Here is a 55,129-nt window from a genome sequence, read left to right as displayed (position 1 = left end):
GCAGGCACTCCTTCCCCGGCGGCTTCCCCTCCGGCCAGGCGATCTTCACGAACCGCGAGCCGCCCTCCGGTACGAGCTCCACGATCGGTACGGCCTTGTCGTAGGGGTTGCCGTGCGCGTCCAGGCAGATCCATCCGCCGGCCCCGCTCAGCCGCAGCGCCCCCTGCACCTGGGTCCACTCGTGGCCCACCTGCGCCGGTGAAGGCGTCACCTTGCCGCCGTGGGTGGCCATGCGGATGCCGCGCACGGCCAGCCGCATGGCGTCGTATCCGGTGATCAGCTGCCCGTCGTCCAGGCCCACGGAGCCGATGGGACCCACCGGCTCCCGCTTGCCGTCGGCCACCAGCTGCTCCAGGTCCCGCGCGTCCTTCGCCGAGCCCCCGGTGGCCGTCGCGGGGGCCGTGGCCCAGGCGTCCGGATGGGCGAGGGAGGTGTAGCGCACGGAGAGGTTGTGCTCCAGGGCGCCGTGGTCCAGCTTCTTGTCGCCGGTCAGGTACGAGCCCTCGTCGCCGGTGAGCAGCGTGAACTTCCGGTCCTCGCAGCCGCGTTCGCCGAGCGCGTTGATGAACTGCCGCAACTGGGTGTGCCGGCCCGCGAACAGGATGGTGTCCGTCGACTTCGGGGTGGAGCACAGGATCTGGGTGATCTCCCAGAACGTGTTGGCGGTGGTGCCCTCCTTGCTGCGGTCGGCGGGCGGGTAGAACGGCCGAGGCTCGAACCGGGAGCCCTTGAGCAGGACGGTGAAGGCGCTCTGCAGCGTCCGCGTGTACGGATCCCCGGGCTTGTCGTACACCAGCAGCGCCTTGCCCGCGCTGACCTTCGCGAAGGAGGCGAGCGCGCGGGCCTCGTCGGTGTTGGTCGGCGAGACCCGGGCCAGCCCCGGGAAGGGGTCCTCGCCGCCCTGCCCGTTGGCCAGGTCGTCGGCGGTGATGGAGGAGCCGACCACCGGGATCCCGCGCCGGGTCAGCTCCTCGACGGCCTTCTTGTTGTTGTCGGTGCTCTGCCCGATCCCGACGACCGCCCGCAGCCGGTCGGCGGTCTTCGTCATCCGGGCCAGCTGCTCCACCGTCCGCTGCCAGTGGTCGCCGGTGATCCCGGAGTTGGCCAGTACCAGCCGGATCGCCGGGGCCTCGCCGTTGGAGTCGTGGTTGGCCCGGTACTGGGCCAGATAGGCGCCCTGGAGCTGGTGCTCGATGTCGGTCAGGTTAGAGGCGGCGGTCGTGGTGAACGGCAGCATCACGGCCACGGTCACATAGCCGCCGGGCTTCAGCCGCCCGTTCTCCCGCTCGATCGCCTTCACCACCTCCCGGAACCGGGGCCGGCCGAAGTCGTACGCGGTGCTCGTCACGCCCACGCACTCGTCGCTGCCCTCCGGCCGCGCCACCCCCGGCGCGCAGGACCGGTCGTCGTGCGCCAGCGTCCGCACCGCGAAGACCAGGCCCACCAGCAGGGCCGCCGTGACCAGCAGCGCCAGATAGCGGCGCAGGGGGATCTCCCAGACGCCCTCGCGCACCCACGTGCCCACGCCTCTGCGCGCCATCACGCCTCCCCGCTGTGGTCGTCCTCGTCGTCCCCGTCGTCCGCGTCGCCCGGGGCGTCCAGCGGGCGCCCGGCGAGCGCGGCGGCCGGCCAGTCCCGGGAGGCCCGCCACAGCAGCGCGTTGCCCGCGGGCCGCAGGTTGGACAGCTGCTCCAGCTCGAACCGCAGCCGGTCGCAGACCTTGGGGTCGGGCAGCACCAGCGGGTCGGTCAGCTGCCAGACGGCGTGCAGCAGCCGCCGTACCCGCAGGTGCAGTACGGCGTCCACGCCCTCCGGCACCGCCGTCCCGGCGTCCGTGCGCCCCAGCGCCACGGCGGCCCGCCGGTCGCCCCGGCCGGTGAAGTCCCGGCCCTCGGCGTCGTGCGCGTGGAAGTAGGGCGCCGAGGCGACGAAGCGGAGGGTGTCCAGCCAGTCGCGGGTGCCGGCGGTGGGGAAGGTGTCGCGCAGATGGGCGACCGCCGAGTCCGCCGAGCCCAGGGCCAGTTCGTGGTACAGCCGGTACCGGGCGCGGGCCGGGTCCTCGGCGGCCTCCCGCGCGTAGTGCGCGATCAGCGTCTCGTGCGCCGTGCGCCACCCGCCGTGGTCGGCGTCCCGCAGATGCAGCCGGAGCAGCAGCAAGGTCCGTACGAAGGGGTCGCCGACGAAGTGCCCGGGCGCGCCCGGCAGCCCTTCCTGGGCGAGCCGGGTCTGCAGCGCCCGTATGTCCGCCGGGCCGAAGTCGTCCGGGAGCAGCGCGGTGGCGAGCGCGCGGGCCGAGTCGTGGTCGTGGGCGGCGGCCAGCACGGTCAGCTCGTCCAGCCGGTCGGCGGGCACCAGCCGGTCGAGGAGTTCACGGTAGGCGGGCGCGCCGTCCCGGTCCTCGTGCAGCCGCACCTCGGCGGTGAGCAGCTCACCGAGGGACGTGGCCCCGGGGAGGTGCTGCGCGGCCGACTCGGCGAGCAGGACGATGCCCAGCGGGTTGCCGCCGGTCAACCGGTGTGTCGCGTGCGGCAGTTGGGGCGGCACCGGTGTCTCTTCGCAGACCGCGCCCACGATGTGCAGGGTGTCGTCGGGGGTGAGCGGAGGCAGCGACACCAGCAGCGCCCGGGAGGACGGCACGGCGGCCTCCGGCGTCCAGTCGCTGCGCCGGGCCACCTCGGGCAGGGTGCGGCGGGCGGCGTTGCGCAGTGCCGTCCGCCCGTCGCCGCGCAGGGCGCCGACGACCACGACCTGGTCGGTGACGCCCTCGGCCCGGTCCCGCAGCACGGCCTCGACCAGCCCGGGCCCGGGCGCGGTCTGCGCGTTGTCGATGAGCAGCAGCGGCCGTCCCAGCCGCTGCATGCGCGGCAGCACTCCCGCGTACGCCTCGGTCAGGTCGGTGAGCAGGGCCCGTACGAGATACCGCTCGGCGTGCTCCCGGGAGGTGCCGCCCGCCCGGAAGTGCCCCGACAGCAGCATCAGCCCGCGCTGGGCGTGCCCGCCCGCGTTCGGGTACGTGCGGTACCACACGGACGCCTTCTGGTGCCGCCGGTGCGAGAACCCCTCCGCGACCGACTCCAGGGTGGCCTCGATCGCTCCCGAGAGCAGCGGCCCGGTGCCGGTCGCGGCGGCCACCACCTTCGCCGCCACCTTCCCGGCCCACCGTCCGGCGAAGCCGCTGATCCACGAGCCGCTCTCGTTCAGCAGCAGGATCCGCTCGACCTCCCGCCGGATGCGCTCGGAGTCGGCGTCGCCCCAGCCGCTCGCGGCCACCGCGACCAGCCCCGACATCAGCCGCGGGAACTGGATCCGCCCCGCGCCGGTCACCGGCTCCGCGAGCTGCTCGGCGACCACCAGCAGCCCCTGCGCCACCGGCGACCAGGACTCGGCGGGCCGGTCCGCGGGCGGCGCCGCGAACTGCGCGTCGGCGCAGTCGATCAGTGCGACCGGCGTGTGCCCCTTGTACGCCTCCCGCAACTCGCCGAGCAGCGCGCTCTTGCCCAGCCCCCGTGCCCCCGTGAGCAGGACGAGGGGCAGCTCCTTCGGGTGCTCGACCGGATGCGCGCGGTGCTGGTACGGGCGCAGCCCCACCAGCCGCGGAGCGAGCCCGGCCGGGTCCGTGTCGAACAGGGCCCCACGCCCGTGCAGACGTCTGTGCACCGCATCCCCCCTCGAACTCCAGTGTAGGAAGGGGTAGTTGCGTCCGGCTAGATCGCGTGATGTCCGTTGGGTTACGAATTCGCCGGAGCGTCAGCCGACGGTGATCGAGTCCAGTTTCTCCCGCAGATAAACATGCGAGTCGACCGGCTCGTACGCCACCCGGCCCACCGGCGCCGGCACGGACTCGACGAGCGTCCCCGGGGTGCACTCGCCGAAGTACACCAGCGACATCAGCTCCTCGGCGGGCGCGTCCGAGGGCGGCGGCAGCACCCGGTGCCGCCCCGACCGCCATCGGTCGCCGGTCCAACGGGCCAGGAGGTCACCGACGTTGATGGTGAAGGCCGCCGGATCGTAGGGCGCGTCCTCCCAGCCGCCCTCGTCCGTGTACACCTGGAGACCGCCCTTGCCCGCCTGCCGGTCCAGGATGGTGACCGTCCCGAAGTCGGTGTGCGGCCCGATCCGGAACTGGCCCGGCCGGGGCTCGCCGATCACCTCGGTCCCCGGGTACCAGTTGATGTTGAAGCCGTACGTCGGACGGTCCATGTGCCGGCTGAAGAAGTCGGGTTCGAGCCCGAGGGCGTGACCGAGCAGGGACAGCAGCCGCTTCTCCAGCGCGGCCATCCCCGCCAGGTACTCCTCGCACAGCGGCCGGAGCTCGGGCACCTCGGCGGGCCACACGTTCGGCGCGTACCACTCGGCGTTGACGACCGGGTCCTCGAAGGGCTCGTGCGTCGCGAAGGTCAGTGACTCCTTGAGGTCGGGCGGGGTCCGCGTCCCCTCCGCGTACCCGTTGGCCTCCGCCCCGGGGCCGAGCCAGCCGCGCCCGCCGACCTTCGCCTCGTACGCCTCCTTGACCTCGACGGGGAGCGTGAAGAACGCGCGCGCGGCCGTCCGGATCCGCGCCCGCAGGCCTGGGTCCACGCCGTGCCCGGTGACCAGCAGGAATCCGGCGCTCTGGAGGGCCTCGTCGACGGTGCGGGCGATCCGTGCGCGGTCGTCCGGGCCGCCGTCCGCCCACGGCCGCAGATCGATGGTGGGGATACGGGGTTCAGTCACTGCCGGTGTCCGCACTGCCGATGTCCTCATTCCACAGAGCCGGGTTCTTCTCGATGAACTCGCGCATCAGCGCGGTGCACTCGGGGTCGTCGAGGAGGACCACCTGCACCCCGTTCCCGGCGAGCCAGTCGTGCCCGCCGTGGAAGGTGACCGCCTCGCCGATCACCACCCGCGAGATGCCGAACTGCCGCACCAGGCCGGAGCAGTACCAGCAAGGGGACAGGGTGGTCACCATCGTGGTGCCCCGGTACGTCCGCTGCCGTCCCGCCGCGCGGAAGGCGGCCGTCTCCGCGTGCATGGAGGGGTCGTCGTCCTGGACACGGCGGTTGTGGCCGCGGCCGAGGAGGGTGCCGTCGGGGCCGTAGAGCGCGGCACCGATCGGGATGCCACCCTCGGCGAGGCCGGCGCGGGCCTCGGCGACGGCGGCGGCGAGCCAGGTGCGTGCCTGTGCCTGATCCATGTCCCTACTCTCCCCCTCTGCACCCCGGCTCGATCACAGCGCGGGGAAGGAACGCGGCTGACCTGGACGTGGCCCGGGCCCGGCGCCCCGGCTGAGCCCCCATGATCTCGACGATCCTCCGCACCGCGTCGATGACCGGCTGGCCGACTACCCCGACCATCGCGGCGATGGTGTCGCGCAGCAGGGGTGACGCGTCACACCGGAGCGTAAGATTTCCGTCGAACACCCGGTAAGTGATCCGCCCCGGCGAGGAGGACGACATGGCCACCGGTCATCGGGCCGCCCCCGAGCACACCCACCCCGAGGACGTCCCCGTCCTCACCGCGCTGGCCGCGCTCGCCGACCCCGTACGCGCCGCGCTGGTCAGGGAGTTGGCCGGGTCCGCCGAGTGGGCCCGCAGCTGCGGCGGCTTCGACGTACCGGTCGGCAAGGCGGCCCTCAGCCACCACTTCGCGGTGCTGCGCGGGGCGGGCCTGGTGGAGCAGCGCGACGAGGGCCCCAGGCGGGTCAACCGGCTGCGGCGGCCGGAGTTCGACGCCCGCTTCCCGGGGCTGCTGGACCTGGTGCTCAGGGGCGACTGAGACGGCGGCTCAGGACGGTTCCTGTGCCGGCCGACCCGCGGGGCGTACGAGGATCTTGGGGCGCCGGCGCTGTTCCCAGTAGTGGCTCAGGCTGGGGGTCGGCACCCGGGGGTACAGGCGGCCGTAGCGGGCGTAGTTGTTGCGGACCGTGGTGAGCCCGTTGTCGGTGGGCACGGCGTACGTCTGGTCGCCGCGCTGGACCACGGTGGCATGCTGGCGGATCTGAAGTGCGGTGAGGTCCTCGGCGGAGGCGTAACGGGTCGTGCTGGACAGGGCGATGCCGTCGGGTCCGGTGTTGGCCAGGGCGACCATGAGGCGCCACTGCCGGACGTTCATGGCCTCCGAGAGGAATCTGCTCAGGGCCTTGGCGGCGGTCGGCGCCGCGCCCTCGATCAGCGTCTCCAGCCGGGTGCGGCGACCGCGGGCGCGGGCGGCGGCCGAGGCGGTCTGCGCGAAGGCCTCGTCGACCTTCATCCGCGCGTGGTCGCGCAACAGCTCGCGGTAGGCGTCGAGTTCGGCGTTGACGAGGCGGCAGGCCACGCGCGTCGGCCGCTGCAGCAGCGACGCGATGTGCTGGAGCAGCGCGTCGTCGGCGTCGATGACGGCGGGTGTGTGTTCCCGGTGCGCCCGCCGGAAGACGACCCGCAGCTGCTCGGCCAGCTCGGTCTGGCGCGCGACGGCCTCGGGGTGCCGGAGCAGCGCACGGTCGATGACGGCGGGGGAGACGCCGAAGACGCGCGCCAGGTTCATGCGCACGGTCCCGTCGTCCCGCACCGGGAGCAGGGCGTACCGCTCGATGTTGGTGTAGCTGCTGCGGCTTATGCCGACCTGTGCCGCCGCCTCGGCGATGGTCAGGCCGCTCTGGCAGCGCAGCCCGTGGATGTCGGCCAGGGCGCGCTTGGTGCGCAGTTCGCGGGCCGGGACGTCGAAGAGGTCGCTGATCTGCGCGATGCGCTTGGGATCCGGCTTGGAGGTGTTGTTCTCGTAGGCCAGGACGCGGCTCTTGGAGGTGCCCAGGAGCCGGGCCACGGCCTCCGCGCTGAGGAGCCTGCCGTCGACCGGGCGGGTCAGGCGGACCAGCCGCAGGGCGGCGCCGTCGAAGTTCGCCGTGCCACGAGCCATTGCCGCCGACTCCTCTCGTCAGCCCGTTAGCCGTTCAACTAACCCTGCTAATCTCCGGCGGTACCGTTCAGGTCCATCTTCGCGTAAGGCGATTCATCCTGGAGAGTGCTTAGGGAACTTTTTGCAGCTCAATCCCTGTACAGTGGTACCGCTTAGAACTGTTTTGGGTTCCCGGACCGCGCCACAGCCGCGAGGATTAGCGCGCAAGCGGGGGTGGGTTTCTCGGGGGATGCCTACAGTGGGGAATGTCCCGGAGCGTGCTGCTCCGCTACGACTTACCGAAAAAGCGACCGTGGGCCCGTGTCCGGCTGGACCTGAGCACGGGCCCACGTACCGGCTATTCGGTAACTGACGGCGGGTGAGGTGCCAGCCTCATCCGCCGTTGTCGTACAGGTCGAGCATCAGCCGGACGAGCCAGTACAGGCACTCTCCGACCACGCGCACCCGACGTCTGCGCGACGCGTCACCGAGGTCCGGCTCTGGGCCGCCGCGCGCGGAACCGGCGCTCTCCCGAAAAGGGGGGACGGCGTCGTCCCGGTCGCTCGGCTGGTCAGAGCTAGCCACGGACCTGCTCCTCTCTGTTGTGTAACCGGGCCTGTCGAACCCGTACGGCGCCCACAGGCACCGGCACAGAGAAGAGCTAGGGAGGAGACTACCGGGTGTCGGGCGCGGAACCCGTATCACTCATGTGGGTCAATTGGACGTTGTCGCGGGCCATGTGGCCGTATCTCGACGGTGCGTCCCAAGTGTTCGAATAGATGAGTCGACATTCTTGTGCACCCGCCAGCTGACGCCTTGTATGTAAAGGGTGTGTTCGAATCACTCCCTTGAATACGAAGGTGGTTGTTACCATCGGGTAGCTCGAAAAAAGTTGTGCAACTTCCTTTGGTAACCGGCCCCTTGAATGTCGCTTCTCGTCGCCGATGTACCATCACCCGCTCACACGGCGATGGCCCCGCGTCAGTCCTCGGACCGCCGGGGCTCGTCCTTGCCGAGGGACTTCAGGAAGTCCGGGTTGTCGTCGGGGGCGACCCACCGCGCCCGGGTGCCGCGCACCTTTCCGGCGACCAGCCAGGCGATCGGGCCGACCAGCACCTCGCCGAAGAGCAGGATGACGATCACCCAGGCCACCTTCGGCAGGGCGCGCACCTCCTCCTCGGGGGTGTTCAGGCAGTCCACGAAGGCGTAGATCCACAGCGCCAGGACCAGCAGAAACGGCAGATACCTCAGCATGGTGGTGCGATCTCCATAACGAGCGGGAGGACCCCGGGGACCGGGCCAGCGTAGCGGCTGGCCCGGTACCGGGTCTCCGTCAGGAGGTGCCCCACTCCTGCTGCGCGCGCTTCGAGTCGCTGATCTTCTCGATGACCGGGTAGCTGCCCGGGGTGCTGGTCTTGGAGGTGATCACCTTGTTGGACGTCGCCACGTTGTAGATCGCGCTGCCGCCCAGGCTCCACTGCTGGACCTTGGAGGTGTTGCAGCGGTGCTGGGTGATGCGGGTGCCGGTCCTGGTGCTCTTGACGCCGAGGCACTTGCCGGACTTCTTGTTCTTGATGGTGTAGTAGCCGTGGGAGTTGCGCTTCAGGGTCCACTTCTGCGTGGCGTCCCGGTTGCACTTGGCGAGCCGGAGCTGGGCGTCCGTCCTGGTGCTGCCGTTCATCGACAGACAGCGGCCGGTGGGCCCCCAGACCTTCTCCAGGCGTACGTTCTCGTAGGCGGCGGCCTGACGGGCCGGGGCCCCGGTCGAGGCGGGCGCGGCGGTCGCGGGGGCGACGGTCGCGAAGGCGGCGCTGAAGGCACCGGCGACGACGAGGCCGCGGACGGCTGCGTGCATGATGGTTTCTCCTTGATCGGGAGGGGCGTTCGTGGTGGGCAGTTGGTCTCGTAGGTCCTGGGCGGCGGCCGGTCTGGCCGCGGCAGGCCTGACGGTCGGCGGGATACTGGTGGCGTACGAGGTGGCCTCGCCGGTCTTCGACCTGCGGCAGGGCCCGCTGGCGAAGGACCCGCAGTGCGCGCGGATCGCCGCCCGCTACCCGGACCGCCTGGCCGGCAGCGAGCGCGACCGGGTCACGTTCGACGGGCTCGCGGTATGGGGCCGCGGGGCGGTGGAGCTGCGGTGCGGCCTGAATCCGCCGCCCCCGTCGAAGGACCTGTGCGTCACCGTGAGTGGAGTGGACTGGGTGCTGGAGGAAGCCAGGTCGCGGAACGGGCGGAAGTACCTGATCACCTACGGCAGGCGCCCGGCCGTGGAGGTGTCGGTCTCGGACTCGGTACCGGAGACCGACGCCGTGCTCCTGGAGATGAGCCGACTGGTCGCGCCGGTGCGGCAGAACGCGAAGTGCATCGATGCGAACGGCAGTTGACCCGCACTTCTCTTCCTTCCCCCGTCGAGTGGCCGCGGCGGGCCCGTGTCGGCGCCCGGCCGGGATCGAACGTAGCCGCGACAGGGGAGGGTGCACGAGGTCCGAAAGGGAGGTGCCCCGAAGGGAACTGCCCTTTCGGGAGGGGGCGGTGGCGCCCCGGTGTCAGTGGGCCTTTTCGCTCAGCAGGGGGCGCGTGGCGTCGCGGACGCCGGCCTCGGTGAGCGGACCGACATAGCTGGCGGCGATCTTCCCGCTGCGGTCGATGAACAGCGTGTACGGCAGGACCTGCCGCAGATAGCGCTTGGGCAGGCGGCCGAGCTGCCGGCTGCCGGAATCGTGCAGGCTGGGATAGACCAGGCCGTGCTCGTGCTGGAACGCGCGGCCCTTGCCCCGCTCGGCGTCCGTGTCGACACCCAGCACCTGGACGCCCTTGTCCTTCAAGTGCTCCTGCGCCCGGGAGAGTTCGGGTGACTCGGCCCGGCAGGGGCCGCACCAGGAGGCCCAGACGTTGAGGACGACGACCTTGCCGCGGTAGTCGGCCAGGTGGACGGCCGCACCGTCGAGGGTGGTGCCGGTGAGGTCGGCCGCGGCGACACGGTCGGCGACCGGAACACGGGTCAGCAGCGAGGCGGGGGCGGTGCCGGCCTCCTGCTGGGGCGCACACCCGGCCATCGTGAGCAGCAACGCCAGTACTGGCAGCCGACGGTGACGTTTCATGGTCGACGAGTATCCCAGCCGGCCTCCCCCGCCCTGAGGGCCGATACCCCGGTTTGTTTTTGGCATGCTGCTGTCAGAGCGAGGTACTAGGTTGATCTCCGATCGCTGCCGCACCCAGGGCACGGGGCTCTGCTGGGAGGCCGGCCGGGATCAGGAAGGACTTGCCATGTCCGAAAGTGTGGCGTGTGCCTACCGGCGTACGGGTGTCGAACCGGTACGGGGAATCAACAAGATAAACCGCCTGACCGACCGTGAGAAGGAGGTTCTGCTTCTTCTCGGAACCGGGCTGGGCAACCGCCAGCTCGCGCGCGAACTGTCCATCGCCGAGCGCACGGTGAAGGCCCACATCGCGCGGATCGTGGAGAAACTCGACCAGGAGACGCGACTGCAGGCCGCCGTCCTGTCCGTGCTCGTCCACGACACCCTGTGCGACGACGCGCGGTGTGCGTGCCGGAACGAGCCCGAGTACGAACCGGCACGGCGGGTGGAGGTGTCCGCCCGGTGACCCTCTTCGGCAGCCGCTGACTCACACCGGCGCGGGCCCCGAGGCCCCCGGTGACCGGACCCGACCAGCCGGTGGCCGATACTGGGACACATGGCATACGACGATCTTCGCTCCCTGCTCAGGGCACTGGAGCGCGAAGGGGACCTCAAGCGCGTCAAGGCCGAGGTCGACCCGTATCTGGAGGTCGGGGAGATCGTCGACCGGGTGCAGAAGTCCGGCGGTCCCGCGCTGCTCTTCGAGAACGTGAAGGGCTCCTCCATGCCCCTCGCGATGAACGTCTTCGGCACCGACCGGCGGCTGCTGAAGGCGCTCGGCCTGAAGTCGTACGGCGAGATCAGCGACAAGATCGGCGGGCTGCTGCGCCCCGAGCTGCCGCACGGGTTCGTCGGTGTGCGCGAGGCCTTCGGCAAGCTCGGCGCGATGACGCACGTACCGCCGAAGAAGGTGAAGTCCGACCACGCGCCGGTGCAGGAGGTCGTCCTGCGCGGCGACGAGGTGGACCTCGACGCGCTGCCCGCCCTGTTCACCTGGCCCCAGGACGGCGGCTCCTTCTTCAACCTGGGGCTCACCCACACCAAGGACCCGGAGACGGGCATCCGCAACCTCGGGCTGTACCGCCTCCAGCGCCACGACCGGCGCACCATCGGCATGCACTGGCAGATCCACAAGGACAGCCGCAACCATTACCAGGTCGCGGCGCGCAGGGGCGAGCGCCTCCCGGTCGCCATCGCCTTCGGCTGCCCGCCCGCCGTCACCTACGCCTCCACCGCCCCCCTCCCCGGCGACATCGACGAGTACCTCTTCGCCGGGTTCATCGCGGGCAGGCGGATCGAGATGGTCGACTGCAAGACGGTCCCGCTCCAGGTCCCGGCCAACGCCGAGGTCGTACTGGAGGGCTGGCTGGAGCCGGGCGAGATGCTCCCCGAGGGCCCCTTCGGCGACCACACCGGCTTCTACACCCCGCAGGAGCCCTTCCCCGCGCTGAAGATCGACTGCGTGACGATGCGCCGCCGCCCCCTGCTGCAGTCGATCGTCGTGGGCCGGCCCCCGACCGAGGACGGCCCCCTGGGCCGCGCCACGGAGCGCTTCTTCCTCCCCCTGCTGAAGATCATCGTCCCGGACATCGTGGACTACCACCTGCCCGAGGCCGGCGGCTTCCACAACTGCGCGATCGTCTCGATCGACAAGAAGTACCCCAAGCACGCGCAGAAGGTGATGCACGCGATCTGGGGGGCACACATGATGTCGCTGACCAAGCTGATCGTGGTCGTCGACGCCGACTGCGACGTCCACGACCTCCACGAGGTCGCCTGGCGCGCCCTCGGCAACACGGACTACGCCCGCGACCTCACGGTGGTCGAGGGCCCCGTCGACCACCTCGACCACGCCTCCTACCAGCAGTTCTGGGGCGGCAAGGCGGGTATCGACGCGACGAAGAAGTGGCCCGAGGAGGGCTATACCCGGGACGGGGGCTGGCCGGACATGGTGTTGTCGGACCCGGAGACGGCGGCGAAGGTCGACCGCCGCTGGAAGGAGTACGGCCTGTGAGCACCGCCTCCGCGGCGATCCCCCAGCCGGGACGCACCAAGGCGTTCCTGCGCCTGGTGATGATCGAGCACTCCGTCTTCGCCCTGCCCTTCGCCTACATCGCCTCCCTCACCGCGATGTACCAGTGGGACAGGAACATCCACTGGGGCCGCCTGCTGCTGGTCACTATCTGCATGGTGGGCCTGCGGACCTTCGCGATGGCGGTCAACCGGATCATCGACCGCGAGATCGACGCCCGTAACCCGCGCACCGCCCACCGCGAGCTGGTCACCGGCGCGATGTCCGTCCGCCACGCCTGGACGGGCGCCCTGGTCGCCCTGGTGGTCTTCCTGGGCGCGGCGGCCCTGCTCAACCCGCTCTGCCTGGCCCTGGCCCCCGTCGCCGTGATCCCGATGGTGGTCTACCCCTACGGCAAACGCTTCACGAACTTCCCGCAGGCCATCCTGGGCCTCGCCCAGGCGATGGGCCCCGTCGGCGGCTGGCTGGCGATCAGCGGCGAATGGTCCTGGGACGCGGTGATCCTCGGTCTCGCCGTCGGCATCTGGATCGGCGGCTTCGACCTCATCTACGCCTGCCAGGACGTCGAGACCGACCGCGAGATCGGCGTCATGTCCGTCCCGGCCCGCTTCGGCATCCCGGCCGCCGTATGGGGCGCGCGGGTGTGCCACGCCATCACCACGGCTCTGTTCGTCTGGTACGCCCTCGCCACCCACGCCGGCCCGTTCTTCTGGCTGGGCCTGGTGATCGTCGCGGGAGCCTTCGTCTACGAGCACACCATCGTGCGGCCGCATGATCTCTCGCGGGTGAACAGGGCGTTCTTCAGCGTCAACGGGTTCATCGGCATTGCCCTGTTCGTGTGTGCGCTGCTCGATCTTCTGGTTCGGGGTCTGACCGTCTGACGGGACCATCATGAGGGTGTGGGCCCAGCTGGAACCTCAGCTGGGCCCGGAGTGGGGCTTCATCAGCGCCTACGGGGACGAGCTGACCGCGGAGACGAAGCTCGGACACCTCACGGTCGACACCACCCGCCTTCCCGTGGATCCCGAGGCGCCCGGCCCGTCCTGAACACCGCCCGGCCCGCCGGTACGCTCAAGGTGTGAACGCAGGAGAAACGCAGCGCGTGCCTTGGATCGTGGGGGTGTCCGGAGCTTCCGGAACGCCGTACGCGGCGGCGGTGCTGCGAGGGCTTCTCGAGGCCGGGGAACGGGTGGACCTGGTGGTCAGCCGGGCGTCGCGGCTGACGCTGATGGACGAGACGGGGATCTCGTTCCGGGACGCGCACTGGCGGGACGACCTGCGGGAATGGCTCGCGAGGGGGGCCGACGGGAAGCCGGACACCTTCGCGGTGGACGTCACGGGGGTGCGCTACTGGAGCGCGGGGGACCTGGCAGCCGGGCCGTCGTCGGGGTCGTACCCGGCGAAGGGGATGCTGATCGTGCCCGCCTCCACGGCCTGCGTGGCCGGGGTCGCGCTCGGGCTGTCGAAGGATCTGTTGCAGCGGGCCGCGAGCGTCACGCTCAAGGAGCGCCGCACGCTGGTCGTCGCCGTCCGCGAGACCCCGCTGAACGGCCAGACCCTGCGCCACCTGGTCGCGCTCGACGACGCGGGCGCGACCGTGGTGCCCGCCTCGCCGGCCTTCTACGCGGGCGCGACCCACATCCAGGACCTGGTCGACTTCGTCGCCGGACGCGTACTCGACGCGGCGGGAGTGGAGCACCGGCTCTACCGCCGCTGGCGGGGCGAACTCGGCGGCGGTGACGCAACCCGCACGACATGAACGCCGTCTGAGCAAGTCGAGTCAGTGGCAGTACCTCTCATCACTCCAAGAACTTTTCACCGGAAGGCTTCGATCGCATGGACGCGGTGGACAGGCAGCTCATCCAGGCCCTGAGGGAGAACGGCCGGGCCTCCTACGCGGAGCTGGGGCGCCTCGTCGGCCTGTCGGGACCCAGCGTCACCGACCGCATCAACCGGCTGGAGGCGGCCGGCGTCATCACCGGCTACCGGGCCACTGTGAACTCCGCCTCGCTCGGCCTCGGCGTGATCGCCCTGATCGGCATCTCGCTCTCCGACGCCGCCGACCACGAGGACGTGGCGGGCCGGCTGAAGGACCTCCCGGAGATCGAGGACTGCTGGTTCATCGCGGGGGACGACTCCTTCATGCTCAAGGTGCGCGCGACGGACGTGGACGGGCTGGAGCGGATCATCCGGCGGCTCAGCGGGACGAAGGGCGTCTCCCGGACCCGTACCACGATCGTGCTGTCCACGAAGTGGGAGAACCGGGTGGGCGAACTGCCCGAGGAGTGACCCGGGGAGTGATCGGTTACGGCTGGCCGTGGAAGCCGGACTCCCCGGCGTGGGGCCCTGGTTGAAATGCCATGATGGGAACGCAGGACGCGCTCAGCCTGTGCGCCGGACACTCCGGCGCCCCACAGTGAGGAACTGGCATGGCCACCGGAACCGCATCCACCGACAGCCCCGCGACCCTCTACGGGCCGGTCTCGCTCGTCCTCGGCATCGTCGCCTCGATCGCCGCGGTGCTGTCCGGCTTCGTCGGCATCGCGATCCCCCTGCTGGCCGGCAGCCTCGCCGTCACCTTCGGCCTGCTCGGCCTGGCCCGCAGGCTCAGCCGGGGCGCGAGCGCCATCGGCCTCGCCACCGGCTCCCTCGGCGTGCTCTACCCGGTCTTCCTCGTCGCCGTCATCTGAGTCCGCCCGACAGGCCCTCGAGCCCGCACCGCAGCGTTCCTCTTCCGCCCCGTCGGCCCTCCGGTCGGCGGGGCGCCGTGCGTGCCGGTGACCTGTTGCCCTTTCGGGCACTGCCCACCCGTCCACTGCCCCATGAGTCACTTATGCCCCACTCGCCCGCTGCCTAGGGTCATTGGCGTAGCCCTGACAAAGGCGCCCGAAGGGGCACGCCTCAGGGCCACGGCATAGCAGAGGACGAAGGGGAAGAAACTTGCAGCTCTCGCGCTCCGTAAAGGTGGCAACGCTGGCGGTGGCCCCGCTCGCGCTGGTGGCGACCGGGTTCCACACGTCCGCCTCCGCCGACCAGGGCCCGCGGCCGGCCGCCGCCGCGTTCTCCGTGTCCGCGCTGACCTCCCACGAACTGACGGACGTCTCCGGCTTCGCCGCGAACAGCGCCGAGGGCAAGGCGCTGAAGGCGCAGGGCTTCGGCGTGGTGCGGGCCGCGTCGGGCGAGGCCGCGGTCGTCGACACCTCCATGGCCCGCGAGGGCATCACCTCGGCGACCGGCAAGGGCTTCGTCGAGCTGTCCTGGAAGGGCTACGCGCAGGACGCCCGCTATGTGATCGCCCGGGACGGCAAGGACGTGGCCACCCTGGGCGCGGGTGTGACGTCCTTCCGCGACACGACCGTCAAGCCCGGCGCCCGGTACGACTACCAGGTCGTGCCGCTGCTGCCCGAGAACGGCGACCCGCAGGCGCGCCGGTACGGCATGAAGGTGTCCGTTCCGGCCTCCGGGTCGCTGAAGGACCTGCGTAAGCAGGCGGTCGGCCGGGCGACCGCGGCCGGCACCGCATCGACGTCCACGCTGAGCTGGGTCGGCTTCATCCCGCAGAAGAAGGTCGACGCCCCGCTGGCGGGCTGCGACTACGGCCGGAACTTCCAGTTCGGCGGCGACTCGCACTCCGACTTCAACTGGAAGTCGGACAAGTACCGCTTCGCCCTGCACGCGACCGTCACCTGGAGCAACAAGAAGGTGACGGCCAACAAGGACATCCACCCGACCAAGGTGTATGTGAAGTCGACCGGCCGGTACGTGACCAAGAAGACCGCCAGCGCCCGGAACACCTACGCCAAGAAGCTGGGGTCGGGCAGCAACTACGTGGACGTGCGCATGGTCGTGCACGCCACCAACCCGTTCTGCAGCGGGCTGGGCGGCGTCAAGGGCGCCGCCGACGGTGCCTTCACCATGAACCTGACCAAGAGCGGTAACTGGACCATCCGCTCCGGCAAGCACCGGCTGTTCCCGAACAACTACATCTACATCTATGACGGCGGGCAGGTGACGGACGTCTACAAGCGCAAGTACGCGAGCGTCGCCTGCCTGATCGGTTCGGTCGCCTGCCCCGAGGCCGACCTGACCGGCCGCTACGGCAGGTTCTGATCCTGCCGTAACCCCCCTTCCGTACGTCCGGCTCAGGCTGGGCGTACGGTTGGGGGGTTCTGTCGTAGAAAGGTGTGAGCATGGACGTCGGGCTCAAGCGTGAACTTGAGGAGAAGGTCCGCTCCGGTGAGCGGCTGACCCGCGAGGACGGCATCGCGCTGTACGAGTCGGACGACCTGGCCTGGCTGGGCGGGCTGGCGCACGAGGTGCGGACGCGCAAGAACGGCGACGTCGTGCACTTCAACGTCAACCGCCACCTCAACATGACGAACGTGTGCACCGCGTCCTGCGCCTACTGCTCCTTCCAGCGCAAGCCGGGCGAGAAGGACGCGTACACGATGCGCATCGAGGAGGCGGTCAAGCTCGCCAAGGCGATGGAGTCGGAGAACCTCACCGAGCTGCACATCGTCAACGGGCTGCACCCCAACCTCCCGTGGCGGTACTACCCGCGCTCCCTGCGCGAGCTGAAGGCCGCCCTGCCGAACGTGTCGCTGAAGGCCTTCACCGCCACCGAGATCCACCACTTCGAGACGATCTCCGGGCTCAGCGCCTCCGAGATCCTCGACGAGCTGATCGACGCCGGCCTGGAGTCCCTCACCGGCGGCGGCGCGGAGATCTTCGACTGGGAGGTCCGGCAGCACATCGTCGACCACCGCACCCACTGGGAGGACTGGTCGCGGATCCACCGCCTGGCGCACGAGAAGGGCCTCAAGACCCCGTGCACCATGCTGTACGGCCACATCGAGGAGCCCCGCCACCGCGTCGACCACGTGCTGCGGCTGCGTGAGCTGCAGGACGAGACCGGCGGCTTCCAGGTGTTCATCCCGCTGCGCTACCAGCACGACTTCGTGGACATGCAGGACGGCAAGGTCCGCAACCGGCTCCAGGCCCGCACCCAGATGGCGACCGGCGCCGAGGCCCTGAAGACCTTCGCCGTCTCCCGGCTGCTGTTCGACAACGTCCCGCACGTCAAGGTCTTCTGGGTGATGCACGGCGTGCAGACCGCCCAGCTGGCCCTTCAGCACGGTGCCGACGACATGGACGGCTCGGTCGTCGAGTACAAGATCACGCACGACGCCGACAACTACGGCACCCCGAACAAGCTGACCCGCGAGGACCTGCTGGACCTCATCCGGGACGCGGGCTTCCGTCCGGTGGAGCGCAACACGCGGTACGAGATCATCCGCGAGTACGAGGGCCCGGACCCGGCGCGCCGGGAGTCCCCCCAGCCGATGCGCGTGTGATCCCCGCCGGGCGCGGGTGTACTGGGCGGACGTGAGCCCCGTACGACCGCGCCCGGCCCACCCGCGACCTCAGCCGGAACGCGGTCAGGACCCCCATGGCGGGTACCCGGACCACATGGTCGGCGCACGAGCCCCTGAGGACGCCTACACGGCCGCTCCCTTCGTCCCTGACCACGGCGGTCTCACCGCCCTGCGGCGGGCTGCCGCGGACTGTCGTGGCTGCCCGCTGCACGACGACGCCACCCAGACGGTCTTCGGCGCGGGTGCCGAGAACGCGCGGGTGATGCTGGTCGGGGAGCAGCCCGGCGACCAGGAGGACCGGCAGGGCAGGCCGTTCGTGGGGCCCGCCGGGAAGCTGCTGGACAAGGCGCTCGCGGAGGCGGGGATCGACCCCGGCGAGGCGTACGTCACCAACGCGGTCAAGCACTTCAAGTTCACGCAGGCCGAGCCCCGCAAGCGCCGTATCCACAAGACGCCGACCCTGCGCGAGATGACGGCGTGCGGGCCCTGGCTGGCCGCCGAGCTGGCGGTGGTCGAACCCGAGCTGATCGTGGTGCTGGGCGCCACGGCCGGGAAGGCGCTGCTCGGGTCGTCGTTCAGGGTGAACGAGGTGCGCGGGACGGTGCTGGAGCGGGAGATCCACGGGCGGCGGGAGCGGCTGGTGCCGACCGTGCATCCGTCGGCGGTGCTGCGGGCGGAGGACCGGGAGGGGGCGTACAGGGGACTGGTGGCGGATCTGAAAGTGGCTGCACAAGCCCTGGGGTAATAGATACCATCCCCCCATGCCCCTTACATTCACGCTCGACCCCGCCGTCACCCCTGCCCTCCGTGACGGCGTCCTCGACCTGTGGGCCGACGTCACCAACGCGGGCGGAGCCGTCGGCTTCGTGGCGCCGGTGACCCGCGAGGACATACGCCCCGAGCTGGTCAAGCACCTCGCCGCGATGGCCGAGGGACGCCACCGGCTCCTGGTCGGACACGACGAGACGGGCGAGGTCGCCGCGACCGCCTTCTTCTCCTTCAACACGCACCGGCTGATGACGCACTGGGTGTGGCTGTACACGGTGATGGTCCACCCGAAGCACCAGGGCAAGGGGTACGGCCGCGAGCTGCTGGCGGCCGCCGAGGACGCGGCCCGCGGCTTCGACGGAATCGAAGCGATACGCCTCGGCTGCCGGGGCGGACTCGGCCTGGAACGGTTCTACGGCTCCTGCGGCTACAAGGAGGTCGGCCGGGTGCCCGACGCGATCCGGGTGGCGCCCGGGGACGACCGGGACGACATCACCATGCTGCTGCACCTCGGGTGACCCCCTGCCAAGATCGGGGGCCGGGCGTGCTTCACTGGACGATGGCCCTTTGGGGTGTTCGGTCGTTTCGGAACGGAAGAGTGGATTGAGATGCTCCGCTACACGCTGATGCGCCTCGGGATCTTCGCGGGCTGCCTCGTGGTCGTCTGGGGCCTCGTCTACGCCGGCGTCTTCCCGCGCGCCTTCGGCAACTCCAACTTCCTGTGGGTGCTGCTGCTCGCCATGGTGATCTCGGCGCCGATCAGCTTCGTGGTGCTGCGCAAGGAGCGGGACCGGGCGTCGGTGCAGATCGTCGAGAAGGTCGACCGCGCCAAGGCCAACCTGGAGGCCAACCGCAGCCAGGAGGACCTGGCCGACGACTCCGCACGGACCCAGGGCCAGACCTCCTGAGCACAGGCCCGGGGATGCGCACGGCGCCCCCAACTACTCTTGCCCCATGGGTGCCGTGAAGACCAAGCGGATGCCGCGCGCGGTGCGGGAGCAGCAGATGCTGGACGCCGCCGTACGAACCTTCGGCCAGCGGGGGTACATGGCCGCGTCGATGGACGAGATCGCCGAACTGGCGGGCGTCTCCAAGCCGTTGGTGTACCTCTACCTGAACTCCAAGGAAGACCTCTTCACGGCGTGCATCCGCCGTGAGGCCAAGGCCCTGACCGAGGCCGTCCGCACCGGGGTCCGCCCGGGCCTGCCCGCCGACCGCCAGCTCTGGGACGGACTCCAGGCCTTCTTCGCGCACACCGCCGAGCACCCCGACGGCTGGTCCGTCCTGCACCTCCAGGCCCGCACCCACGGCGAGCCCTTCGCCGCCGAGGTCACCGCGATGCGCGAGGAGATCGTCGCCTTCGTCACCCAGCTGATCGCCGTCGCCGCCCGCGAGGCCCACCGGAAACCCGGCCTCCCCGAGCACGAGGTCGCCGGCCTCGCCGAGGCCCTGGTCGGCGCCGCCGAGTCCCTCGCCGCCTGGGCCAACGCCACCCCGGGCGTCACCGCCCGGCAGGCCGCGGCCACCCTGATGAACTTCGCGTGGGCGGGCCTGGGCAACCTGATGGACGGGCGGCCCTGGCCGCCGCCGGCCCCGGCGGCTCAGCAGACCAGCGGGTAGATGTCCCCCGCCACGTGCACCTTCTCGCCGCCCCGCAACTCGAACCGCCCGCCCTCCGCCGCGTACGTCACCGCCCCCGGCAGCAGCACCGGCGCCCGGAACTCCGCCCGCACCAGCACCGCCTCCGGCGTCCCGTGCGCGGCCAGACAGCGGGCCACGGTCCACATGCCGTGCGCGATGGCACGGGGGAAGCCGAAGAGGCGGGCGGCCAGCGGGTGGAGGTGGATCGGGTTACGGTCGCCGGAGACGGCACCGTAGCGCCGCCCTACGTTCCCGCCGAGCCGCCACTCGTCGACAGGGGGCGGGGGCTTGTCTTCAGGGGAGGGGGCGGTGGTTCGCGTCATGGGGCCGCTCGTGCGGTGCCGCGCCAGATACGTGCTCCGCGACTCCCACACCACCTCCCCGCCCGCCCGCAGCTCCGTGATCACGACCGCCTCGGTGCCGCGCCGGTGCGGCACCAAACCCTCCACGTACACGGTGAGTTCGTACGTCCCACCCACCGCCACCGCCCCCCGCCGGGTCATCTCGATCGACGTATGGACGAGCCCGAGCAGCGGCAGCGGGAAGTCCCGGCCGCTCATCAGCCGCATGGCCAGCGGGAAGCCCAGCACATGCGGATACGTCACCGGCAGCGTGTCCGCGCCGGTCGGGAAGCCGCACACCCGCTCGTAGGCGGCCAGCCGCGCGAGGTCCACGCGCAGACCGGGCAGCACCAGCCGCTCGCGGGGACACTCCGCCTCCGGCCGGGGGCGCTTGAAGGGGGAGAGGAGGGCGCCCCGCAGAAGGAGCGGCGGCAGGGAGGGCAGGCCGGTGAGCTCGGTCATGCGCTACGCCCCCAGCAGGCTCTGGCCGCAGACCCGCACGACCTGCCCGTTGACCGCACCGGAGGCCGGGTGGGCGAGCCAGGCGATGGTCTCGGCGACGTCGACGGGCAGCCCGCCCTGGGCGAGGGAGTTCATCCGCCGCCCGGCCTCTCGGACGAGGAGCGGAATCGCCGCCGTCATCCTCGTCTCGATGAACCCCGGCGCGACCGCGTTCACGGTCACCCCGTGCTCGGCGAGCGCCCGCGGCGCGAGTGACCGCACCAGCCCCACGACCCCCGCCTTGCTCGCGCCGTAGTTCGTCTGCCCCGCGTTCCCGGCCAGCCCCGCGATCGAGGCGGTGGCCACGATCCTCCCGCCGGAGCGCAGGGTGCCGCGCGCCAGCAGCGCGTCGGTCGTGCGCAGCACGCTCCCGAGGTTGACCTCCAGCACCGAACTCCACCGCTCGGCGGGCATGTTGACAAGCCGCCGGTCCCGGGTGATCCCGGCGTTGTGGATCAGCACGTCCAGCCCGTCGGGCAGCGCCGCAGCGATCCGCTCACCCGCGTCGGCGGCGGTGATGTCGAGGGTGAGGGCGGTGCCGCCGAGCCGTTCGGCGACGGCGCGGGCGTCCGCCTCCGCCGCCGGTACGTCGAGTACGACCACCCGGGCCCCGTCCCTGCCCAGCGTCCCCGCGACCGCCTCGCCTATCCCGCGCGCGGCGCCGGTGACCAGCGCGGTGCGCCCGGCCAGGGGCCGCTCCCAGTCGCCGGGGGCGGTGACCTGCCCGTCGCCCACGCCGATGACCTGGCCGCTGACGTAGGCCGACCTGGGGGAGAGCAGGAAGCGGAGGGTGGACTCGGCGGCGACCGCGTCGGTGAGCCGGACCAGGTTGACGGTCCTGCCCCGCCCGATCTCCTTGCCCAGGGACCGGGTGAGGCCCTCCAGGGCCTGCTGGGCGGCGGCCTGGTGGTGGTCGGCGGGGTCGAGCGGGGCGCCCAGCACCACCACCCGGCCGCTCGCGGCGACCGACCGCACGACCGGGTGCAGCGCCGCGTGCACCTCGGCCAGCGTCTCGACGTCCCGGACACCGGTCGCGTCGAGGACCACGGCGGCGGGCTGCCGGGAGTCCGGGTCCGCGGTGAGCCCCGTACGGGCGAGGACGGCGGCCGGGTCGAGGCCGGACTTGCCGGCGGTGAGGTGGAGCAGCGGACCGCCGAGCGAGTGCTCCCGCTCCGACCGGCGCTTCAGCGGCGCGGGCTGCGGCAGCCCCAGGCGGCGGGTCAGGAAGCGGCCGGGCGCGGTGCCGGTGAAGCTCAGATAGCGGTCGGCCATCTCCGACTCCCAGGGGCTCGAAATGCTTACTCTGGAGTAAGGTTACCGGAGGTAAGCCTATGTCGGGGTGAGGAGCAGGTCGAGATGAACACCCTTGAACCCCCTCGGTCCCGCCGGGTCGCGGTGATCGGCGGAACCCGCCTCCCCTTCGCCCGCGCGGACGGCCCGTACGCCACCGCCTCCAACCAGGAGATGCTCACGGCGGCCCTGAACGGCCTGGTCGAGCGCTTCGGCCTGCAAGCCCCCGGAGCCGTCGGCGAGTTCGTCGCCGGGGCCGTCCTCAAGCACAGCCGCGACTTCAACCTCGCCCGCGAGACGGTCCTCGGCTCCCGGCTCGACCCGCGCACCCCCGCCTACGACATCCAGCAGGCCTGCGGCACCGGCCTCCAGGCGATCATCGCCGCCGCCAACAAGATCGCCCTCGGCCAGACCGAGTCGGCCGTCGCGGGCGGCGTGGACACCGCGAGCGACGCGCCCCTGGGCGTCAACGACGACCTGCGCCGCATCCTCCTTCAGGCGCGCCGGGCCAAAACCGCCGGCGCCCGCCTCAAGGCCCTCACCAAGGTCCGCCCGGCTCATCTCCTCCCCGACATCCCCCGCAACGCCGAGCCCCGCACCCACCTCTCCATGGGCGAGCACGCGGCCGTCACCGCCCGCGCCTGGGGCATCACCCGCGAGGCCCAGGACGAACTGGCCGCGACCAGCCACCAGCGGCTGGCGGCGGCCTACGAACGCGGCCTCTTCCAGGACCTGGTGGTGCCCTTCCGCGGCCTGACCCGGGACCAGAACCTGCGCCCCGGATCGACGGTGGAGAAACTGGCCACCCTGAAACCGGTGTTCGGCCTGAAGGACCCCGACCCCACGATGACGGCGGGCAATTCCACCCCCCTCACGGACGGTGCCGCCCTGGTCCTGCTGGCGTCGGAGGAGTGGGCGGCGGAGCGGGGCCTGCGACCGCTCGCCCACCTCACGGCCTACGAGACGGCGGCCGTGGACTTCGTGCACGGCGATGTGGCCGACGGCGAGGACGGCCTGCTGATGGCACCCGCGTACGCGGTCCCGCGCATGCTGGAGCGGACGGGCCTGACGATGGTGGACTTCGACCTGATCGAGGTCCACGAGGCCTTCGCCTCCCAGGTGCTGGCGACCCTGGCGGCCTGGGAGAAGCGCGGCCTCGCCCCCGTGGACCGCACCCGCCTGAACGTCGCGGGCTCGTCCCTCGCCACCGGCCATCCCTTCGCCGCGACCGGCGCCCGCATCGTCGCCACGCTCGCGAAACTGCTGGCCGAGCGCGAGGGCCCGGCACGCGGGCTGATCTCGGTCTGCGCGGCAGGCGGCCAGGGTGTGACGGCCGTCCTGGAGCGAACGTGAACCATCGTCACTTAACCCACGAGATTGCACAGGCCTGGCTCCGGACCATCCCGGAACCAGCACAAGCCCACCACAGGAGCCTCGTACGATCACCTGCCTAACCGCCGGTAACCCCTTTCTGCGACAGGGCCGTCGGTGAACGCCTCGGTGTGCGAGGCACGTACGTCATGCAGCAAGCAGTTCACGCTGCACGCCCGAGGAGCCGCCCGTGTCCACCCCATACCCGAACGCGCCCATCTCCTCCGGCGCCCCCTCCGGCGCCCCCGTACAGGCCACCGACTACGACGGCGTACCGATCCTCGTCGAACCCGAGACCCGCCGCCTGGACGGGGCGGTCCGGGAGGCGTCCGTCCCGCCCTTCGCCCCACCGGTCACCCACGGATCACTCGCGGACCTGCCGTTCGACAACGCGGAGGCGGACCCCGGCGCGGTCGTCCTCAGCCGCAAGACGTCCGACGGCGGCTGGACGGACGTGACGGCGGCCCAGTTCGCCGCCCAGGTACAAGCGGTCGCGAAAGGCCTGATCGCCGAAGGCCTCACCCCGGGCGACCGGATCGCCGTCATGGCCCGCACCACATACGAGTGGACGCTGCTGGACTTCGCCGCCTGGGCGGCCGGCCTGGTAACCGTCCCCATCTACCCCACGTCCTCCGTCTTCCAGACCCGCTGGATCCTCCAGGACTCCGGCGCCGTCGCCCTGGCCACCGAGACCGCCGCCCAGGCCGCCGCCATCGGCCCCGAACTCGAACGCCTCCCCGACCTCCACCACGTGTGGATCATGGACAAGGGCCACATCGACCGCCTGGCGGAACTGGGCACCCAGGTGCCGGACGCGGAGGTCGCCGTACGCCGGGGCATGCTCGTCCCCGACACCCTCGCCACCCTCATCTACACCTCCGGCACCACCGGCCGCCCCAAGGGCTGCGCCCTCTCGCACGGCAACTTCTTCGCCGAGATCGACAACGCCATCGAACTCCTCCACCCCGTCTTCAAGGCGAAGTCGGGCGAGGAGGTGTCGGTGCTGCTGTTCCTGCCGATGTCCCACGTCTTCGGCCGCATGGTCGCCATCGCGTGCGTACGGGCGAGGGTACGGCTCGGCCACGCCCCCAGCCTGAAGGCGGCAGACCTGCTGCCCGACCTGGCCGCGTTCAGACCGACCTGCCTGCTCACCATCCCCTACATGCTGGAGAAGGTCTTCAACTCCGCCCGCGCCAAGGCGGAAGCGGGCGGACGCCTGTCCACCTTCGACCGCGCCGCCGGAGCCGCCAGGCGGTACGGCGAGGCCCTCGAAGCCCAGCAGACCGGCACCGGCAACGGCCCGAGCCGCTCCCTGAAGACCGCCCGCACCTTCTACGACCCCCTCGTCTACCGCCGCATCCGCAACGCGATGGGCGGCCGGGTGCGGTACGCCATCTGCGGCGGCTCCCCGCTCGGCCGCCGCCTGGCCGCCTTCTACGCGGGCGCCGGCATCGAGATCTTCGAGGGCTACGGCCTCACCGAGACCACCGGCGCCTCCACTGTCACCCCACCCCTCAAACCCCGCCTCGGCACGGTCGGCTGGCCCCTGCCCGGCACCAAGGTCCGCATCGCGGCGGACGGCGAGATCCTCATCTCGGGCGACCACGTACTGCGGGGCTACTGGGACCCCCAGGCGGGCGGAGTGGTCCCCGCGACGAGGGACGGCTGGCTGGCCACGGGCGACATCGGCGAACTCGACGACGAGGGCTACCTCACCATCACCGGCCGCAAGAAGGAACTCCTCATCACCGCCGGCGGCAAGTCCGTCGCCCCCGCCCCCCTGGAGAACTGGCTCCGCTCCCACCCCCTCATCTCCCAGTGCATGCTCATCGGCGACGCCCGGCCCTACGTCAGCGCACTCATCACCCTCGACCCCGACGGCATCACCCACTGGCGCCTGATGAACGGCAAGCATCCCGTCCCGCCCGAACTCCTCGTGGGAGACGAGGAGTTGACGGCGGTACTGCAACGGGCGGTGGACGAGGCCAACAAGCTGGTGTCCCGGCCGGAGTCCATCAGGCGGTTCGCCGTGCTGCCCGTGGACTTCACGGAGGAGGCGGGCCATCTGACACCGTCGATGAAGCTGCGGCGACAGGTGGTTATGCGGGACTTCGCGGAGCAGGTGGAAGGGCTTTACAGGTCGTGAGGAAGGTGGCCCAGGTGGTGGGGGAGAGGGTTAGGTGGGGGGTGGTGGGGGATTTGGAGTCGCGGATGTGGATGGTTTGGGGGGTTAGGGCGGCTTCGAGGCACTGGCCGCCCTCACCATCGCTGTAGCTCGACTTGAACCAGGTCAGCTGCTCTATGGTCATCGTTCTTCCAGCATCTTTTCGATCAGCTCCAGGGACTCGTGCGGGTTGAGCGCCTGCGCCCGGATGATCCCATAGCGGGCTGCGAGGATGCGTACCTCTTCTCGGTCGGTGATCAGGCGCGGATACCCCTGGCTCTCCATGTACGCCACCTGCTCCTTCCCCTTGGGAATGAGCAGCGTGAACGAGCCACCCAGACTGGGGTGTTCAGCGCGCGATGTCGGCATCACCTGAAGCTGTACGTTCCGCATCCGCCCGATGCGCAGCAACTGCCGCAACTGCTCCTCGTGAACTGCGAGACCACCGATCGGCCGCTCCAGTACTGCCTGCTCCATGACGAAACTGCACTCCGGCGGTGGCCACCTCTCGAAGAGCTGCTGCCGCGAAAGCCTGTCGGCCACCCGCTTCTCGATGGTCCCCTCATCCAGTGGGGGGTGTCGTTGGGTGAAGACCGCCCGCGCGTACTCCTCCGTCTGCAGCAGCCCCAGGATCCCCATCGTGCTGTAGTCGTAGAGCGAAACGGCCTGCGCCTCCAGCGACGCGTAGCCCCGGTACCACTCCGGATGCCGTGTCCGTGCCTTCTTGATCGCTTCCCTCACCTCGGGGATCGCCGCAGTGAGAACCCCGTCCCCGTCCAGCAACTCATCCGCCTTCTCCAGCAACTCCGGCTGAGTAACCCGCACCCCCCTCTCCATCGCCGAGATCGCATCGGGACCGTACGAGACCATTTGCCCGAATTCCCTCTGCGTCAGCCCCTTCCGCTCCCGCAGTACCTTCAGCTGCTTGCCCAGCGTCGTGAACAACCCCGTCGTACCGTCGGCCTCCGCCGGGGTCTCCGGCCTCCGCTCGCCCTCTTCAGTCACGGCACCCCGTTTCACGGTCACGCCCGACGACCCGTACGCCCGACGCACGGCACCCGTACGGCTACGGAAAGTCGCCAGGTCACTCCTGGTCAGGGTAGAGAGAAGCGGCCACGCTCTGTCACGTGAACTCGCAAATCTCCACCCCCACCGCCGAACTGACCCAGCGCCTGAGCTCGACGCCGAGAGGTGCGCGCCTGGCCCGCCGCCTCACGGCCAACCAGTTGGCGACCTGGGGCTATCCCCACGAGGGAGAAGTGAACGACACCGCACAGCACGTCGTGGCCGAGTTGGCGGCGAACGCGGTCACGCACGGCAAGGTTCCCGGCCGTGACTTCGAACTCCGCCTGCTGCTGCTCCCCGGGGAGACTCTCCGAATCGAGGTGAGCGACCCGAGGGGAGAGGCGCGCCTGAGGTTCGCCACGGAGGACGAGGAGGGAGGCAGAGGTTTGCTCCTCGTATCGCTGCTGTCGCGGACCTGGGGAGTGGCGGAGCGCACGCCGGGCAAGACGGTGTGGGCGGAAGTGGCCCTCAAGTCCCCTGGCCGAAGCTCTCCACGACGGTGTCGGCAAACGCCCGGGCGGGAGGACTGAGCGCGTCCCAGCGGCGCACGGCCCACCCGACGGGCAGGGCCCGCAGCCCGGGAAGGGGAACGAGCCGGAGTTCCCCGTCACCGGGTACGGGCAGCCCGGGTACGGCGGGAACGACGGCCCGCCCGACCCCCAACTCGGCGAGCAGCAGGGCCGTGTCCCAGTCGGCGACGCTGGTGTCATAGGCGAACCGCACGCCCGACTCGGCGCAGGCGGCGTCGAGATGGGCGGCGGAGGCGGAGTTGGGCGGAAGCCGGATCAGCCGTACGTCACGCAGCTCGCCCGCGTCGAGGTACGGCAGCCGGGCGAGCGGATCGTCGGCCCGTACGGCCAGCACCCAGGGCAGCTCGACCACCGCCCGCTGCTCGATCCCGCGCACGGGAGGGCCGAGGGTGATCCAGGCGAGGTCGAGCCTGCCGTCGGCGAGGGCGTCGAAGCTGCCGCGCCCGGAACTGACGGTCCGGAACTCAAGGCTCACCTTGGGGTGCCGCCGGCGGAACCGGACGACGGCGTCGGACATGAAGTGCCGTACGGTCGTGGCGCCGGTGGCGACACGCACGTACCCGCTGTGCCCGTCCACCAGATCCCGCAACTGCCGTACGGCGAGATCGAGTCCGGAAATCCCCTCCGCGGCGGCGGCTTCGAGTATCCGCCCAGCCTGCGTGGGCACGACCCCACGAGGCTGCCGCTCCAGCAGCGCGACCCCCGTCTCCCGCTCCAGCCGCTTCACATGCTGGCTCACCGCCGACTGCGTACACCCCAGCTCCCGGGCCACCGCGCTGAGGCTCCCGCCCCGGCACACGGCCACGAACACACGCAGGTCGTCGAGGGTCACGACCCCCAAGCTAACACTTGGGTCCGCCGACAATTCCCAAGGATTGACTCCCCCCGACCCACCGTAAGACGATCTGACCCGGGCCCAGGCGGCAACCCGCTCCCACCCCCCGTCCGAGGTCCGGACCCCGGCCGGGGAAGAGGGAGCGGGTGCCGACCACAAACACACACGCAGTTGACCCCCGACACCACCCGTTCGCGAGATCCTCGCTGCCCCTCGACGACCGCCACGTACTGGAGCTAGCGCCGCGAGGGTAGGCCACCCGACCGCCTGCTGGGTGAGTTGCCGTGGGGGCCGCCCGCTTCTTGGTCATTGTCGTGCTTCCACGCCCCGCCTCAAGGGCGCTACGCGTCGGCTTCGCCGATCGGCCTCCGGCCGACCCTTGACCCGGGCCGCTCCAGCACGAGGGAGAAGCGAGCGAGCGGCCCGGAAAGGCGGGGTCCCAAGCCTCATATCCCCTTCCGTGGGCTGCGTTCCCGGCCGGGGTGAGGGGGCGCGGTCGCGCCTCGCCAGCACGCCGGGTGGGCTTGGCGGCGATCGGTGGGTGGGGGTTGCGGGTGCGCGCTGGGCGGCTGGCGGCACACCGGGTCGGCTTAGCGGCGATCGGTGAGTGGAGGGCTGGGGCGCGCACCGGGCGGGTGGCGGCACGCCGGGCGGGGGCAGCGGCTTGCGGCCGGGGCGGTGCGCGCTGGGCGGGTGGTGGCACGCCGGGCGGGCTAAGCGGCTTGCGGTGCGTGGGGGTGCGCACCAACCGGTCGAGGGACGCGCCGGGTGAGGTCGGTGGCTTGGGGTCGGTGGGGGACGGCCCCGACCCGGCTCCGATTCCGGCAAATAGGGCGGGGAAGGTTCGGTGGGCCGCACCGGAGGGGCCGCCCGGGCGCGCAGCAGGTGGGTCGGGAGGTGATTGGAGGATTTGGGCCGTGCCTAAGCGCGCCCACCTGGGGTTTCGTCTGCCTCCCCTGGCCTAAGTGCTTCCAATTACCCACCGACCGTGACCAGTGTGACTGGCGTGACGATCCCCACGCACCGATCGCCGCCAAGCCCACCCGAGATGCCCCCACCGGCCCGGAGCGCATCCCGCCCACCGGCAGGTAGCCGCTGAGCCAGCCCGGCGTGCCGCCACCCGCCCACCGCGCGCCCCAGCCCTCCACCGGCAGGTAGCCGCTGAGCCAGCCCGGCGTGCCCCCACCCGCCCAGCGCGCACCCGCACCCCCCACTCACCGATCGCCGCTAAGCCCACCCGGCGTGCAGGCGAGGCGCGACCGCGCCCCCATACCCCGGCCGGGAACGCAGCCCACCCAAGGGAACCCCTACCTCGGCCTCCCATCCCTCTCCGGCCGCCCGCTCGCTTCTCCGCCGGGCTGGAGCGAGCCGAGTCAAGGGTGGCCCGCAGGGCCATCGGCGGAGCCGACGCGAAGCGCCCTTTACTCGGGTCGCGGAAGCACGACAATGACCAAGAAGCGGGCGGCCCCACGGCAACCCACCCAACAGGCGCCCACCTGAACCCCGCCGAACCCGCCGGCAGTCAAAGACCACGCCAGTCAAACGCCCCCGCCGACCCCCGGAGGGTAAAGGCAGGAGCCCCGTCGCCGGATGGCGCGGGGCTCCTTGGGTACTGCTCTCAGACTGCGATCACAGGTGTGACGATCACACAGGGGTGACGTTCTCCGCCTGCGGACCCTTCGGGCCCTGGGTCACGTCGAAGGAGACCTGCTGGTTCTCCTCGAGGGAACGGAATCCCTGCGCGTTGATCGCGGAGTAGTGGACGAAGACGTCGGGGCCGCCGCCCTCCTGGGCGATGAAGCCAAAGCCCTTTTCGGCGTTGAACCACTTCACGGTTCCGGTAGCCATAAGCCCTCCTTGGGCCCAAAGGGTTGCCCTGCTCCAGAACCCTGCAAGCGTGAAAGCAAGTGCCGCACAACTGCATACGTCTGAAAACGACTAGAGCCCGCGGTTACATGCTCCGCAGGCTCTGTACTGCAAGGGAAACCAAACTGCAACTTGCGGCGAGCCTAGCACGTGGGCAGCCGAAAGCAATAGAGGTCAAGATCACGTCACTCGGACGTTTGACAGCCGGATGGCCGTGTTGACGGTGGGGCCGGAGCCAGCACCGTATCCCATGGGGTCTAGTCTCGCGATGTGGACAATTCTCGCACCCGGCCGCGCGTCGGCCACATCCAGTTCCTGAACTGCCTGCCCCTGTACTGGGGGCTCGCGAGAACCGGCACCCTTCTCGACTTCGATCTGACCAAGGACACTCCCGAGAAGCTGAGCGAGCGGCTGGTGCGCGGGGACCTGGACATCGGGCCGATCACCCTCGTCGAGTTCCTGCGCAACACGGACGAACTGGTCGCCTTCCCCGATATCGCCGTCGGATGCGACGGCGACGTCATGTCCTGCGTGATCGTTTCGCAGGTGCCCCTCGACCAGCTGGACGGCGCCCGGGTCGCCCTCGGCTCCACTTCCCGCACCTCGGTCCGCCTCGCCCAGCTGCTGCTCGCCGAGCGCTACGGAGTCCAGCCCGACTACTACACCTGCCCCCCCGACCTCAGCCTGATGATGCAGGAAGCCGAGGCCGCCGTACTGATCGGGGACGCGGCGCTGCGGGCCAATCTGCTCGACGGCCCGCGCTACGGGCTCGAAGTGCACGACCTGGGCCGGCTGTGGAAGGAGTGGACGGGGCTGCCGTTCGTCTTCGCGGTCTGGGCCGCCCGGCGGGACTACCTGGAGCGGGAGCCGGACATCACCCGCCAGGTGCACGAGGCGTTCCTCGCCTCCCGCAACCTCTCCCTGGAGGAGGTCGGCAAGGTCGCCGAGCAGGCGGCCCGCTGGGAGGCCTTCGACGAGCGGACCCTGGCGCAGTACTTCACCACCCTCGACTTCAGCTTCGGCGGACCGCAGCTGGCGGCGGTCGCGGAGTTCGCGCGGCGGGTGGGCCCCACGACCGGCTTCCCGGCCGACGTGAAGGTGGATCTGCTCCAGCCCTAATCACTACGCTGCTGGCAGCCAGGCGTACGGGGGAGAGGGGACGCCATGCAGCCGCTCGCGGCCGACGAACCTGCCGTCATCGGGCCCTACCGGCTCCTCGGCCGGCTCGGCGCGGGCGGTATGGGACGCGTCTACCTGGGCCGCAGCGCGGGCGGCCGGACGGTCGCGGTCAAGATCGTGCACCCGCACTTCGCGCTGGACGAGGAGTTCCGCGCCCGCTTCCGCCGCGAGGTCGAGGCCGCGCGGCGGGTCGGCGGCGCCTGGACCGCGCCCGTCCTGGACTCCGACCCCGACGCCCCCGTGCCATGGGTCGCCACGGCCTACGCGGCCGGCCCCACCCTCGCCGCGGCCGTCACCTCCGACGGCCCGCTGCCCGCGCATTCGGTACGGGTGCTGAGCGCGGGCCTCGCCGAGGCGCTGGCGGCCGTCCACGCACTGGGTCTGGTGCACCGGGACGTCAAGCCCTCCAACGTACTGCTGACCCTCGACGGCCCGCTGCTGATCGACTTCGGCATCGCCCGCGCCACCGACGGCACCGCGTCCCTGACCTCCTCCGGCGTCTCCGTCGGCTCGCCCGGCTACATGTCCCCGGAGCAGATCCTCGGCAAGAGCGTCACCGGCGCGGCGGACGTCTTCTCCCTCGGCGCCGTCCTGGTGTACGCGGCGACCGGCGAGCCGCCCTTCCCCGGGGACTCCTCGGCCGCGCTGCTGTACAAGGTCGTCCGCCGGGCCAGTTCGCCGGGCGTGGGGCGGTGGCCGGGGTCCTTCGCCAGGCAGGCCTCGGCCACCTCCCGCAGTTCCCCGCTCAGCGCGCCGAGCTCCGGCTCCTCGTGTGGCCGTCTCCATGCCCGAGCCCCGCGACGCGCCCCCGCCGGGCGTCGGCCACCGCCCCGGCAAAGGTCTCCGTCACCATGGCGGCCACCGCCACTCCGGGCGACGGGAGCCGTGGCCGCCGGGTGAGCTGCACGGTGGCGCTCGCTGTCGCGGGGGCGCTCGCGGGGGTGGCCGTGGGGCTGGGGGCCCTGGTGGGGCCGGTGATCGGCGGCGCGGACGACTCCGACACCTCCGGGAGCGGCGCCTACTCCCCGGCGCCCACCTCCTCCTCCGGCCCGATCGGACGGCACCGCGCCCGGCACCGCAGCCGGCTCCGAACCCGGTGCAGTGGAAGACACCGCCTCCGCCTCCGCCTCTCCCGCCGGCGCCACCATCCCCGCCCGCTACCTCGGCACCTGGGAGGGCCAGGCCACCGCCCTCGACGGCAACCTGCCCGTCGGCACCTTCCGGCTCACCGTGCACCGGGCCGACGTCGGCGAGGAGCTGGGGCGGCTGCGGCAGACGGACCAGCTCGGCGGCGTCTGCACCGACGTACTGACCCTGAAGAAGGTGACGAAGACACGGATCGTCGCCACGTCCGTCGGCGCCGAGGGCAACCACGACGGCTGCGACCCCGCCCCGCACTCGGTCGAGTTGACACCCGTCGGCGACGATCTGGAGTACACCTCGGCCAGCTCGGCGGAGGGCAACCCGCAGTCGCGGATGTCCAAGGTCAGGTAGCGGGCGCGTCCTCGTCCCGCATGAGCTTGACGAGGGCGAGGATCAGCAGCGCGGCCGCCACCAGGGTCGCGAGCAGGCCCACCGCCCACAACCAGGGGTAGTGGACGTGGACCCAGCAGGCGTTGCCCTCGCTGTAGCAGTGGGCGTCCCAGTGCCGGCGGCGCTTGGGGCGGAAGGTGGCGAAGACGATGACGGTCAGGACCCAGCCGAGGGCGAACCCCGGCAGACCGGCGATCGCCCACGCCGTCGAACGCGCCTTGCTCTTCTTCCAGTTCATCCGGCTCAGCGGCGCGATCAGCGCCGCCAGGGCGAGCGGTACGAGTGCGCCGACGGTGGCGGCGAAGGCGTAGGCACCGCCCGGCCACGCGGGGGCCAGGTCGCCCCACACCTCCTCGCCCCAGGCCTCGTCGGCCAGGGCCATCGGCACGATGAGCGCCAGGAAGCCGAGCATCATGAGGAGGAAGCCCAGGCAGGAGAAGTCCCGTTTCCTCGCCGGTGCCGCGGGCCGCCGCCCGTGCTCGTACCGCAGGGCGGCCGGTGCCGCCTTCCCCCGCTTCGGTCTGGCCGACTTTCCGCTCATCCCGGCACGACCACCGTCCGCAGCTCCCCGTCCCCCAGGTGCAGCATGCCCTTGCCGGGTACCACCTGGCCGCCGACCAGGCTCCGGGAGAGGCGTACGCCGACGAGGTCGCCGCTGGAGGTGTCCTGCGGGGAGAGCAGGATGCCGCGGCGGCCCTTCTTGGCGTCGACCTGCCAGCCGGAGAAGCCGCTGCACACGTCCTCCTCGTCACCGGCGATGACGAGGGCGAGGCCGCGTTCGGCACCCCGCGAGACGATCTTCTTCATATGCCGCTCGGCGTCGCAGTCCTCCAGGATCTCGCCGTCGTCGACGAGGACCACAATGGGCTCCTGCGGGGACGCCGAGTCGATGACCTCCTCGAAGTCGTCCTCGTCGATGTCGTCGCCGGTGAACACCTTCAGCACGCCTTCCCTGCCGTCGAGTTGACGGAGCGGGGACTGGCGGGGGGACGCGACGACCAGACGTACGCCCTGTGCGAGGAAGGACTGAGCGAAGTTCATCAGGACCGTCGAGCGGCCGGACTTGGCCGGACCCGCGATGACGAAGGTCGGCACGCCCTCGGCCAGGTCGGGGCCGAAACCGACGATCTCGTCGCCGCCGATGCCCGCCAGCGCCCACAGCCGGGAACGGGAGGCCTCCGGGTCGCGCATCTCCCAGGCGTCCGCGAAGGAGATGCGGCTGGGCAGGCTGTCGACGCGGAACGGACGGCGTGAGCGCGGGACTTCGGCGTCCCGGGCGGTCGCCGCCTCGCCGATCGCGGCGATCGCCGCTGCCTGGCCCTGACCGGTGGTGTCCTCGGCCAGCAGCGCGAAATGCGTCTCCGTACCGGACTCGTTGCGGAAGGCGCGGCCCGGCGGGATCTCCTCCGGGACCTTGCGGGCCGGGATGCCGAGCGTGGCGAAGTCGCTGCGGTCGGCCAGACGCAGACCGTACTTGTCCTCGGTGAGCGTCGCGATGCGGCCGACGAGCAGCGTCCGGTCGCCGGTCAGCACCAGATGGACGCCGGCGCTCGCGCCCTCGCGCATCATCGTCGTCAGCTCGTCCGTCAGCGAACCGTGGTCGATCTCGCCGAGCGTGGGCACCCAGCCCTCCCAGCGGTCGAGGAGCACGACGATGTGCGGCAGCCGCTCGTCCTCGGGCACCGCGGCCCGCTGCTCACCGATGTCGGCGTAGCCCTTCTCCGCCAACAGGTCCTGACGGCGCGAGAGTTCGCCCTTGAGCCGGTTGACCAGGCGGACCACCCGCTCGGTCTGGTTACGGCCGACGACCGCGCCGCAGTGCGGCAGCCGGGTCAGCGCGTTCAAGGCGCCGTTGCCGCAGTCGATGCCGTACAGGTGGACGTCGGCGCAGGAGTGGGTGCGGGCGAGGGAGCCCGCGATGGTCCGCAGCACCTGGGAACGGCCGCTGCGGGGCGCGCCGCCGATCATCAGATGGCCGAAGGTGGAGAAGTCGACCACGACCGGGCGGCGGGCCTGGTCGGCGGGCAGGTCCTCCACACCGTACGGGGCGGGCGGCAGCCTGCCGGGTGCGAGAGCCGCGACCGGTGTCTCGATCTCGTCCAGCAGCAGCGTCTCGGAGAGGGCGGGCAGCCACGGGCTGTGCTGCGCCGGGATGGCGAGCGCCCGGTTGGCCTCCCGGACCGCGTCCACCAGCACCTTGAGGTCGGTGATCTCCTCGTCCTCCCGCGCCTCGGCCTTCGGCTTCACCAGCGCCGCCCGGCCCAGGTCCTCCCAGGCCAGCTCGCCCACCCAGGGCGCGAGCGCCGCCGGGTCCGCCGCACCGGGGCGACGGCCACCGACCCGGCCCGACTGGAAGGGGACGAGGGAGGCGTGGCCGAGGCGGACATAGGCCCGGCCCGGTGTGTTCTTGGAGATGTGCCCGGCCTCCGGCGAGTCGATGACGTCGCTCGACTCGCCGCCGTCCGTCACACGCAGGGCGATACGGAGGTTGGTGTTGGCGCGGATCTCGGGCGACACGACACCGCTGGGCCGCTGGGTGGCGAGGAGGAGATGGATGCCGAGCGAACGTCCGCGCTGGGCGATGTTGACCAACCCGGTGACGAAGTCGGGCAGGTCACGCACCATGGACGCGAACTCGTCGATGACGATGAGGAGTCGGGGGACGGGCGCATGACTGGGGTCCCTCCTCACCAGGTCCTGGTAGTCCTCGATGTCCTTGGCGTCGGCGGCGGCCAGGATGTGCTCGCGGCGCTTCAGCTCGGCGCCCAGGGACTCCAGGGCGCGCTCTACGAGGTGGGCGTCGAGGTCGGTGACCATGCCGACCGTGTGCGGCAGCTTCACACAGTCCTTGAACGCCGAGCCGCCCTTGTAGTCGACGAGGACGAAGGTCATGTTCTCCGGCGTGTTGGCGACGGCCAGCGACGCCACGATGGTCTGCAGCAGCTCCGACTTGCCGGAACCGGTCGTACCGGCGATCAGTCCGTGCGGGCCGTCCCGCCGCATGTCGATGGCGAACGGACCGTCGTACGACTCACCGATCACCGCCAGCGTCGACTGCCCGCCCATCCGCCAGCGCGCGACGACGGCGTCGCTGGTCGGCGGTTCCAGTTGCAGCACGTCCAGCAGCCGGCTGGCACCCGGCAGCGCGGAGTCCTCGGTCTCGCCGCTGATGTCGCGCAAGGGGGAGAGGGCGCGGGCGAGGCGCAGGCACCAGGCGGGCGGGACGAAGTCGGGCCGTACGTCCTTCAGCCGCTCGGCACCGGCCTCCTCCACGCGCAACCGCAACTCCTGCGGACTCTGCGCCTGTTCGGTGGCCGGGATGTTGCCGGTGTGCCAGGCCTGGAAGGAGGGGAAGCCCCCGGCGACCTGCGGCTGCACGGGCTGCTGCGGTGCGGCGGTGTCGTACTCCTGCGCCTTGGGCTCGGCGACGACGAACGCCTGGCACTCACCCGGCAGGAACCGCTCCTCGGCGTCGAGGCAGACGGCGTAGATGGAGACGGCGGGCCCCTCCCGCAGCAGCCGCACCACGCCCGGCAGGGACCGCAGCCGCCGCGACCCGTCCCACACCACGACGATGTCCGGCTCGCTGAAGGAGATGCCCTGCCCCCGGTTCTGCTCGGCGGCCTTCTTACGGGCGTCGAGGAGCTGCGTCAGCTCGCCGATGCGGGCGCCGACCGTCTCGGCGTCGGTGCCGATGAGGACGTTGACGTCCTGGCCGCCGCCGGGCCGGGCATGCGGCAGCCACCGCACCCAGTCCCAGCTCTCCCGCGCGGTGTTCTCGCTCAGCACGTAGAACTGCACGTCCATCGGACTGTGCAGCGCGGCGGTCTGCGCCACCGCCCACCGCCCCAGCGCCCGCGCGGAGTCACCCGGCCCCGCCATGCCGATCACCCCGAGGGAGCGCAGGGACAGGGCGACGGGGGCGTCCTCGATGTACCAGGTGACCTGCCGGCGGTGGTCGTCCTGCTCGGGGTCGTCCAGCACGACCTCGGACGGCAGCCGCCCGGTACCCACGCGCAGCAGCAGATGATCGCGGTCGGTGCGCCGCCGCTCCCACAGCCGGGTACGGGGCCCGGTGCCCAGGGAGAGAACCGCGGCGGGATCGGGAACGGCGTTCCGCCGGTCCTGCCGCTCCGCCGTCAGAGCGTCCTGCGCGTCCTTCTCGATCCGCTCCTTCTGCTCCTTGTACTCCTTGACCTGCTTCGCATGGGACTTGCGCCCGTGCTTCTTGTCCATGAAGTAGTTGGCGAAGAGCAGTACGGGGCTGAGCCCCGCCATGATCAGGTAGTACCACCGATGGAAGATCAGCACCGACACGACCGACCCGACCAGCGGCGTGAGCGCCATCAGCCAGGGCAGCGGCCGGGCCTCGTACTCCCGCGGCGGCGTCGGCAGCCGGAACTTCGTCTGCCGCTCGGGCGGACGCAGCCGGGGCGGCCGGTTGTAGTCCAGCCCGATCCCGTCGTCGGACCACTTCAGGGCGGCGTTGGGCGGACTGTAACGAGCCAGCTCCAGCAGGGTGTTGCCAACGGCTATCTGCCCCCCGAGCGGCCACCCCGCACCGCTGATCCCCTCACCGTCGATCCGCTCTCCGTCGAGGGTGACGCTCTCCTTGTCCTGGTGGACGGTGACCTGGCAGGTGCCATCGGTTGCAACTGACAACGTCAGGGCGCGGGCGTCGACTTCCGGATCGTCGATCCGTACGTAGCTCGCCGCCCCGCTCCCGATGTCGTACCGCCCGACGCCCAGCCGGTGCACGAACCCCGCGGCGGGCCCACCCGCGACCCGCAACTCCACCAGCCCGGTCGGCTCGCCCGGCAGACACCCGGCCGGGTCCTGCAGACTGACCACGGCCCCTTCACGCAGCGGCGACCCGACGACGGTGGCGGCGGGATCGACGGCGTATCCGTCCACGTACACCTGAGGGCCGTTGTGCGCCGCGGCCGGATGGCCGTGCCCGATGGGAATCACCTGGGCGACCTGGTCCTGCCCCACCCGCTTGGCGAGCTCCCGGGCGATGTCCCCCACGGTGGACTCGGGATCGGCGTCGAGCACGACGTCGGCCGAGCCCCCGCCGAACGGGTCGACGACGGTCAGAGTCAGGCGCACGCTTGTCCTCCCCAGGCCACGGTGCAAGCGACGATATCCGCTCCATCACGGCCCGGGGCAACGGGGAGTTGCGAAGCCTTCCCGATGGCAACGCCGTATGCCACCCCCGTAAGCTGCTGCCCCAAGAGTGACAGGGAGCCACGGGGGTTGGCCCTGCGGCGTTTTGAAGAGGGAGCGGCTTCATGGCCAAGGACCTTGACATCACATACCAGGACATGCGGGACGCGGCCAAGCATGTCGTGAAGGAGAAGGAAAAGCTCCACGAGAAGCTCGACGCCCTCCGCAAGTACATCGCCAACCTCGTCGAGTCCGGCTACGTCACCAAGAGCTCCTCCAAGGCCTTCGACGAAAACTTCGACGAGTTCGTCCGCGGCGCCAAGGACACCGTCGACGGCCTCGACGGCATGGGCGACTACCTCACCACCGCGGCGGACAAGTTCGAGCAGATCGACGACGAGCTGGCCAAGGCGGCTCGGAGCAAGTGATGCCGGGGGGCTTGTGATTCGGCGGGTGCGGCGGGCTCTCCGCCTGCCGCACCGCTTCATGCTCCGGTGCGGTGCAATCTCTCCCTGAGCCACGAGCCGGCCACGAGCAGCGCAGTGATGAGCGCCGCGAAGAAGCCGGGCCAGTAGGCGGTGGTCAGAGCGGCGAGTGAGAGGGCGAACGAAAGTCCCAGCGGCTGCGTCAAACCGTCTGGACGCTCGGAGTGCCGCGGGTGGCGGATGAAGAGCCACAGCAGGGTGAGGATCGCGGCCGACACGATGCCTCGCTGGAGCCAGTAGAGGGTTCCCTTGGCGGGCTCGGGGAGCCTGGCGGCCAGGGCAACGATGAAGACGGACGCCAAACCGCCGATGAGGCACAACTTGGCCCACGCGATCACGCCGCCACCGAGGCGGTCCATGAGGGTGGGCGCGCTCATTCGCGGTAACCGTCTCCCGCCGTGCTGCTGTTGCTGATCCGGAGACTCCGGGCGAAGTCGTCGACGGCGTCGAAGGACGCTTCCAGGAGGGCCGGGTCGTCGTAATGGCATTTGAGGAGCAGGTCGATGTTGCGTGCCGGATCGTTCCATGCGTACGCGACGGAGAGCATCAGATTGCCGTCGGGACCCGTCCAACTGCGCAGGCAGCGCAGGCCCTCGCCGAAGTGCGGTGAGTCGAACGGAACGGTTTCGACGCGATGACTTGCCGCCGCGGTCGTGGGATCCGGCTCTGCCAGCATGCTCAGGTGCAAGGCGCTGTGTTCTTCATCGCAGGCGAACTGCTTGGTGAAGAACACCAGCGGGGCGGCCTGAGGAGGAATGGGGCCGAACAGGAACGCCTGATCGGCTTCGATACGGGTGCGCAGCATGATGGCCGAGGCCTCCAGGAACTTCCTCATCTGCCGCTTCTCCCGCCAGGTGAGCTTGCGTCGATGAAGCCGGGCACTCGCCTCGAGTTGGAGGTCCAGCCATTGCGCGAACTCCGCCGTGGTGCCGCCCAATGGCATGTGGAACCACATTGCCGGATTGGAGTCGGTTTCGACGATCATCATGCGTAACTCCAGCGGAAGGTGGTCATCACGGCATCGAAGAGCTCGACCAGGGTCTCGGCGAACTCGATATCCATGTCGGTGGCGATCAATGTGCTGAAGGAGAAGGTCAGCCACTGGGCGGGGGCGCTGTGTGGAATCGGTACGGTGTACTGCACACGCCACGACGGCACCTCGGCTCCCTTGTCCGGATCGGCAGGCAGCTTCCGGAACGTGCGCACGGCTGCCGTTCCGTCGAGTTCCCTGGCCGAGGCGTCTTCCGCGTCACGCACGAGATCGTTGAGGACGGCTTCGGGATCGACATTCGCCGTCGGTGCTCCCAACGGCTCGGAGGCGATGAAAGAGGCCGGGATGATCATCCCGTGGATCCGCTCGACGGGCAGGTAGAGCGTCAGACCACTGGATCTGCGTGCCTGCCGAACAGTCTCCTTCAGCTCTTTCATGAGCATGAGCCGGGCTTTGGGGATGTCGTCCTTCGGGAAACCCGCAGGGAGCTGCGATACGGACTTCCCGATGATTCGGTGAATCGCCTCTTTCGTTCCGTTCTGGAGTGGGATGGTGTCCCATCCGGGCGGTGGAACGATGTTGAATCCAGTAGGGACGCGGGTGGGCTTCGCGGAGTTCTCAGGGAGTGACACTGCGGTTCCGAATCTTCTCTGCGACCCAGGTCGCGCCAACCAGCACCGTGAACAGAGGGGCTCCGATGATCCCCGGCCAGAACGAAGTGATGAGGCTGGGCAGCAGCAGAGCCCAGCCCATGGCGAGGTCGCGTGTCAGCAGCGGAGGCCGCTGGCTGGGCCTGGGGTTCTTGATCAGGATCCACAGGAGATGGAGAAAGCACCCGGACAGCGCGAGCCAGTAAATCCAGAAGAGCACCTTGCGACCGGAGTCGGGGACCAGAACCGAGATCGCGATCAACGGGATGATGGACACCAGCGCGCCGATGATGGTCACGCGCACCCTGAAGTTCGCTCCGGTACCCAACTGCTCTTTGAGGGACTCAGCCATATCTCCTGCTTTTCCTGCCGCGTTTTTCGGTTTCCCCGACGGGCATCTTGGTCTTCACCAGTGAGTGTCCGGAGCGGGCATCCAGCCGCTTTCCTTCCACGTGTTGTATCCGTCGTTGTATGGCTTGTCGCCGGGGAGGAGATGATGTTCGGCCAGCCAGCCGACGGAATCGCTCTTGCTCAGCGACTTGTCGGCGACGTCGACGCCCATGCCGCCATATGCGGCGAACATGGACGCCGCATATCCCGCATGTCCGAGCTTGGAGGCTCCCCCGGCCACGGTGCCGGGGAACACGCCTTTGTTCGCACGGAGCTGCCCGAACAGTCCGGCTGCCTCGTCGTCCCCCAGGTGCAGCCACTTGGACACCGTGGACACCTGTGTCGGGCCCTTGGCGACCAGGCCGGTGTCTCTGGAGATCTTCTTCAGGGTGTAGTGGCGCAGGTCCGAGAAGAACTTCCGGGACACGTCGTCCTCGGCGTTCGCCATCGCCTTGCTCAGGTCGTCCAGCATGCCCTTGTGTGACCGAAGGCCTGCTTTGAGGCCGGCGGTCCGGGTGCTCTGAGCTGCTGCGCTGGTGACTTTGTTGGCACCCTTGAGAGCGGCGAGACCGCCGCGGCCGATTCCCATCAAGAGGAGGCCGCCCACATCGAAGGCCAGGTCGGTCCAGGACGCGTCACCCGAGGCCACCAGCAGGGATCTCGTCAGGATGGTCAGGATGGCGATCCCCAGTACCAGCAAGTTCAGCCCTGGAATCCAGATGGCGATGATGCCGGCGATGGTCGCGACCCAGCCGAGTCCATCAAGGACGGTCTTGATCCAGTCGGCGTTGTCGTGGGCCCAGCCCTTGACGTTGTCCCACCAGCTGTCCTTGATGACGTCGTTCAGCTGGGCGCCGATCTTGCGGGCATAGTGCTCCGCCCGATCGTCACGATCTCCCGTGATGCGATCCAGTTGCTCCCGGTACTTCCGCAACGGGTCATGGTCCTCACCGCTTTCCGAAGGATGCGGAGTGTCCTTGCCGCCGGAGCTCTTCTTGGCCTTGTCGGCCTCCAGCTCCTCCTGCTCCTTCTTGGCGTTGGCCAGGACCTTGTCGGCGTCCGACTGGAAGTCCTCCAGTTCGTTGGCCCAGTTCGTCAGATGACCATGTACGTGTTCGTAGCGTTCGGCGACCTCGCGCAGGTGCTTTTCCAGGACCTCCGACTCGTCGCGCAGCTTGGTGGCGTACTTCCCCTTGAGCTCGTTGTCGTTCTTGATGCCGCGAAGCAACCGGGCCTGTTCGCGGAGGTTCTCCGCGACCGAGACCATGTGCTTCACCTCGTCGCGGATCTCCTCGGGGTCGCCCGGCACGGGATCGGAGTCGGCGAGCGGATGCCAGTCGCGGGGGCGCGGCTTGGAGGTTGCGCTCACTGCTTCTTCTTCCTCGCCTTCCGCAGCTCATTGGCGAGTTGGGCGTCGAGGCCGGTGAAGCCGTCGATCGTGGACTTCACCAGTTGACCGACCGTGTCGATGCTCTCCAGCATCTTGGTGCGGTAGTCGTCCCAGTTGTCGACGAAGTCGTCCATTTTGTCGGCGATTTTCCCGCTGCCCCAGTAGGGCCTCATGTCATCTTTCTGGTGACTGAGGTTCTTGAGCTCCTTCTGGATGCTCTTCAGCCGGGACTCCGACTCGACGAGAAGATCGACGTTGACGATGAGGTCCGAGTCATCTGCCATGGGAGCTGCTCAACCCTCCCGAGTCGGGCCTGGGCAGGAGGCGGCAACAGTAGGCAAAGAGTGCTCCATGCTGGGCTCCCCGTGTGACAAAGGTTCAGTCAAGGTCATCGACGGTAGCGGGGGTGTCCTGGTTTCGCCAGGCGGGCTTGGTGCGTGAGCGGGCGGGCAGTTCCTCAGTTCAGTGCCCCCTTCGGCACCTCTGGCATCGTGAAATCCAGCCACCGGCCCAGTCGTTCGTTCCGTCCCGCCAAAGCCATCAGAGCGAGTGGTGCCGGAATGCCGACCAAGGCGACCGCCCAGGTCGGCAGCACCCAACCCAACTGAGCGACGCAGACGCACCACACCAGCACGACCGCACTTGTGCGAGCCAGACCGGCCGCGACGCGGAGCATCGAGCGGCGGGTTCCTGGGGAGGCCTGCAGCATTGCGCCGGCGAGCGTTCCCAGGGCGACACCTGCGAACAGGCCCCAGATCAGCCCGCCCGGCAGGAACATGGCGGGGAAGCCGGCTCGGGGGAGGGGAAAGGCCAAGCCGGACAGCAGTCCTGCGAAGATGCCCAAGAAGCCGCCGGTGACGATGGTGACCGCGGTCAGCTGATCGCGGATCTGTACTGAGAGTGTCAGGCCGCGCTTTGGGCGGACCTCCCGGAACGTCGCGCCGGAACCGACCAGGAACGTCGGCACTCCCAGCAGGAGCAGGATCGCCGCACCGAACAGCCCCCCGCTCTTGCCCGGGCCGCCGTGCCCGGGGAAGAGGTCCCGCACCTGCCAGGCCAATGCGCCGACCAGGACGACCAGCAGCCAGTAGCCGGACAGCAACGCCCAGCCGGCGCCGATCCGGGCCCGGCGCACCCGCGCCACTGGAGTCTGCAGCAGGCCCGCCACCGGCAGGGCGATCAGGGCCCAGCCGACGAGGAAGGCCTCTGGTCCCCGGTCCGTCGCTGCGATCCGCTCGAACAGCTCCGGCGAGGACGACAGGCCGAACCACTCCGGAGCCGCTGCCAGCATGCCCGTCAGCGTCAGGGAGACGACGCCCGCGGCGGAACCCGCCGCGATGCGGAGGATCATCGCGCGGGACGGGGCGTCGCCCGACACCGCCTGGCCCGGCGCCGCGGGTGCCCCTCCGCGGTGGTAGGCCCGCACTCCGGCAAGGGACAACACCACCAGACCGGACAGGATCGCGCCGGCCATCGCGCCCACCAGGGTCATCGGCACGACCTCGCCCGAGAGCAGCGGGCGCAGAGCGTCCTCCTCGATCGGGTCGTCGGGGGCGGGCGGCGGGTAGTCGGGCGAACCCGGAGGCCCCGACGGGGCCTCGACGAGATAGGAGACGAGCTGGTCCAGGCGGCGTGCGAGGGGAAGGTCGGTCTCCGAGGCGTACGTGATCCGTTCGGGAGTCCGGGAGAGGTGGTCCGAGTCGAGGCGGGCGCCGTAGTTGACCATCTTGATGTCACCGTTGGCGGCGTCCGCGATCACGAACAGGCCGTCCCGTCCTAGGCGCTGGTGCAGGGTGGCCGCGAGACGGTCCGGGTGACCGCCGGACTCGTCAGCGGGGGTGGATGCGGCGACCGCCACGTACACGGGGGCGCGCACTTTCTCGATCCGGCCGCGCAGGGCGGCCGTCTCGGCCGGGGACAACCGCTGGGTCTCCGGGTCCGTGTACACGGGGGCGTGCCGCAGTGCCGTGGACACACGGTCGATCCGGCTGCTCATGTCAGCGGCGTCGGGTGGGGTGCTGCCACTGCTCGTCCTGTCGTCGAACAGGGCGAGGCCCGACACGGTGATCAGGGCGGCGGAGAGGCCGCCAGCGACCGCCGCGAACAGCCCGACGCGCCAGATGCCCCGGCCCCGCGCTGCTTCGGCCCTGCGCCAGCGGTGCACATACGGGATGGTGATCAGCAGGAACACGGGCACGGAACCCAGCAGGAGGGACACCACCAGCGTCTGGTTCTCCCGGTCGGTGGGAGAGGTGTGCAGTGACTCCGGCTCCTTGCCCTGCTGATCCGCTGAACTGGCCTGCAGGTAACGCTTTTCGGCGCTCTCCTTGCCTGCGGCCAGGATCTCGGTGAACCGCTCGAAGGTCTCCTCGGCGCCGGCGTCGTACGGCATCTCGTACGTGGTCGCGCGACTCGCCTCCTCGGCGGGTACGTCCACCCCGTACGCCACCGCCTCCGCTACCGAACTCTCGTCCAGCAGCACGAACAGCCCGTCGGAGCCGAGCCTTTGGTGCACAGCCCGCAACAGCAGCTCGTCATCGTCCCGGCCCACGGTGTCGGGCAGTGCGATGACGTAGGTCGGCACCCCGGTCCGCTTCGCGACTGCGGCCAGGTGGGGCGCTGCCGAGCGGGGGAGTTCGCGGGGCATCTGGTCCGAGACGTAGACCGGATTCGTACGGAGGCGATTCGCCAGGTAGGCGGCCTGGGGAGCGGAGTCCTCGGCGGCCCGGGCAGCCGGGGTGGCTGTTGCGAACAGGAGAGCAAGGACGCAGACGGCGACGAGCGCGGGCAGGATGCCCTGCCCCGCCATGCGCCGGGTCCGATTGCGTGCCTGGTTCCGACCGTTTGCCATCACGGTTCCCACCGCTGCCCCCGTACGTCCCCGCGTCCCTGCTCGTGGCACTCTACTGGGGCGCTTTGCTACCGCGAGACGGCATCGTGTGCATCTCGTGGAGGTTCACCGACTTGAGGGACTCCCCCGATTCCAGGTGCACTTGCCCTTGCGAAGACGCCGCGGCTACTCATCCACCAACCCCCGCAACCCCGCCGACAACTCCGGCACCACCGCCCCCGCAGCCTGCGCCCGCATCACCGCCCTGACATAGGCCACCGCCTCTGCACGGAGGCGTTCCTTCTCGTTGCCCTGGCGCATGCCGGCGAGCCAGATGAGGAGGGCGACGGGGGCGAGGGCGAGGGTGCCGTAGCCGAGGGGGGTGTCGGAGGTTGCTGCCCAGAGGGGGCCCGCGCCGGCGGCGAGGATGAGGAGGCAGCCTGTCTCGTCGTGCCAGCCGCCCTTGTCGGCGATGGATTCGTACGCGGTGACCGCGGGGGGTTTCGGGGGGACCGGGGGTGGGGTGATCGCGTCGTGGAGGCCGGGGGCGTCGTGCGCGGCCCCGTTGCCTTCGTGCTCGTACGGCGGAACTTCCGTCCCCGCCCGCACCCCCTCGTACGAAGGAATCGGCGCCGCCCCCTTCCCGCCCCCGCCGGAGCTCCGTCCCTCCAGCCATCCCGGCACGTATGTCAGGGGCAGCCCGTGGGCCCGGGCCACGCCCAGTAGCTCGCGGTATCCGGTGAGTGCGGGGTGGGTGAGTTCCTGCTTCCAGCGGACGCGGATGCGGGTGAGGGTGGCCACGGCGATGACGATCAGCGGGCCCGTGAGGAGGAGGGCCGCCTTCGCGGCCTGGGCGGGAAGGGCGGGGGAGAGGAAGGGGAGGATGACCCCGGTCGTGAGGGTCAGGCCGCCCAGCCATACCAGGGGGCCGCGCTGGGTGGCGTCCAGGGCGCGGCGGCGTTCGGTGAGCAGGGCGGTCACCGCGGTGTCGTCGGTGTAGTCGACCCCGCAGCGCGACCCGATCTCGCGGGCCGCCGACAGGACGCGGGGATCGGCCGCCAGCGTCGCGCCGTTGAGGGGGAGGAGAGCGGGTGGGGCGGGGGTCCTCGTCACGCGGCGATGATGGCATGAGCCGCTCAAGGGCGGAGGGCCGGGGGTCAGGGGGTTCGCTGGCGCACAGGGCGCGGCCTTTTCCGCCGCCCTTGCTCAACCGGCCTGTGCACAGCTTGAGTTGCAGAGCGCAACGACGAGTCGCGTGAGGTCGAGGAGTCCGAACGCGCCTTGAGGGGCTTATGTGCGGCTGATACGGTGCGATCGCTTGACACTGGCCCCGGCGCTGGAATGTCCGGCAAAGAGCATCGGGGATGAAGTGTCCGTTTTTGCAGGGGAATTGGCAGACATTTCTTGGGTGTACGGGGAGCGGTTGCGTGAAGATCCAAGAGCGTACGGGGGCGGGCGCCGGTCGTTCCGTCGCTCCGGCTCAGCCGTCGGTCGGGGACCGGCTTCCCACTCCTCCGCGTGAGCGCAAGCCCGCGCTGGCCGCGCTCGCGGTGCTGCTGATCCTGCTCGGTGCGCTGGGTGCCACGACGCTCGTACTGCGGGCCGGGGACCGGATCGAGGTCGTCAAGGTGACGAAGGACATCCAGGCCGGCGAGTCCGTCAACAGCAGCAACACGACGTCCGTCATGGTCGCCGATGACAGCACCATCAACTACGTCAAGTGGGAACAGCTCGACACCCTCAGGGCGTACAAGGCCAAGAGCACGATCTACGCGGGCACCGTCGTCATCGGCGACATGTTCGCCAAGGGCAGCTCCCTGCCGGCCGGCAAGGCCTCCGTGGGTGTGTCCCTCAAGGAGGGGCAGTACCCGGCGGACATCAAGCCCGGTGACACCGTCGCCGTCTACAACGTCGACAGCGGTAACTCCGGTTCGGGCACCGACAAGAGCGACTCCGGCTCGGCGTCCGCCTCCTCCGGTGGACTCATCGTCGGCAACGCCCGCGTCAACACCAAGTCCGACAACAGCGACGCCACGGTGAGCACCGGCAACCTCCTGCTCACGCTGCTCGTCGACGAGTCCGACTCCGCCGCCGTGGCGCGCGCCGCGTCCGCCGGTGCGGTGGCCATCGTGCACGTTCCCGGCAACGGCAACTAAAGAGGCGGCCCCACCCATGGCGCTCATCGCTATCGCCGCCGACAAGGGTTCCCCCGGCGTCACCACCGCGGCCGTCGCCCTCGCGGCGGTCTGGCCGCGGCGTGTGCTGCTGGCCGAGGCCGACCCGGCGGGCGGGGACCTGGTGTACCGCAGTGCCGCCGCGCACGGCGGGCCGCTCAACCCGAACACCGGCATGCTGTCCATAGCCGCGACCGCCCGGCGGGGTCTGGTTCCCGACCAACTGTGGGATCACGTGCAGCCGTTGAGCGGAGGGCTCGAAGTTCTCGTCGGGCTCGGTATCGCCGAGCAGGCCGCCGGTCTCGCGGGGCTCTGGCCGACCCTCGGCCATGCCTTCGCCGCCCTCGCCGACTCCCCGAACGCGCCCGCCGACGTCATCGCCGACTGCGGACGCGTCAGCGGGGACACCCCGGCCGTGGAGCTGTTCCCGCACGCCGCCCTGATCCTTCTCGTCTCGCGCACCGAACCCGAGGCCATCGCCCGCGTCCGGGACCGCGCCGCCGCCCTCTCCGCCAAGCTGCACGGCGGCCCGCGCGGTGCAGCCGCCCTCGCCACCCCGCTGATCGGCGTGGTCCTGATCGCCGACCCGGGCGGCTCCGGCAAGCTGGTCAACCAGGTCAACGACATGCTGGTGCACGCCCAGACCGGCGCCCGGGTCATCGGCACCATCGCGGACGACCCGGCCGGCGCCGACCAGCTGGCCGGCCGCAAGCGCGGGCGCCTGGACAAGTCCCTGCTGATCCGTTCGGCCCGCAAGGTCACCGCGGACCTCCACCAGCAGTACGGCGCCGCCTGGACCGTACCGACGCAAGAGCCCCACGCGGGGGCCGGGCGATGACCGCTGTCGACCACCAGTTGGTCAAGCGGTTCCGGCAGGAGGCCGGCGACCGTATCGCCGAGCAGCGCCGCCAGGACCAGGTGGCCGGTGTCACGCCGATGTCCACGGAGGACGAGCGGCAGTACGCCCGCGCGGTGATCGCCCAGATCCTGGAGGAGTACGCCCGCGCCGACATCAACGCGGGCCGTACGCCGCTGGACGCGGAGACCGAGGAGCAGTACGCGGCCGCCGTGCACGCCGCGCTGTTCGGGGTGGGGCGCCTTCAGCCGCTGCTCGACGACCCCGAGGTCGAGAACATCGACATCAACGGCTGCGACCAGGTCTTCGTCGGCTACTCCGACGGGCGGGAGACGAGGGGGGAGCCGGTCGCCGAGACCGACGAGGAGCTCATCGAGCTCATCCAGGTGCTGGGCGCGTACTCCGGTCTGTCCTCCCGGCCGTTCGACTCCGCCAACCCGCAGCTCGACCTGCGGCTGCCCGACGGCTCGCGTCTGTCGGCCGTGATGGATGTGGCCCGGCGGCCCGCGCTGTCCATCCGCCGCGCGCGCATGGGCAAGGTGTTCATCTCCGACCTGGTCGGCAACGGCACCCTGACGCCCGAGGTCGCGCACTTCATGGCCTGCGCGGTGCGCGCCCGCAAGAACATCATGATCGCCGGTGCCACCAACGCCGGTAAGACCACCCTGCTGCGCGCGCTCGCCAACGAGATCCCGCCGCACGAGCGGCTCATCACCGTCGAGCGGGCCCTGGAACTGGGCCTCGACACCTTCCCCGACCTGCACCCGAACGTCGTCGCCTTCGAGGAGCGGCTGCCCAACTCCGAGGGCCAGGGCGCCATCTCGATGGCGGAGCTCGTGCGAAGGTCGCTGCGTATGAACCCCTCCCGCGTCATCGTCGGTGAGGTTCTCGGCGACGAGATCGTGACCATGCTCAACGCGATGTCGCAGGGCAACGACGGCTCGCTGTCCACGATCCACGCCAACAGCTCCAGCGAGGTCTTCAACCGTATCTCCACATACGCGCTGCAGGCCTCCGAACGGCTGCCCATCGAGGCCAGCCAGATGCTGATCGCGGGCGCGGTGAACTTCGTCGTCTTCCTCCAGCGGCGCAACAACTACCAGACGGGCGGCCGACTTCAGCGCATGGTCACCTCCGTCCGCGAGGTCAACGGCGTCGACGGCCGCGTGCTGTCCAGCGAGGTGTTCGCCGAGACCCCCGACGGACGCGTCGTACCGCACGCGCCCCTGGCCTGCCTGGAGGACCTGATGGCCCACGGCTACCGGCCCAACGGAAGCTGGGGGTGAGCCGCATGACCTACGCGGCACTCGGCTCGCTCGGCTCCCTGGGCGGACTGTTCTCCACCACCGTCCTGTACGCGATCGGCTCCGGTGTCGCCGTCGGCGGCGGACTCGCGCTGCTCCTGATCGCCGTACGCGGCCTGCCCGCCAAGCCCGAGCACGAGAAGCACAAGGCCGACGAACGGGCCGCGGAGCTCATCCGGTTCGCCGGGCAGCGCGGCTCGCTCGCCGCGATCGTCGGGCTCGCCGTGCTGCTGCTGACCCGCTGGGCGGTGGCCGGCATCGCGGCCGGTGTCCTCGTCTTCTTCTGGGACCGCCTCTTCGGCGGCGCCGCCGAAGAGCGCGCCGCCATGCGCCGGGTGGAGGCCCTCGCCTCCTGGACGGAGTCCCTGCGCGACACCATCGCCGGCGCGGTCGGCCTGGAGCAGGCCATCCCCGCCTCCGCGCGGGCCGCCGCCCCCGTCCTGCGCCCCCACCTCGACGCCCTGGTCGACCGTCTGCGCGCCCGTACGCCACTGCCCGACGCGCTGCAGAACCTCGCCGACGAGATCGACGACGCGTCGGCGGACATCATCGTGGCGGCCCTGATCCTCAACGCCCGCCTCCGCGGCCCCGGTCTGCGCCAGGTTCTCGGGGCGCTGGCCAAGTCGGCGCGCGAGGAGGTCGACATGCGCCAGCGCGTGATGGCCCAGCGCGCCTCGACCCGGCGCTCGGTGCAGATCGTCGTCGCGGTCTCGATCGCCTTCGTCCTCGGACTCTCCATCTTCAACCGGGAGTTCGTGGAGCCGTACGGCACCGCGGTCGGACAGCTCGTCCTCGCCGTGGTCTGCGGACTGTTCGCGCTCGGCTTCTGGTGGCTGCGCAAGCTGTCGACGATCGAGACGCCGGAGCGCTTCCTCGTGCGGGACCAGTCGGGTGTGCAGTTCGTACGACCCCGCACGCCCGCCCAGCAGCAGCCGCTACCGGAAGAAGGTGTACGCCGGTGAACCTGACGATGCCGGTCGTCGTCGGCGTGGTCTTCGGCCTCGGCGTGTACGCCCTCGTCCGCGCCCTGATGCCGACCAAGCGCAGCGCGGTCGCCCAGGTCGCGCGGATCGACGCGATGCGGGCGCGGGGAGCGGCGTACGAGTCCGCGCGCCAGGCCAAGGACACCGGCCGCCTCGGCTCGCTGCGGGCCGAGGTCGGCGCCCGGGTCTCGGAGTTCTACCTCCAGCAGGGCTGGGAGCAGCGCTCGCTCCGCGCCGACCTCGCGGTCCTGGACCGCAGCTGGGAGAACTTCCTGGCGACCAAGGTGCTGCTGGCCACGGCGGGACTGTTCTTCGGCCCGTTCCTGTTCGCGGTGGTCTGGACGCTCGGCTTCGGCTCCAGCCCGGTCGTCCCGGTCTGGCTCGCCCTGCTCTGCGCGGCCGTGTTCTTCTTCCTGCCCGACCTCGAGGTACGGCGGGACGCGGCCGAGAAGCGGCGGGACCTGCGCCGGGTCATCGGCGCCTACCTCGACCTGGTGTCGATGAGCCTGGCCGGCGGCCGGGGCCTGCCCGAGGCCCTGATGGCGGCGGCCGAGGTCTCCGACGGCTGGGCCAACCAGCGCATCCGCAACGCCCTCGCCGACGCCCGGATCACCGGCGTCAGCCAGTGGCAGGCGCTGGGCGCGCTCGGCGAGGAGCTGGGCGTGGAGGAGCTGAAGGACCTCTCCGCGTCGCTCGCCCTGGTCGCCGACGACGGCGCCAAGGTCCGCGAGTCCCTCGCCTCCCGCGCCGAGACCATGCGCCACCGCGAACTGGCCGAGATCGAGGGCAGCGCGGGCGAGAAGTCGCAGTCGATGCTCGTCGCCCAGCTGCTGCTGTGCGCCGGATTCCTGGTGTTCCTGATCTTCCCGGCGGCGATGCGGGTGTTCCAGGTGTGAGCCGTTTCCAGAACTTCTGCCAACTGCTGTCTCGAGAGGACAACTGATCATGAACGGACTCATGAACGGATCCATGAACCGATCCATGAACGGACGGAACGTCAGCACCGGGATCCCGGCCGTGGACTTCCTGGTCACCTTCTTCCAGGGCCGCGTCCAGCGGGCCCGCTCCGGCGAACTCGACCGGGGCGCCTCCGCGGTGGAGTGGGTCATCATCTCCGCCGTCGTCGTGGCGATCGTCGGCGTCGTCGCCGCGATCATCAACTCCGCGCTGAGCGAGGGCGCCAACAAGGTCGGCGACTGCATCAAGGGTGCGGACGCCAGCAAGACCTGCTGACCGAAGTACGTACTACGGGGACGGCGACGGGGATGGCGACGGGGATGCGTGCACGCGTGCGCGGATGGGCGCGCCGCCGGGCTCAGGCCGCGCGCGGCCGGACCGGCGACTCCGGCATGACCGCGATCGAGTTCGTGTTCCTCACCCCCGTCCTCTTCTTCATGATCTTCGCGACCGTCCAGTTCGCGCTGTACTTCTTCGCCGACCACGTGGCCCAGGCCGCCGCCCAGGCCGGCGCCCGCAAGGCCCGCGCGACGGCCGACGAACAGCCCGGCGGGTGGCGCGGCGAGGCACGCGACGTGGTCGACTCCTACATCCGCCAACTGGGCCCCCAGCTCGTGCTGTCGCCGGACGTGACCATGATCCAACCGGAGCAGAACACCGTCGGCGTGGAGATCACCGCCCGGGTGCCGACGGTGTTCCCCGGACTGGACCTGACGGTGCACGCGCAGTCGGCCGGGCCGGTGGAGCGGTTCGTGAAGGAGGGGGAGAACTGATGCGCTTCTCCCGCCCGCGTGCGCGGATCACCTCCGACGACCGGGGCCTGTCCACCGTCGAGGTCGTGATCCTCGCCCCGGTGATGATCCTGTTCATCCTGGTGCTGGTCGCCTTCGGCCAACTGGTCGACGGGCGGGGCGCGATCGACGGCGCCGCGCGCGACGCGGCCCGCGCGGGCTCCATCCAGAAGGACCACGCCACGGCGATGGCCGAGGCGCGCAAGGCTGCGGAGGCGGACCTGGCCGACGTCTGCTCCGGACCGGTGTCCGTCGTCCAGACCAGCCAGGGCTTCGAACCCGACACCATCTTCACCGTCGAGGTGAGCTGCCAGGTGCGGGGCCTTGCGATGCTCGGCCTGGACGTCCCGACACGGCTGTCGGCGAGCTTCAGCTCCCCGCTGGATCCGTTCCGGAGGACGGCGTGAGGAATGTCGTACGGGACTGGTGGCGCTCGCGCCCGACGCGAGGGGCCCGGCGGATGGACGACCGCGGCTCGGGCGCCGGCGCGGTGATCATCTTCGCCCTGGTCTTCCTCTCCCTGGCCGCGTTCGTGATCGACGGCGGCCTGTCCGTCTCCAAGCGCGAACGCGCCGCCGACATCGCGGAACAGGCCGCCCGTTACGCCGCCCAGGACATCGACAAGGAGGCCCTCTACGACGACCGGGGCGGCTCCGCGCCGATCAGGTTCCAGGACTGCGACGCCCGCGTGAAGCGCTTCGCCGCCGAGATGAACATGACCACCCAGGACATCGCCGCGACCCACTGCGTGACCGCCGACGCCCAACAGGTCGAGGTGGAGGTCCAGTTGACGTACGAGCCGGTGTTCACCGGCATGTTCTACGGCGGGAACGTCGTCGTGCACGGCCGGGCGGTCGCCGAGAACGAGGTCGGCTGAACCATGGCACTCCTCGGACGAAACAAGCCCGAGCCGGAGGTCCCGCCCGTCCCCTGGAACAGCCCGGGCTGGTTCACGGTGGGCGAGGTGCTGCGCCCAGGCACCCTCGTCCGCAAGCCGGTGCGGGGACAGTGGGCGGTACGGATGCCGACGACGCACGAGGGGGTGCGGTACCACGCCCCGGCGGTGCTGGTGCTCGGCGATGGGGCCGGGAGGGCCGGGACCCCCTCGTACGAGCTGTACGACGCCACCCGCCCGGACGAGCCGCTGTGCTCCCTGACCCCGGAGAAGGGCGGCGCCCGCCACCGCGTGACCGACCCCGACGGCACGGAACTCGGCCTCCTCCACCGCACCCCGCCCGCCAAACGCGCCATCCAGCACGGCTGGTGGCTCCAGCAACCCGGCCACGCCGACATCGTGGCCCGCTACAAGTGGGCCCGGGGCAGCGCCAAGGAGATCGCGACCCGCGGCAAGGAGACGGCGGTACGCGGCGCGGGCGCACTGGCCGGCAGCGTCGTCGACTCCGTTTTCAGCCTGGGCGCGGAAGGCGACGCCCGCACCACCCCGAGGAACGAGCACTGGCCAGTCACCTGGCGCGCCGACCCCGATCCCGAACCGGTGGCCCTGACCTGCGAATACCTCGACAACATCCGCACATACCACCCCCACGCAACCTGGCTGGACCGCCGCCTCGCCATCGCCCTGGCGGTACTCCGCGAGGCCGCCAGGCGCTGACCAGGGCGCCCCGAGCGCCCTTCCGCCGGCCGGTGCGACGCGTGCTATTCCGGTAGCAGATGCAATGTCAGCGGTTCACCGACTGGATCTCCTGGACGTTCATGGCCTGCGTGGTCTCGAAGGTGCCGTCGGGCAGGTCGCCCTTGCTGCCGCCGGTTCCTTCCCAGGTGATCTTCCAGGTGATCGAGGCCTTCAGGTGGTACGGGCTGCCGTTGGTGGCGCGGAGGTACCTGATGCCACACGGCGGGGTCCTGTCGGCGTCACCCGCCGCGTACGGTGTGCCGATCGAGCCGTCGTCGATCTCGCAGTCACCGGAGGCCGGGTATGTCTCGGCGTCGTCGGTGCCCGGTGCAAGGTGGAGTGCCACCGGCTCGGCCGTCGTCTCGGCTCATAGGCCGGTGTTCGGGAGTTCGGCCCGGACCTTTATGTCTTTGAACGTGTCCTTGTCCAGCCATACCCAAGTGGGAAGGTTCTCCAGACACCTCGCGATGTCTCATGTGGGTAGGTCCCACAACCGCCGTAGCGACTCGGGACGGCAAGAACTCGGGCTTCCAGGCAAGGGCGAGGCGGAGGTTTACCCACCGGGCGCCAGCATTGTCCGGGGGGAGCGCCTGGTCACGGCTGCTGCTTCGTGCGCGCGGCTGAGGCTTGCCGGGTATCTGCGCCGGAGCTGACGTGCCGCTGGGCTTCCTGGGGGCCGTGCCAGTCCAGGCACACGGCGGTGGCATCGTCTTCGAGCCGGCCGTCGGCGGCTTCCCGGACTGCGGACGTCAGCGCCAGCGTGGTCTCCCGCGGGTGCAGGTTCCGGGTGCGCTCCAGCAGGGCGGGCAGGTCCACCTTCTCGCCGTGACGTTCGAGCATGCCGTCGGTGAACATGAGCAGACGGTCACCGGGCCGCAGATCGAGGTCCTGCACGCGGTACGGGTGGGGGGTCAGCCCGGACAGCCCGGACAGCCCGGACAGCCCGAAGGGATGGTCCACCTCGCAGGTGATCGCCTCCACAGCCCCCTCGCGCATGCGCAGTGGCCAGGGATGTCCTGCGTTGACGAGCCGGGCCCGCCCGGTGTGGAGATTGATGCGCAGCAGCTGCCCGGTGGCATGACCGTGGCCGTGGTCGATCAATGCCTGGTCGGCCCGGTGGGCCTGTTCGGCCAGGCCGGCGCCCGCCCGGCGGGCGCCGCGCAGGGCGCCCACCAGGACCGTGGCGGTCAGGGCGGAATCGATGTCATGGCCCATGGGGTCGGTCACGGACACGTGCAGGGTGCCGCGGTCCAGGGTGTAGTCGAAGGAGTCACCGCTGAGGTCCTCGGAGGGCTCCAGGTTCCCGCACAGGGTGAACTGTGCAGCCTCGCACGACAGCGACGGGGGCAGCAGCTGGTACTGGATTTCAGCTGCCAGCGTGGGAGGCCTGGAGCGTTTGCCCCAGGTGTAGAGGTCGGTGAAGCGCCCATTGGCGATCACGACGTAGGCCAGGACGTGGGCGGCTTCCCCGACCGCATCGAGGACGGGCTCGCCGGGGTCGGTCGGCAGGAGCAGTTCCAGCAGCCCGATCGCGTCTCCCCGGTTGGTGACCGGCACGATCACCCGCTGCCCCTGGCCGGTCGCCTCCTGATACAGCCGCTGGGTACGGATCACCTCCTCGTAGACGCTGCCGAACAGGGGGATCCGCTCCGTCTCCCGCTCGCTCTCCGCAGCGGCGGTGGACAGCCGCGCCACCGCCTTCCCCGTCAGGTCCACGATGAGGAAGGAGACCTTCGTGGCGTTGAAACGCCGCCGCAGGTCCTCCGCGATCACGTCGACGGCGTCCGCCGGCGCCGCTGTCTCCGCTGCCGTCAGCAATCGGGAAAGTCCACTCTGTCCACCACTCACGACCGCCGTCCCTTCCACGGCCCCTCCCACCAGCTTGGGAACCGTCGCAGTGAGCGTCAATCCGTGAACGGTCACGCTCCGGCATTCGCCCGTGGATGCGGCCGCCTCGGCTGCTCTGGGACAAAACTCGACGAGGGGCCTGGCCGAAGGCGCCCCATTCCTGGCAGCAGAGCCAAGGTGCTCGTAAGCCGGTCG

The 55,129-nt window shown here is 70.5% G+C and carries 56 protein-coding genes and 2 pseudogenes (1 of these 58 running past the window's edge); 31 read left to right on the top strand and 27 right to left on the bottom strand.

Translation table 11 applies throughout. From position 1 onward, the window contains the following. The 4 genes from ACZ7L0_RS34630 to ACZ7L0_RS34615 form a co-directional block, all read right to left on the bottom strand. Positions 1 to 1,540: the 5' portion of an ABC transporter substrate-binding protein gene (locus ACZ7L0_RS34630; RefSeq protein WP_471246507.1), read on the bottom strand. It extends 11 nt beyond the left edge of the window; only the first 1,540 of its 1,551 coding nucleotides appear in the window; its start codon is at positions 1,538 to 1,540; the stop codon falls past the left edge of the window. Further along, positions 1,540 to 3,657, bottom strand: a complete 2,118-nt coding sequence (locus ACZ7L0_RS34625; RefSeq protein ID WP_471246506.1) for a hypothetical protein — start codon at positions 3,655 to 3,657, stop codon at positions 1,540 to 1,542. The genes ACZ7L0_RS34630 and ACZ7L0_RS34625 overlap by 1 nt, the downstream gene beginning before the upstream one ends. 90 nt (positions 3,658 to 3,747) lie before the next feature. Then, positions 3,748 to 4,743, bottom strand: a complete 996-nt coding sequence (locus ACZ7L0_RS34620) for an isopenicillin N synthase family dioxygenase (RefSeq protein WP_471246505.1) — start codon at positions 4,741 to 4,743, stop codon at positions 3,748 to 3,750. After that, a complete protein-coding gene (locus tag ACZ7L0_RS34615; protein WP_471246504.1) occupies positions 4,706 to 5,173 on the bottom strand; it encodes a nucleoside deaminase in 468 nt (155 codons plus the stop codon). Before ACZ7L0_RS34615 ends, ACZ7L0_RS34620 begins: the two co-directional genes overlap by 38 nt. A gap of 260 nt (positions 5,174 to 5,433) precedes the next feature. On the opposite strand from ACZ7L0_RS34615, the gene ACZ7L0_RS34610 reads away from it, so the two are divergent. Beyond that, positions 5,434 to 5,754, top strand: a complete 321-nt coding sequence (locus ACZ7L0_RS34610) for an ArsR/SmtB family transcription factor (RefSeq protein WP_471246503.1) — start codon at positions 5,434 to 5,436, stop codon at positions 5,752 to 5,754. A 9-nt stretch (positions 5,755 to 5,763) separates the two neighbouring features. On the opposite strand, the gene ACZ7L0_RS34605 is transcribed toward ACZ7L0_RS34610, so the two are convergent. The 4 genes from ACZ7L0_RS34605 to ACZ7L0_RS34590 form a co-directional block, all read right to left on the bottom strand. After that, entirely contained in the window at positions 5,764 to 6,876 is a 1,113-nt protein-coding gene (locus tag ACZ7L0_RS34605; RefSeq protein ID WP_471246502.1) for a helix-turn-helix transcriptional regulator, read from the bottom strand. A 372-nt stretch (positions 6,877 to 7,248) separates the two neighbouring features. Beyond that, on the bottom strand, positions 7,249 to 7,440 hold the full coding sequence (locus ACZ7L0_RS34600) for a hypothetical protein (protein WP_471246501.1): 192 nt from the start codon (positions 7,438 to 7,440) through the stop codon (positions 7,249 to 7,251). Positions 7,441 to 7,836: 396 nt separating this feature from the next. After that, positions 7,837 to 8,109, bottom strand: coding sequence for a PLD nuclease N-terminal domain-containing protein (locus tag ACZ7L0_RS34595; RefSeq protein ID WP_471246500.1), 273 nt, complete (start codon positions 8,107 to 8,109; stop codon positions 7,837 to 7,839). Positions 8,110 to 8,188: 79 nt separating this feature from the next. Next, positions 8,189 to 8,710, bottom strand: a complete 522-nt coding sequence (locus ACZ7L0_RS34590) for an RICIN domain-containing protein (protein WP_471246499.1) — start codon at positions 8,708 to 8,710, stop codon at positions 8,189 to 8,191. A 31-nt stretch (positions 8,711 to 8,741) separates the two neighbouring features. On the opposite strand from ACZ7L0_RS34590, the gene ACZ7L0_RS34585 reads away from it, so the two are divergent. Further along, positions 8,742 to 9,239, top strand: coding sequence for a DUF3515 family protein (locus tag ACZ7L0_RS34585; protein WP_471246498.1), 498 nt, complete (start codon positions 8,742 to 8,744; stop codon positions 9,237 to 9,239). 162 nt (positions 9,240 to 9,401) lie between these two features. On the opposite strand, the gene ACZ7L0_RS34580 is transcribed toward ACZ7L0_RS34585, so the two are convergent. Beyond that, positions 9,402 to 9,956: a TlpA family protein disulfide reductase gene (locus ACZ7L0_RS34580; protein WP_471246497.1), complete on the bottom strand. Its 555-nt coding sequence runs from the start codon at positions 9,954 to 9,956 to the stop codon at positions 9,402 to 9,404. A 166-nt stretch (positions 9,957 to 10,122) separates the two neighbouring features. Here ACZ7L0_RS34580 and ACZ7L0_RS34575 point away from each other — a divergent pair, with 166 nt between their 5' ends. The 13 genes from ACZ7L0_RS34575 (at position 10,123) to ACZ7L0_RS34515 (ending at position 19,790) form a co-directional block, all read left to right on the top strand. Further along, positions 10,123 to 10,461, top strand: a complete 339-nt coding sequence (locus ACZ7L0_RS34575) for a helix-turn-helix domain-containing protein (RefSeq protein ID WP_471246496.1) — start codon at positions 10,123 to 10,125, stop codon at positions 10,459 to 10,461. Positions 10,462 to 10,551: 90 nt separating this feature from the next. Then, positions 10,552 to 12,009, top strand: coding sequence for a menaquinone biosynthesis decarboxylase (locus ACZ7L0_RS34570; protein ID WP_471246495.1), 1,458 nt, complete (start codon positions 10,552 to 10,554; stop codon positions 12,007 to 12,009). Then, positions 12,006 to 12,908: a menaquinone biosynthesis prenyltransferase MqnP gene (mqnP, locus tag ACZ7L0_RS34565; RefSeq protein WP_471246494.1), complete on the top strand. Its 903-nt coding sequence runs from the start codon at positions 12,006 to 12,008 to the stop codon at positions 12,906 to 12,908. The genes ACZ7L0_RS34570 and mqnP overlap by 4 nt, the downstream gene beginning before the upstream one ends. Before the next feature lie 16 nt (positions 12,909 to 12,924). Continuing rightward, a complete protein-coding gene (locus ACZ7L0_RS34560; protein WP_471246493.1) occupies positions 12,925 to 13,074 on the top strand; it encodes a hypothetical protein in 150 nt (49 codons plus the stop codon). Between the two features lie 55 nt (positions 13,075 to 13,129). Beyond that, positions 13,130 to 13,786 (top strand): UbiX family flavin prenyltransferase, encoded by a 657-nt coding sequence (locus ACZ7L0_RS34555; RefSeq protein WP_471246566.1) that lies wholly within the window; start codon positions 13,130 to 13,132, stop codon positions 13,784 to 13,786. 77 nt (positions 13,787 to 13,863) lie between these two features. Next, a complete protein-coding gene (locus ACZ7L0_RS34550) occupies positions 13,864 to 14,316 on the top strand; it encodes an Lrp/AsnC family transcriptional regulator (protein WP_471246492.1) in 453 nt (150 codons plus the stop codon). A 140-nt stretch (positions 14,317 to 14,456) separates the two neighbouring features. Further along, on the top strand, positions 14,457 to 14,717 hold the full coding sequence (locus ACZ7L0_RS34545; protein WP_471246491.1) for a hypothetical protein: 261 nt from the start codon (positions 14,457 to 14,459) through the stop codon (positions 14,715 to 14,717). A gap of 274 nt (positions 14,718 to 14,991) precedes the next feature. Next, a complete protein-coding gene (locus ACZ7L0_RS34540; protein WP_471246490.1) occupies positions 14,992 to 16,137 on the top strand; it encodes a hypothetical protein in 1,146 nt (381 codons plus the stop codon). Between the two features lie 80 nt (positions 16,138 to 16,217). Then, complete coding sequence (mqnE, locus tag ACZ7L0_RS34535; protein ID WP_471246489.1) at positions 16,218 to 17,381, top strand: aminofutalosine synthase MqnE; 1,164 nt, start codon at positions 16,218 to 16,220, stop codon at positions 17,379 to 17,381. A gap of 115 nt (positions 17,382 to 17,496) precedes the next feature. Further along, complete coding sequence (locus ACZ7L0_RS34530) at positions 17,497 to 18,147, top strand: UdgX family uracil-DNA binding protein (protein WP_471246488.1); 651 nt, start codon at positions 17,497 to 17,499, stop codon at positions 18,145 to 18,147. 16 nt (positions 18,148 to 18,163) lie between these two features. After that, on the top strand, positions 18,164 to 18,688 hold the full coding sequence (locus ACZ7L0_RS34525) for a GNAT family N-acetyltransferase (protein WP_471246487.1): 525 nt from the start codon (positions 18,164 to 18,166) through the stop codon (positions 18,686 to 18,688). Between the two features lie 90 nt (positions 18,689 to 18,778). Continuing rightward, complete coding sequence (locus tag ACZ7L0_RS34520; protein WP_471246486.1) at positions 18,779 to 19,078, top strand: DUF4229 domain-containing protein; 300 nt, start codon at positions 18,779 to 18,781, stop codon at positions 19,076 to 19,078. A 46-nt stretch (positions 19,079 to 19,124) separates the two neighbouring features. Continuing rightward, positions 19,125 to 19,790: a TetR/AcrR family transcriptional regulator gene (locus ACZ7L0_RS34515; RefSeq protein ID WP_471246485.1), complete on the top strand. Its 666-nt coding sequence runs from the start codon at positions 19,125 to 19,127 to the stop codon at positions 19,788 to 19,790. Here the strand turns inward: ACZ7L0_RS34515 and ACZ7L0_RS34510 are convergent. Beyond that, positions 19,772 to 20,614, bottom strand: coding sequence for a MaoC family dehydratase (locus ACZ7L0_RS34510; RefSeq protein WP_471246484.1), 843 nt, complete (start codon positions 20,612 to 20,614; stop codon positions 19,772 to 19,774). The genes ACZ7L0_RS34515 and ACZ7L0_RS34510 overlap by 19 nt on opposite strands. A 3-nt stretch (positions 20,615 to 20,617) precedes the next feature. Beyond that, the gene (locus ACZ7L0_RS34505) at positions 20,618 to 21,925 is read right to left on the bottom strand and encodes a 3-oxoacyl-ACP reductase (protein ID WP_471246483.1); all 1,308 of its coding nucleotides are present in this window, start codon (positions 21,923 to 21,925) and stop codon (positions 20,618 to 20,620) included. 84 nt (positions 21,926 to 22,009) lie between these two features. Here ACZ7L0_RS34505 and ACZ7L0_RS34500 point away from each other — a divergent pair, with 84 nt between their 5' ends. Both ACZ7L0_RS34500 and ACZ7L0_RS34495 read left to right on the top strand, forming a co-directional pair. Beyond that, positions 22,010 to 23,296 carry an acetyl-CoA C-acetyltransferase gene (locus tag ACZ7L0_RS34500; RefSeq protein ID WP_471246482.1) on the top strand — a complete coding sequence of 429 codons (1,287 nt, stop codon included), beginning with the start codon at positions 22,010 to 22,012 and terminating at the stop codon, positions 23,294 to 23,296. 235 nt (positions 23,297 to 23,531) lie between these two features. Beyond that, complete coding sequence (locus ACZ7L0_RS34495; protein ID WP_471246565.1) at positions 23,532 to 25,460, top strand: AMP-dependent synthetase/ligase; 1,929 nt, start codon at positions 23,532 to 23,534, stop codon at positions 25,458 to 25,460. On the opposite strand, the gene ACZ7L0_RS34490 is transcribed toward ACZ7L0_RS34495, so the two are convergent. Both ACZ7L0_RS34490 and ACZ7L0_RS34485 read right to left on the bottom strand, forming a co-directional pair. After that, entirely contained in the window at positions 25,414 to 25,623 is a 210-nt protein-coding gene (locus ACZ7L0_RS34490; RefSeq protein ID WP_471246481.1) for a DUF397 domain-containing protein, read from the bottom strand. The two genes, ACZ7L0_RS34495 and ACZ7L0_RS34490, sit on opposite strands and share 47 nt — an antisense overlap. Beyond that, positions 25,620 to 26,483 (bottom strand): helix-turn-helix domain-containing protein, encoded by an 864-nt coding sequence (locus tag ACZ7L0_RS34485; RefSeq protein ID WP_471246480.1) that lies wholly within the window; start codon positions 26,481 to 26,483, stop codon positions 25,620 to 25,622. Before ACZ7L0_RS34485 ends, ACZ7L0_RS34490 begins: the two co-directional genes overlap by 4 nt. Before the next feature lie 122 nt (positions 26,484 to 26,605). Here ACZ7L0_RS34485 and ACZ7L0_RS34480 point away from each other — a divergent pair, with 122 nt between their 5' ends. Continuing rightward, entirely contained in the window at positions 26,606 to 27,073 is a 468-nt protein-coding gene (locus ACZ7L0_RS34480) for an ATP-binding protein (RefSeq protein WP_471246479.1), read from the top strand. Here ACZ7L0_RS34480 and ACZ7L0_RS34475 read toward each other — a convergent pair. Both ACZ7L0_RS34475 and ACZ7L0_RS34470 read right to left on the bottom strand, forming a co-directional pair. Next, positions 27,012 to 27,905, bottom strand: a complete 894-nt coding sequence (locus tag ACZ7L0_RS34475) for a LysR family transcriptional regulator (protein ID WP_471246478.1) — start codon at positions 27,903 to 27,905, stop codon at positions 27,012 to 27,014. The genes ACZ7L0_RS34480 and ACZ7L0_RS34475 overlap by 62 nt on opposite strands. Positions 27,906 to 29,552: 1,647 nt before the next feature. Beyond that, positions 29,553 to 29,756: a cold-shock protein gene (locus tag ACZ7L0_RS34470; RefSeq protein ID WP_003974443.1), complete on the bottom strand. Its 204-nt coding sequence runs from the start codon at positions 29,754 to 29,756 to the stop codon at positions 29,553 to 29,555. 288 nt (positions 29,757 to 30,044) lie between these two features. On the opposite strand from ACZ7L0_RS34470, the gene ACZ7L0_RS34465 reads away from it, so the two are divergent. Together ACZ7L0_RS34465 and ACZ7L0_RS34460 are read left to right on the top strand one after the other, a co-directional pair. Then, complete coding sequence (locus ACZ7L0_RS34465) at positions 30,045 to 30,893, top strand: menaquinone biosynthetic enzyme MqnA/MqnD family protein (RefSeq protein ID WP_471246477.1); 849 nt, start codon at positions 30,045 to 30,047, stop codon at positions 30,891 to 30,893. A 45-nt stretch (positions 30,894 to 30,938) separates the two neighbouring features. After that, positions 30,939 to 32,447, top strand: a pseudogene (locus ACZ7L0_RS34460) (serine/threonine-protein kinase). Here the strand turns inward: ACZ7L0_RS34460 and ACZ7L0_RS34455 are convergent. Then, positions 32,440 to 33,027: a hypothetical protein gene (locus tag ACZ7L0_RS34455; RefSeq protein WP_471246476.1), complete on the bottom strand. Its 588-nt coding sequence runs from the start codon at positions 33,025 to 33,027 to the stop codon at positions 32,440 to 32,442. The pseudogene ACZ7L0_RS34460 and the gene ACZ7L0_RS34455 sit on opposite strands and share 8 nt — an antisense overlap. After that, positions 33,024 to 37,595 (bottom strand): FtsK/SpoIIIE domain-containing protein, encoded by a 4,572-nt coding sequence (locus tag ACZ7L0_RS34450; RefSeq protein WP_471246475.1) that lies wholly within the window; start codon positions 37,593 to 37,595, stop codon positions 33,024 to 33,026. Before ACZ7L0_RS34450 ends, ACZ7L0_RS34455 begins: the two co-directional genes overlap by 4 nt. Positions 37,596 to 37,777: 182 nt before the next feature. Here ACZ7L0_RS34450 and ACZ7L0_RS34445 point away from each other — a divergent pair, with 182 nt between their 5' ends. After that, a complete protein-coding gene (locus tag ACZ7L0_RS34445) occupies positions 37,778 to 38,080 on the top strand; it encodes a WXG100 family type VII secretion target (protein WP_471246474.1) in 303 nt (100 codons plus the stop codon). A 56-nt stretch (positions 38,081 to 38,136) separates the two neighbouring features. Here the strand turns inward: ACZ7L0_RS34445 and ACZ7L0_RS34440 are convergent, their stop codons facing one another. The 8 genes from ACZ7L0_RS34440 to ACZ7L0_RS34405 all read right to left on the bottom strand — a co-directional run bounded on the left by ACZ7L0_RS34440 (position 38,137) and on the right by ACZ7L0_RS34405 (position 45,501). Then, complete coding sequence (locus ACZ7L0_RS34440) at positions 38,137 to 38,514, bottom strand: hypothetical protein (RefSeq protein ID WP_471246473.1); 378 nt, start codon at positions 38,512 to 38,514, stop codon at positions 38,137 to 38,139. Then, entirely contained in the window at positions 38,511 to 39,125 is a 615-nt protein-coding gene (locus ACZ7L0_RS34435; RefSeq protein WP_471246472.1) for a hypothetical protein, read from the bottom strand. The genes ACZ7L0_RS34440 and ACZ7L0_RS34435 overlap by 4 nt, the downstream gene beginning before the upstream one ends. Next, a complete protein-coding gene (locus ACZ7L0_RS34430) occupies positions 39,122 to 39,565 on the bottom strand; it encodes a hypothetical protein (RefSeq protein ID WP_471246471.1) in 444 nt (147 codons plus the stop codon). The genes ACZ7L0_RS34435 and ACZ7L0_RS34430 overlap by 4 nt, the downstream gene beginning before the upstream one ends. A 181-nt stretch (positions 39,566 to 39,746) precedes the next feature. Then, positions 39,747 to 40,130 carry a hypothetical protein gene (locus tag ACZ7L0_RS34425; protein WP_471246470.1) on the bottom strand — a complete coding sequence of 128 codons (384 nt, stop codon included), beginning with the start codon at positions 40,128 to 40,130 and terminating at the stop codon, positions 39,747 to 39,749. A gap of 54 nt (positions 40,131 to 40,184) precedes the next feature. Next, entirely contained in the window at positions 40,185 to 41,477 is a 1,293-nt protein-coding gene (locus tag ACZ7L0_RS34420; RefSeq protein ID WP_471246469.1) for a hypothetical protein, read from the bottom strand. Positions 41,478 to 41,533: 56 nt separating this feature from the next. Then, a complete protein-coding gene (locus ACZ7L0_RS34415) occupies positions 41,534 to 41,842 on the bottom strand; it encodes a hypothetical protein (RefSeq protein ID WP_471246468.1) in 309 nt (102 codons plus the stop codon). Between the two features lie 173 nt (positions 41,843 to 42,015). Then, positions 42,016 to 44,409: a hypothetical protein gene (locus tag ACZ7L0_RS34410; protein ID WP_471246467.1), complete on the bottom strand. Its 2,394-nt coding sequence runs from the start codon at positions 44,407 to 44,409 to the stop codon at positions 42,016 to 42,018. Positions 44,410 to 44,574: 165 nt separating this feature from the next. Further along, positions 44,575 to 45,501, bottom strand: a complete 927-nt coding sequence (locus ACZ7L0_RS34405; RefSeq protein WP_471246466.1) for a hypothetical protein — start codon at positions 45,499 to 45,501, stop codon at positions 44,575 to 44,577. A 314-nt stretch (positions 45,502 to 45,815) separates the two neighbouring features. Here ACZ7L0_RS34405 and ACZ7L0_RS34400 point away from each other — a divergent pair, with 314 nt between their 5' ends. From ACZ7L0_RS34400 to ACZ7L0_RS34355, 10 genes are all read left to right on the top strand, one after another. Beyond that, positions 45,816 to 46,544 carry a hypothetical protein gene (locus ACZ7L0_RS34400; protein WP_471246465.1) on the top strand — a complete coding sequence of 243 codons (729 nt, stop codon included), beginning with the start codon at positions 45,816 to 45,818 and terminating at the stop codon, positions 46,542 to 46,544. Between the two features lie 16 nt (positions 46,545 to 46,560). Further along, on the top strand, positions 46,561 to 47,400 hold the full coding sequence (locus tag ACZ7L0_RS34395) for a hypothetical protein (protein ID WP_471246464.1): 840 nt from the start codon (positions 46,561 to 46,563) through the stop codon (positions 47,398 to 47,400). Beyond that, positions 47,397 to 48,704: a CpaF family protein gene (locus ACZ7L0_RS34390; RefSeq protein WP_471246463.1), complete on the top strand. Its 1,308-nt coding sequence runs from the start codon at positions 47,397 to 47,399 to the stop codon at positions 48,702 to 48,704. Before ACZ7L0_RS34395 ends, ACZ7L0_RS34390 begins: the two co-directional genes overlap by 4 nt. Before the next feature lie 5 nt (positions 48,705 to 48,709). Then, complete coding sequence (locus ACZ7L0_RS34385; RefSeq protein WP_471246462.1) at positions 48,710 to 49,684, top strand: type II secretion system F family protein; 975 nt, start codon at positions 48,710 to 48,712, stop codon at positions 49,682 to 49,684. Continuing rightward, positions 49,681 to 50,601: a type II secretion system F family protein gene (locus ACZ7L0_RS34380; protein WP_471246461.1), complete on the top strand. Its 921-nt coding sequence runs from the start codon at positions 49,681 to 49,683 to the stop codon at positions 50,599 to 50,601. Before ACZ7L0_RS34385 ends, ACZ7L0_RS34380 begins: the two co-directional genes overlap by 4 nt. Before the next feature lie 85 nt (positions 50,602 to 50,686). Continuing rightward, positions 50,687 to 50,938 carry a hypothetical protein gene (locus tag ACZ7L0_RS34375; protein ID WP_471246460.1) on the top strand — a complete coding sequence of 84 codons (252 nt, stop codon included), beginning with the start codon at positions 50,687 to 50,689 and terminating at the stop codon, positions 50,936 to 50,938. A gap of 44 nt (positions 50,939 to 50,982) precedes the next feature. Continuing rightward, on the top strand, positions 50,983 to 51,435 hold the full coding sequence (locus ACZ7L0_RS34370) for a TadE family protein (protein ID WP_471246459.1): 453 nt from the start codon (positions 50,983 to 50,985) through the stop codon (positions 51,433 to 51,435). Further along, entirely contained in the window at positions 51,435 to 51,860 is a 426-nt protein-coding gene (locus ACZ7L0_RS34365) for a TadE/TadG family type IV pilus assembly protein (protein ID WP_471246458.1), read from the top strand. The genes ACZ7L0_RS34370 and ACZ7L0_RS34365 overlap by 1 nt, the downstream gene beginning before the upstream one ends. A gap of 53 nt (positions 51,861 to 51,913) precedes the next feature. Next, positions 51,914 to 52,330, top strand: coding sequence for a Tad domain-containing protein (locus ACZ7L0_RS34360; protein ID WP_471246457.1), 417 nt, complete (start codon positions 51,914 to 51,916; stop codon positions 52,328 to 52,330). A gap of 3 nt (positions 52,331 to 52,333) precedes the next feature. Continuing rightward, positions 52,334 to 53,065, top strand: a complete 732-nt coding sequence (locus tag ACZ7L0_RS34355) for a hypothetical protein (RefSeq protein ID WP_471246456.1) — start codon at positions 52,334 to 52,336, stop codon at positions 53,063 to 53,065. Between the two features lie 67 nt (positions 53,066 to 53,132). Here the strand turns inward: ACZ7L0_RS34355 and ACZ7L0_RS34350 are convergent. Continuing rightward, positions 53,133 to 53,552 (bottom strand): annotated as a pseudogene (locus ACZ7L0_RS34350) (hypothetical protein); the annotation flags it as partial. Between the two features lie 128 nt (positions 53,553 to 53,680). Next, positions 53,681 to 54,904, bottom strand: a complete 1,224-nt coding sequence (locus ACZ7L0_RS34345; protein WP_471246455.1) for a PP2C family protein-serine/threonine phosphatase — start codon at positions 54,902 to 54,904, stop codon at positions 53,681 to 53,683. Positions 54,905 to 55,129: the final 225 nt, after the last annotated feature.

Source organism: Streptomyces sp. NPDC039424, assembly GCF_055639495.1.
Note: the sequence above shows the minus strand (reverse complement) of the source record. Positions and strands in the feature narration are given on the sequence as shown.

Coding starts and splice junctions, on each gene's coding strand:
- ACZ7L0_RS34470 (WP_003974443.1), bottom strand. CDS start 29,756: ATGGCTACCGGAACCGTGAAGTGGTTCAACGCCGAAAAGGGCTTTGGC.
- ACZ7L0_RS34425 (WP_471246470.1), bottom strand. CDS start 40,130: ATGGCTGAGTCCCTCAAAGAGCAGTTGGGTACCGGAGCGAACTTCAGG.
- ACZ7L0_RS34525 (WP_471246487.1), top strand. CDS start 18,164: ATGCCCCTTACATTCACGCTCGACCCCGCCGTCACCCCTGCCCTCCGT.
- ACZ7L0_RS34605 (WP_471246502.1), bottom strand. CDS start 6,876: ATGGCTCGTGGCACGGCGAACTTCGACGGCGCCGCCCTGCGGCTGGTC.
- ACZ7L0_RS34490 (WP_471246481.1), bottom strand. CDS start 25,623: ATGACCATAGAGCAGCTGACCTGGTTCAAGTCGAGCTACAGCGATGGT.
- ACZ7L0_RS34530 (WP_471246488.1), top strand. CDS start 17,497: ATGGTCGGCGCACGAGCCCCTGAGGACGCCTACACGGCCGCTCCCTTC.
- ACZ7L0_RS34505 (WP_471246483.1), bottom strand. CDS start 21,925: ATGGCCGACCGCTATCTGAGCTTCACCGGCACCGCGCCCGGCCGCTTC.
- ACZ7L0_RS34440 (WP_471246473.1), bottom strand. CDS start 38,514: ATGAGCGCGCCCACCCTCATGGACCGCCTCGGTGGCGGCGTGATCGCG.
- ACZ7L0_RS34395 (WP_471246464.1), top strand. CDS start 46,561: ATGGCGCTCATCGCTATCGCCGCCGACAAGGGTTCCCCCGGCGTCACC.
- ACZ7L0_RS34590 (WP_471246499.1), bottom strand. CDS start 8,710: ATGCACGCAGCCGTCCGCGGCCTCGTCGTCGCCGGTGCCTTCAGCGCC.
- ACZ7L0_RS34580 (WP_471246497.1), bottom strand. CDS start 9,956: ATGAAACGTCACCGTCGGCTGCCAGTACTGGCGTTGCTGCTCACGATG.
- ACZ7L0_RS34510 (WP_471246484.1), bottom strand. CDS start 20,614: ATGACCGAGCTCACCGGCCTGCCCTCCCTGCCGCCGCTCCTTCTGCGG.
- ACZ7L0_RS34570 (WP_471246495.1), top strand. CDS start 10,552: ATGGCATACGACGATCTTCGCTCCCTGCTCAGGGCACTGGAGCGCGAA.
- ACZ7L0_RS34545 (WP_471246491.1), top strand. CDS start 14,457: ATGGCCACCGGAACCGCATCCACCGACAGCCCCGCGACCCTCTACGGG.
- ACZ7L0_RS34610 (WP_471246503.1), top strand. CDS start 5,434: ATGGCCACCGGTCATCGGGCCGCCCCCGAGCACACCCACCCCGAGGAC.
- ACZ7L0_RS34445 (WP_471246474.1), top strand. CDS start 37,778: ATGGCCAAGGACCTTGACATCACATACCAGGACATGCGGGACGCGGCC.
- ACZ7L0_RS34520 (WP_471246486.1), top strand. CDS start 18,779: ATGCTCCGCTACACGCTGATGCGCCTCGGGATCTTCGCGGGCTGCCTC.
- ACZ7L0_RS34390 (WP_471246463.1), top strand. CDS start 47,397: ATGACCGCTGTCGACCACCAGTTGGTCAAGCGGTTCCGGCAGGAGGCC.
- ACZ7L0_RS34355 (WP_471246456.1), top strand. CDS start 52,334: ATGGCACTCCTCGGACGAAACAAGCCCGAGCCGGAGGTCCCGCCCGTC.
- ACZ7L0_RS34365 (WP_471246458.1), top strand. CDS start 51,435: ATGCGCTTCTCCCGCCCGCGTGCGCGGATCACCTCCGACGACCGGGGC.
- ACZ7L0_RS34385 (WP_471246462.1), top strand. CDS start 48,710: ATGACCTACGCGGCACTCGGCTCGCTCGGCTCCCTGGGCGGACTGTTC.
- ACZ7L0_RS34615 (WP_471246504.1), bottom strand. CDS start 5,173: ATGGATCAGGCACAGGCACGCACCTGGCTCGCCGCCGCCGTCGCCGAG.
- ACZ7L0_RS34550 (WP_471246492.1), top strand. CDS start 13,864: ATGGACGCGGTGGACAGGCAGCTCATCCAGGCCCTGAGGGAGAACGGC.
- ACZ7L0_RS34430 (WP_471246471.1), bottom strand. CDS start 39,565: ATGAAAGAGCTGAAGGAGACTGTTCGGCAGGCACGCAGATCCAGTGGT.
- ACZ7L0_RS34415 (WP_471246468.1), bottom strand. CDS start 41,842: ATGGCAGATGACTCGGACCTCATCGTCAACGTCGATCTTCTCGTCGAG.
- ACZ7L0_RS34375 (WP_471246460.1), top strand. CDS start 50,687: ATGAACGGACGGAACGTCAGCACCGGGATCCCGGCCGTGGACTTCCTG.
- ACZ7L0_RS34410 (WP_471246467.1), bottom strand. CDS start 44,409: ATGGCAAACGGTCGGAACCAGGCACGCAATCGGACCCGGCGCATGGCG.
- mqnE (WP_471246489.1), top strand. CDS start 16,218: ATGGACGTCGGGCTCAAGCGTGAACTTGAGGAGAAGGTCCGCTCCGGT.
- ACZ7L0_RS34500 (WP_471246482.1), top strand. CDS start 22,010: ATGAACACCCTTGAACCCCCTCGGTCCCGCCGGGTCGCGGTGATCGGC.
- ACZ7L0_RS34370 (WP_471246459.1), top strand. CDS start 50,983: ATGCGTGCACGCGTGCGCGGATGGGCGCGCCGCCGGGCTCAGGCCGCG.
- ACZ7L0_RS34620 (WP_471246505.1), bottom strand. CDS start 4,743: ATGAGGACATCGGCAGTGCGGACACCGGCAGTGACTGAACCCCGTATC.
- ACZ7L0_RS34435 (WP_471246472.1), bottom strand. CDS start 39,125: ATGATGATCGTCGAAACCGACTCCAATCCGGCAATGTGGTTCCACATG.
- ACZ7L0_RS34360 (WP_471246457.1), top strand. CDS start 51,914: ATGGACGACCGCGGCTCGGGCGCCGGCGCGGTGATCATCTTCGCCCTG.
- ACZ7L0_RS34595 (WP_471246500.1), bottom strand. CDS start 8,109: ATGCTGAGGTATCTGCCGTTTCTGCTGGTCCTGGCGCTGTGGATCTAC.
- ACZ7L0_RS34575 (WP_471246496.1), top strand. CDS start 10,123: ATGTCCGAAAGTGTGGCGTGTGCCTACCGGCGTACGGGTGTCGAACCG.
- ACZ7L0_RS34515 (WP_471246485.1), top strand. CDS start 19,125: ATGGGTGCCGTGAAGACCAAGCGGATGCCGCGCGCGGTGCGGGAGCAG.
- ACZ7L0_RS34455 (WP_471246476.1), bottom strand. CDS start 33,027: ATGAGCGGAAAGTCGGCCAGACCGAAGCGGGGGAAGGCGGCACCGGCC.